Origin of the sequence: Candidatus Dedyshia acidiphila (assembly GCF_051025295.1) — a bacterium.
GTDB lineage: Bacteria > Acidobacteriota > Terriglobia > Terriglobales > Acidobacteriaceae > KBS-83.
The window spans coordinates 115343-160521 of record NZ_JBMGJV010000004.1; the positions used below are offsets into that span (position 1 = coordinate 115343).

Annotated in this window: 34 protein-coding genes (1 of these 34 cut by a window edge); 19 read left to right on the forward strand and 15 right to left on the reverse strand. The window is 64.2% G+C overall.

Features of this window, described 5'->3' with window-relative positions; all coding sequences use genetic code 11:
- The 3 genes in view from larC to AC5IJH_RS03050 are tightly spaced (at most 30 nt apart) and all read right to left on the reverse strand, a layout consistent with a single transcriptional unit that may run on beyond the window.
- A protein-coding gene (larC, locus tag AC5IJH_RS03040; RefSeq protein ID WP_491901352.1) for a nickel pincer cofactor biosynthesis protein LarC crosses the window boundary here: on the reverse strand, positions 1 to 1397 show its 5' portion. The gene continues 7 nt to the left of window position 1, outside the view; the window shows 1397 of its 1404 coding nt (coding positions 1-1397); its start codon is at positions 1395 to 1397; its stop codon lies off the left edge, out of view.
- 30 nt (positions 1398 to 1427) lie between these two features.
- Positions 1428 to 2309 carry an ATP-dependent sacrificial sulfur transferase LarE gene (gene larE / locus AC5IJH_RS03045; RefSeq protein WP_491901315.1) on the reverse strand — a complete coding sequence of 294 codons (882 nt, stop codon included), beginning with the start codon at positions 2307 to 2309 and terminating at the stop codon, positions 1428 to 1430.
- Positions 2310 to 2329: 20 nt separating this feature from the next.
- On the reverse strand, positions 2330 to 3316 hold the full coding sequence (locus AC5IJH_RS03050; protein ID WP_491901316.1) for an aldo/keto reductase: 987 nt from the start codon (positions 3314 to 3316) through the stop codon (positions 2330 to 2332).
- 158 nt (positions 3317 to 3474) lie between these two features.
- On the opposite strand from AC5IJH_RS03050, the gene AC5IJH_RS03055 reads away from it, so the two are divergent.
- From AC5IJH_RS03055 to AC5IJH_RS03080, 6 genes are all read left to right on the forward strand, one after another.
- Positions 3475 to 4827 carry a tetratricopeptide repeat protein gene (locus AC5IJH_RS03055; RefSeq protein WP_491901317.1) on the forward strand — a complete coding sequence of 451 codons (1353 nt, stop codon included), beginning with the start codon at positions 3475 to 3477 and terminating at the stop codon, positions 4825 to 4827.
- A gap of 59 nt (positions 4828 to 4886) precedes the next feature.
- A complete protein-coding gene (locus AC5IJH_RS03060) occupies positions 4887 to 6719 on the forward strand; it encodes a chloride channel protein (protein WP_491901318.1) in 1833 nt (610 codons plus the stop codon).
- 72 nt (positions 6720 to 6791) lie between these two features.
- Entirely contained in the window at positions 6792 to 8261 is a 1470-nt protein-coding gene (locus AC5IJH_RS03065; protein ID WP_491901319.1) for a sensor histidine kinase, read from the forward strand.
- Position 8262: 1 nt separating this feature from the next.
- Positions 8263 to 9444 (forward strand): universal stress protein, encoded by a 1182-nt coding sequence (locus AC5IJH_RS03070; RefSeq protein WP_491901320.1) that lies wholly within the window; start codon positions 8263 to 8265, stop codon positions 9442 to 9444.
- 26 nt (positions 9445 to 9470) lie between these two features.
- Positions 9471 to 9698 carry a CDGSH iron-sulfur domain-containing protein gene (locus AC5IJH_RS03075; protein ID WP_491901321.1) on the forward strand — a complete coding sequence of 76 codons (228 nt, stop codon included), beginning with the start codon at positions 9471 to 9473 and terminating at the stop codon, positions 9696 to 9698.
- Between the two features lie 113 nt (positions 9699 to 9811).
- The gene (locus AC5IJH_RS03080) at positions 9812 to 10204 is read left to right on the forward strand and encodes a ComEA family DNA-binding protein (protein WP_491901322.1); all 393 of its coding nucleotides are present in this window, start codon (positions 9812 to 9814) and stop codon (positions 10202 to 10204) included.
- A 27-nt stretch (positions 10205 to 10231) separates the two neighbouring features.
- Here the strand turns inward: AC5IJH_RS03080 and AC5IJH_RS03085 are convergent, their stop codons facing one another.
- The 4 genes from AC5IJH_RS03085 to AC5IJH_RS03100 form a co-directional block, all read right to left on the reverse strand.
- A complete protein-coding gene (locus AC5IJH_RS03085) occupies positions 10232 to 12904 on the reverse strand; it encodes an ABC transporter permease (RefSeq protein WP_491901323.1) in 2673 nt (890 codons plus the stop codon).
- Positions 12901 to 13245, reverse strand: coding sequence for a PadR family transcriptional regulator (locus tag AC5IJH_RS03090; protein WP_491901324.1), 345 nt, complete (start codon positions 13243 to 13245; stop codon positions 12901 to 12903). The genes AC5IJH_RS03085 and AC5IJH_RS03090 overlap by 4 nt, the downstream gene beginning before the upstream one ends.
- Positions 13246 to 13324: 79 nt before the next feature.
- Positions 13325 to 14248, reverse strand: a complete 924-nt coding sequence (gene nikB / locus AC5IJH_RS03095) for a nickel ABC transporter permease (RefSeq protein ID WP_491901325.1) — start codon at positions 14246 to 14248, stop codon at positions 13325 to 13327.
- Complete coding sequence (locus AC5IJH_RS03100; RefSeq protein WP_491901326.1) at positions 14245 to 15636, reverse strand: hemolysin family protein; 1392 nt, start codon at positions 15634 to 15636, stop codon at positions 14245 to 14247. The genes nikB and AC5IJH_RS03100 overlap by 4 nt, the downstream gene beginning before the upstream one ends.
- A gap of 83 nt (positions 15637 to 15719) precedes the next feature.
- Between AC5IJH_RS03100 and AC5IJH_RS03105 the strand changes: the two genes are divergently transcribed.
- The 6 genes from AC5IJH_RS03105 (at position 15720) to uvrB (ending at position 22459) form a co-directional block, all read left to right on the forward strand.
- Positions 15720 to 16463 (forward strand): hypothetical protein, encoded by a 744-nt coding sequence (locus tag AC5IJH_RS03105; protein ID WP_491901327.1) that lies wholly within the window; start codon positions 15720 to 15722, stop codon positions 16461 to 16463.
- A gap of 76 nt (positions 16464 to 16539) precedes the next feature.
- Entirely contained in the window at positions 16540 to 17742 is a 1203-nt protein-coding gene (locus AC5IJH_RS03110) for an efflux RND transporter periplasmic adaptor subunit (RefSeq protein ID WP_491901328.1), read from the forward strand.
- A gap of 11 nt (positions 17743 to 17753) precedes the next feature.
- Positions 17754 to 18611: a DUF4097 family beta strand repeat-containing protein gene (locus AC5IJH_RS03115; RefSeq protein ID WP_491901329.1), complete on the forward strand. Its 858-nt coding sequence runs from the start codon at positions 17754 to 17756 to the stop codon at positions 18609 to 18611.
- A gap of 110 nt (positions 18612 to 18721) precedes the next feature.
- Positions 18722 to 19423 (forward strand): HAD family hydrolase, encoded by a 702-nt coding sequence (locus AC5IJH_RS03120; protein WP_491901330.1) that lies wholly within the window; start codon positions 18722 to 18724, stop codon positions 19421 to 19423.
- A gap of 38 nt (positions 19424 to 19461) precedes the next feature.
- The gene (locus tag AC5IJH_RS03125) at positions 19462 to 20436 is read left to right on the forward strand and encodes a hypothetical protein (RefSeq protein WP_491901331.1); all 975 of its coding nucleotides are present in this window, start codon (positions 19462 to 19464) and stop codon (positions 20434 to 20436) included.
- Positions 20437 to 20470: 34 nt separating this feature from the next.
- Positions 20471 to 22459 (forward strand): excinuclease ABC subunit UvrB, encoded by a 1989-nt coding sequence (gene uvrB, locus AC5IJH_RS03130; RefSeq protein WP_491901353.1) that lies wholly within the window; start codon positions 20471 to 20473, stop codon positions 22457 to 22459.
- Positions 22460 to 22469: 10 nt separating this feature from the next.
- Here uvrB and AC5IJH_RS03135 read toward each other — a convergent pair whose 3' ends face one another.
- Positions 22470 to 25043 carry a TonB-dependent receptor gene (locus AC5IJH_RS03135; RefSeq protein ID WP_491901332.1) on the reverse strand — a complete coding sequence of 858 codons (2574 nt, stop codon included), beginning with the start codon at positions 25041 to 25043 and terminating at the stop codon, positions 22470 to 22472.
- A gap of 95 nt (positions 25044 to 25138) precedes the next feature.
- Positions 25139 to 25432, reverse strand: a complete 294-nt coding sequence (locus tag AC5IJH_RS03140) for a putative quinol monooxygenase (RefSeq protein WP_491901333.1) — start codon at positions 25430 to 25432, stop codon at positions 25139 to 25141.
- Positions 25433 to 25640: 208 nt separating this feature from the next.
- Between AC5IJH_RS03140 and AC5IJH_RS03145 the strand changes: the two genes are divergently transcribed.
- Positions 25641 to 26150 (forward strand): magnetosome magnetite crystal formation protein family, encoded by a 510-nt coding sequence (locus tag AC5IJH_RS03145; protein WP_491901334.1) that lies wholly within the window; start codon positions 25641 to 25643, stop codon positions 26148 to 26150.
- 14 nt (positions 26151 to 26164) lie between these two features.
- Here AC5IJH_RS03145 and AC5IJH_RS03150 read toward each other — a convergent pair whose 3' ends face one another.
- A complete protein-coding gene (locus AC5IJH_RS03150; protein ID WP_491901335.1) occupies positions 26165 to 27439 on the reverse strand; it encodes a VWA domain-containing protein in 1275 nt (424 codons plus the stop codon).
- An 86-nt stretch (positions 27440 to 27525) separates the two neighbouring features.
- Here AC5IJH_RS03150 and AC5IJH_RS03155 point away from each other — a divergent pair, with 86 nt between their 5' ends.
- From AC5IJH_RS03155 to AC5IJH_RS03170, 4 genes are read left to right on the forward strand one after another with little or no spacing between them, the layout of a single operon-like run.
- Positions 27526 to 29358, forward strand: coding sequence for a SpoIVB peptidase S55 (locus AC5IJH_RS03155; RefSeq protein ID WP_491901336.1), 1833 nt, complete (start codon positions 27526 to 27528; stop codon positions 29356 to 29358).
- Positions 29359 to 29412: 54 nt separating this feature from the next.
- Positions 29413 to 30420 (forward strand): NAD(P)-dependent alcohol dehydrogenase, encoded by a 1008-nt coding sequence (locus tag AC5IJH_RS03160; protein WP_491901337.1) that lies wholly within the window; start codon positions 29413 to 29415, stop codon positions 30418 to 30420.
- Between the two features lie 27 nt (positions 30421 to 30447).
- On the forward strand, positions 30448 to 32664 hold the full coding sequence (locus AC5IJH_RS03165; RefSeq protein ID WP_491901338.1) for a WD40 repeat domain-containing protein: 2217 nt from the start codon (positions 30448 to 30450) through the stop codon (positions 32662 to 32664).
- A gap of 3 nt (positions 32665 to 32667) precedes the next feature.
- A complete protein-coding gene (locus AC5IJH_RS03170) occupies positions 32668 to 33918 on the forward strand; it encodes an FtsX-like permease family protein (RefSeq protein ID WP_491901339.1) in 1251 nt (416 codons plus the stop codon).
- Positions 33919 to 33922: 4 nt separating this feature from the next.
- On the opposite strand, the gene AC5IJH_RS03175 is transcribed toward AC5IJH_RS03170, so the two are convergent.
- A complete protein-coding gene (locus AC5IJH_RS03175) occupies positions 33923 to 35104 on the reverse strand; it encodes an AAA family ATPase (RefSeq protein ID WP_491901340.1) in 1182 nt (393 codons plus the stop codon).
- Positions 35105 to 35300: 196 nt separating this feature from the next.
- Between AC5IJH_RS03175 and AC5IJH_RS03180 the strand changes: the two genes are divergently transcribed.
- Positions 35301 to 36092, forward strand: coding sequence for an ABC transporter ATP-binding protein (locus tag AC5IJH_RS03180; protein WP_491901354.1), 792 nt, complete (start codon positions 35301 to 35303; stop codon positions 36090 to 36092).
- A gap of 180 nt (positions 36093 to 36272) precedes the next feature.
- On the forward strand, positions 36273 to 38732 hold the full coding sequence (locus tag AC5IJH_RS03185) for an ATP-dependent Clp protease ATP-binding subunit (protein WP_491901341.1): 2460 nt from the start codon (positions 36273 to 36275) through the stop codon (positions 38730 to 38732).
- A 62-nt stretch (positions 38733 to 38794) separates the two neighbouring features.
- On the opposite strand, the gene AC5IJH_RS03190 is transcribed toward AC5IJH_RS03185, so the two are convergent.
- The 4 genes from AC5IJH_RS03190 to AC5IJH_RS03205 form a co-directional block, all read right to left on the reverse strand.
- Complete coding sequence (locus tag AC5IJH_RS03190) at positions 38795 to 39961, reverse strand: ScyD/ScyE family protein (protein ID WP_491901342.1); 1167 nt, start codon at positions 39959 to 39961, stop codon at positions 38795 to 38797.
- 464 nt (positions 39962 to 40425) lie between these two features.
- On the reverse strand, positions 40426 to 41682 hold the full coding sequence (locus tag AC5IJH_RS03195) for an alkaline phosphatase family protein (RefSeq protein WP_491901343.1): 1257 nt from the start codon (positions 41680 to 41682) through the stop codon (positions 40426 to 40428).
- A 262-nt stretch (positions 41683 to 41944) separates the two neighbouring features.
- Complete coding sequence (locus AC5IJH_RS03200; RefSeq protein WP_491901344.1) at positions 41945 to 44581, reverse strand: glycoside hydrolase family 3 protein; 2637 nt, start codon at positions 44579 to 44581, stop codon at positions 41945 to 41947.
- A 354-nt stretch (positions 44582 to 44935) separates the two neighbouring features.
- Positions 44936 to 45179: sensor histidine kinase (locus AC5IJH_RS03205; protein WP_491901345.1), on the reverse strand; the 244-nt coding region annotated here is incomplete at its 5' end.

Here is a 45179-nt window from a genome sequence, read left to right on the forward strand (position 1 = left end):
GCGGGGGTCTCCTCGGGAAGGATGTCGGGTTGAGCGGGGCGCTCGCGCCAGGCCGCGAGCGCTGCCTCGAGCACCTGCTTGAGCGGCACGCGGTGAGCGACGGCAAGTATGTGGCAGTCGTCGTATTCCGGCTGCGCATGGGTGAGTGTGCCATCGAGCGAGGCTGTCTTGATGCGCACGTCGCCAAAGGTAGTTGTGATCGTGACGTGTTCTCGATCAAGCGTGCGGCGCTGCTCCAGGCGATGGCGGATGCCAAGCGTCGAGGTCTCGCGAAAGAGCAGCTCTTCAAAGCGCGGGAGGTCGCCGGGGCGGCAGAGGACGGTGAGCAGCGTGCCGAGACGACCCTTCTTCATGGTGACGGGTGTGGTCATGACGTCAAGCGCGCCGTGCTCGAGCGCGAGTTGCGCGGTGTGGGCGACGACCTGCGGACTGAGGTCATCGACTGCGCACTCGAGCACGGCGATGGTTTCGCGCGCGACGGTGTCGGCCGTGGAGGTGTCGGTCGTGGAGGAGTCGGCTATGAGCTCTGTCGCGGTTGCGCCAAGGCTGAGGCGGAGCACGTTGGGAAAGCGCGGTGGATTGCGCGTGCCTGCACCATAGCCGATGCGGTCGAACGCGGCAGCAGGGCGTGTGAAGGTGCAGTCGAGCGCGCGCAGCAGCGCGGCGCCGGTGGGCGTGACCAGTTCCATGGCGGGCCCGTCGCTGTAGGTGGGTGCGCCACGCAACAGGGCGGCAGTGGCGGGCGCGGGCACCGGGAAGCGGCCGTGCGCGCAATCGACGAAGCCACTGCCAACGTTCACGGGCGAGCAGTACCAGCGCTCGACGCCAAGCGAGGTGAGGCCGACCGCCGCGCAGGTGATGTCAACGATGGCGTCGACTGCGCCAACCTCGTGGAAGTGGATCTCCGCGATCGGCACATTGTGGATGGCGGCTTCGGCCTCGCCGAGCAGGGTGAACGCACGCAGGGCGAGTTCGCGCGCCGCAGACGGAAGAGGCGCGGCATGGAGCAGTGCGCGAATCGCAGTCAGCGAGCGGCCATGCTCGTGCTGGTGCTGGTGCTCATGAGGTTGGTCATGCGGGTGCGCATGGTCGTGCGGGTGCGTGTGCGAGTGCTCATGAGCATGGTCGTCCGTGTGCGGATGGGAGTGCTCGTGTGGCGCGGGTTTGGCAGGGGCGTCGGCGTCGTTTCCGTCGACCAGGACGCGAGCCTTCCGGGCGTGGATGCCGCTTCGGTCGGCACCGGCAAAGGTAAGTGTGGCGCCGACGTTCAGAGCTGCCGCGGTCTGGACGAGGAACGCCGGGTCAACGCCGGCGTCGGCCAGTGCGCCGAGCAGCATGTCACCGCTGATGCCGGCAAAGCACTCCAGATAGCCGATACGAACGCGATTCGTGCTCAGGTGTGGTCTCTCCTGCTGGCTTAGTGTCGCTCAGGCGGACTTGCCGCCGCCCGCGAGCACGCTCAGGGGCAGCACTTCGTTCATGGAGCCGCTACGGTACCCATCGCAATCGACGGCAGCGTACTGAAAGCCGGCGCTGCGAACGGCTGCACCGATGCGGCGAAACATGTCGCGGCTGAGCGCGCTCTCCATCTCATCGGGATCAATTTCGATGCGGGCGACGACGCCGTGGTGGCGTACGCGAAAGCGCGTGAGGCCAAGGGCGAGCAGGGCGTCCTCGGCCTGCTCCACCTGCTCGAGGACTTCAGGGGTGACGCGGCGGCCGTACTCAATCCGCGAGGAGAGGCAGGCAGAGGCCGGCTTGTCCCACACGTCGAGCGCGGCAGCGCGGGCCAGGGCACGCACATCGCTCTTGGTCAGGCCGGCGTCGGCGAGCGGCGCAGCAACCGCATGCTGAGTGGCGGCCTGCTGACCGGGGCGGTAGTCGCGCGTGTCGTCGGCGTTGAGACCGTAGATGACGTGAGCGATGCCGCGGGCTGAGCGCTCGCGCTCGAGCACGGTGAAGAGCTCGTCCTTGCAGTGGAAGCAGCGGGTGGCGTCGTTGCGTGCGTAGTCTTCGCTGGCCAGCTCGCCGGTCGCAACCGTGCTGAGCGGAATGGCCTGCGTGGTCGCGAACGCGATGGCCTCGCGCAGATGACGGCGCGAGAGGCTGGCGGAGTCGGCAAGAATGGCGATCATCTGCGGACCGAGCGCCGCATGGGCGGCGTAGGCGAGGTAAGCCGAGTCGACACCGCCCGAGTAGGCCACGACCACGCTGCCGAGTTCACGGAGCCGCGCCTCGAGCGCACGCCGCCGCTGCGACAGGACCTCGTCGTCAGCGGCAGCGGTTGGGAGCACGGGTTGCGCGGACATGGACATGGTCTCCTTGCGCTCTAACCGAGGTACTGCGGATTGTGCGTCGTGCCATCGAACATGGTCGAGGTCTTGTATTTCTCAAACTGCCCGGCGACGGCGGTGTTTGCGGTCTTCGCGAGCAACGCGGTCATCTCCTCGTGCGGCAGCGGCTTGAAGTTACGCGCGACGCCGAGTGCCTGGTTGAGCCGGTCCATGGAATCGCAGCCGGTGATCGTAAGCGAGACGGGGAGGCTCATGGCGTACCGCAGACAGTCTGTCGCACTCACGGTTTTGCTGTCGAGTATGATGCCGTTCCCGATCGGCTTCATGCCGAGGATGCCCATGTTGTGACGCCGCGCGACGGGCAGCACCTTGGTGGTGAAGCTGTCGAAGTGCGCGTCCATAACGTTGAGCGGCATCTGCACGGTATCGAAGGTAAAGCCATGCTTGTCGGCCGTCTCGATCATGTGGAGGTGGATCTCCGGGCTCTTGTGGCCGGTGAAGCCGATGTAGCGCAGCTTCCCTTCCTTCTGCGCCTGTTTAAGGACGTCGACGACATAACCGGGCTGGAAGGCCTGCTCCGGGTCACCCATGCGGATGACTTCATGGATCTGTACCAGGTCGATGTGATCGGTCTTGAGCCGCTGGAGCGACTGTTCGAGCTGCTGGCGCGCCGCGGCCGGGGTGCGGCCGTCAATCTTGGTCATCAGGAAGGCCTTTTGCCGGTAGCCGTCGGCCAGGGCCTTGCCCATGCGCTCTTCACTGACGCCGTCGTTGTAGTCCCAGCAGTTGTCGAGGAAGTTGACGCCGGAGTCGAGCGCGGTGCGCACGATACGGATGCCTTCCTGCTCGGAGACGCTGTGCGCGCCGATGTGGTAGCCGCCGATGCCGATGCAGGCGACGGACTGGCCGGTCCGGCCGAGGGTGCGGCGCGGAATGTCGCCGGTGGCGGCGATTGCCTCCTCGCGGAGCGCGAGCAGCGCAGTGAGAGCGGCGGCAGATTTGAGAAAGTCGCGTCGTTCCATCAGAGCACCTCCGGGGTGGCCGGCAGAGTGGAGGAGCAGGCCCGACCGCGGGCGTGCCTTTCCTTCACCATGAGACGCACGGCAGCGTCCGTACGCTGCGCGAAAGGGTAAGCGCTTTGCAGGGGACGCAAGGGGCAGTAGCCTAGAGGAACGCCCGCGTGAGAACGATCCCCTTCTTTCGGACTCAAGCCCCGCTGACCACGGCCGAGCGGCTCGCCAAGCGCCGTCTCATCGTTCAGGATACGCTCTCCCTGCTGGCCGTCACCGCGACGACGGTGGTGCTGGCGATCCTGACGTATCTGATCTTTCAGTCGTACTCCCAGCACCAGCGGGATGCGGCGGCGCGGTGGAAGCGGCGGGGCGAGGCGGCGCTCCGGAACAACAACCCGAAGGTCGCGGTGTTCGACCTGCGCGCGGCGCTGGGGTATGAGGGCGGAGACCGGACGACGGAGATCGACCTGGCCGATGCGCTGGCCCGTGCGGGCAGGCTGCAGGAGGCAACTGCGTACTTCAACACGCTATGGGAGCGGGAGCCGGGCAACGGCAACATCAATCTGCAATTGGCGCGGCTGGCGGGACGGCAACAGCAGCCGGCGACGGCGCTCGAGCACTACCACGCGGCGATCTATGGCGTGTGGGAGGGGGATGGCGCGATCCGCCGGCGGCAGGTGCGGCTGGAGTTGGTGCGCTACCTGATCCAGCAGAACCGACTGGGCGAGGCGCGGGATGAGCTGCTGATCGCCGCAGGCAATGACACGGGGACGCCGTCGCTACTGGAAACCGCGGGCCTGCTGGCGCAGGCGCACGCATACGGCGACGCGCTGCACCTCTATCGCGAGGTGGCGGGGCGTCGTCCACCGATGACCGAGGCGTTTGAAGGCGCTGGGCAGATGGCGTTTGCGATGGGGCACTTCCGCACGGCTCACCTGTTCCTGGAGCGAGCAGTGACGGTGGCGTCACCGCAGCAGCCGCTGGTGAATCACGAGCTGACGGAGCACAACCTGCAGGTAGCGCGCGCAGTGATGGCGGCGTATCCGTCGCCATCACTGCCGGAGCGGGAGCGACTGCGGCGGGTGGTGCAGGCTTATGCGACAGCGCGACGGCGCTTTCAGGCTTGCACGATGAAAGCACCAGCGGCAGGCGCGGCGACCGGCGGTCAGCCAGGAGCGCCGACGGACGCAGCCAGGACTCACGAGATTGCCGCGCTGGCGGAGCGCTGGCAGCAGGCGCCTTCCCCGCTGACGGTGCAGCAGCTCCAGCGGGATGATGGGCTCGAGACGGTCGTGATGCAACTGGTGTATGACACGGAGCTGGCGCTGGATAGCGCTCCGGCAGCCGCGGCGGGGACCTCGGGCGGCGGAACACCCACGACGCAAACGGCAACAGCACCTGCCGCAAAAACGCCGGCCCCGGCGAGGGTCGCCGCTCCACCGTCGGCCTGCGGACCTCCAGCGGGGCTGGATGCGGCGCTGCTGCGGATTGCCGCGACGCCGGACGGCGTGGACCAGTGACCGGCAGGCTGCGAAGAGCGATAGGTTAGACAAGACGGCAAACAGGCCGATCGAGGACGATGGAGCCAGCGACAGAGTCAGGCAGGATCGAAGCAACGGAGACTGCGAACGGCACGGCTGCAAAAGCCGCAGCAGCCGTAGCAGCGCCGCCCCCCGCCAAGGACGCGCCGGGCGACGTGATGCCGGCGGTCGAGCCGCTGCAGCGGCTGTCGCAGATCGACCTGCTGAAGATTGCGCCGACGCGCGACGAGCGGCTGTTCCTGGTGCTGTCGATCTTTATTGGCATCATCTCCGGCCTGCTGGTGGTGAGCTTCCGGGTAGCGATCAGCTGGATCCAGACGCTCACCATAGGGTCGGTGCCGCAGCCGGGGCTCTACCGGCTGATCTATGTACCGGTGATCCTGGGCACGGTCGTCGCGGTGCTGGTGCAGCGGTTCTTTCCCGGAGCCCGCGGCAGCGGCGTCAACCAGACCAAGGCCGCGCTCTATATCTATAACGGGTTTATCTCGTTCAAGACGGTGATCGGCAAGTTCATCACGTCTGCACTGGCGTTGGGCGCCGGCTTCTCGCTGGGGCCGGAGGATCCGTCGCTGCAGATCGGCGCGGGCGTCGCGTCGATGGTGAGCCGGCGGCTGGGGCTGAGCCGGCAGCGGCTTCGATTGTTCGCGCCGGTGGGTGCGGCCGCCGGATTGGCAGCCGCCTTCAATGCGCCGATCTCGGCCATCCTGTTCGTGATCGAAGAGGTGATCGGTCGGTGGAGCGCAGCCGTGCTGGGTTCGGTCGTGCTGTCGGCGATCTCGAGCGTGGTGGTGGCGCGGCGCTTCTGGGGCTCGGAGCCGATGTTCCAGATCCCCTCCGTGACGGTGACAGATTCGCGCGAGCTGCTGGCCTACGCGGTACTGGGCGTGATCGGCGGACTCTCGGCGAGCATCTTCTCCCGCGCGCTGGGCTACCTGCGGCCACGGCTGCGCAACCTGCCGCGCTGGACCTTTTATGTGCAGACGCCGCTGGCCGGACTAGCGGTCGGGCTGATCGGCTTCTTCGGCTTTCCGCAGATCATGGGTCCGGGCTACGAGGTGATGAACCGCGCCATGCATGGGCAGTTCACCTGGACGCTGCTGCTGACACTCGCGCTTCTGAAGATTCTGGCGACGACGCTGTCGTTTTCAAGCGGTACGCCGGGCGGCATGTTTGCGCCGACGCTGTTCGTAGGCGCGATGCTGGGCGCCTCGATCGGCACATTCGAGCAGCATCACTTCCCTCACCTGCATGTCTCCATCGGCTCGTATGCGCTGGTCGGCATGGGCGTGCTGTTCGCAGCGTTCCTGCGCGTGCCGCTGACGTCGGTGTTCATGGTGCTCGAGGTGAGCGGCAACTACTCGATCATTCTGCCTGTCATCCTGGCGAACACGATCGCGTACCTCGTCTCTCGCAGCCTGCAGCCCGCGGCCATCTTCGAGGTGTTCACGCACCAGGACGGGTTGGACCTGCCCTCGATGGAAGAGCAGCGCGAGGAGATTGTGCTGCACCTGGAGGATGCGCTGCGCCCGCTCTCGATCCCGGTGATCGATGTTGGGGTGACCCTGAAGACGGCGCTCGAGCAGATCGGTGACGCCGAAGTCTTCTTCATCCGCCTGCCGCAGCATGCGTGGTATTCGATGACGGCAGCGGAGCTGCGCTCGATTGCCGCAGTCAATCAACCGGAGACGCCGGTCGCCAATCTGCTGAAGCCGGATCGACTGCCACTGCTCTTCCCCGATCTGCCGTTGGATTCGGCACTGCCGCACCTGGCGCGATGGCCGATCCTGCCGGTACAGAACCGCGCGAGCCGCGGCGCGATCGATGGCACGGTGACGCTGGCCGATGTGCTGTCGCGCTATCAAGCCACCTAGCACCGAGCGAGCAGCAGTGTGGCACACTGAATTCTTGATGGAGCGCCGCCGCGGCTCGCGCCCAACGAACGCATGAGCCTGAGCCAACGACTGATTGCCGGGATGGTGTTGCTGGTTGCCCTGCTGACCGTGGCGGCTGCGGGTGGCGTTCGTCTGCTCGCGCTGGCAAGACTCTCTCCTCACGTGATGCACGCGGCAACACAGGCAGCGGTGGGTGCCGTCGTGCTTGGGTTAGTCATCGCCGCGGTGGTGACGCTCTCCGTTCTGCGGCCGCTGCGACGCTCGGCCGTGCAACTGCGGGCCATCGGCGAAGGCCGCCTGGAGCAGCGGCTGGACTGGAGCGGCAACGACAGCCTGGGCGAGATGGCGACCGAGATCAACCGGATGGCGGTGCACATTCGCGATCTGCGCGAGACGGAGTTCGGGCGCAAGCAGATGGAGCACCAGCTCTCCGACGCAGTGGTGCAGTCGATCTTCGAACCCGTGATCGTGACCGATGCGCGCGGGCAGGTGCTGAAGCTGAATACGGCGGCCGAGCAGTTGCTGGGTGAGTCCGCTGGGGATCGCATGGCGCTGGCCAACACGCCTGGGGGGCAGAAGATTCTGAGCGCAGTGCGCGATGCTGTCTCCATGCAGCGGCCGGTGGCGCACGAGGGCGAGGCGGCGCTGCTGCCGATGTGGATCGGGCAGGCAGAGCGGAGTTATCGACTTCGCACGACTCCCATACGCGACACCGACGGCAAGCTGCTGGGCGCGGTCAGCGTGCTCGAAGATGTGACCGAGCTGCAGGACCTGGACCGCTTCAAGACACGCTTCATTGCGGTTGCATCGGACAAGCTGAGGACGCCGCTCGAGAAGCTGCGGCTGGCGCTCTACTCGCTTAACAAGGGCTTTGCCGGGGATCTGCGGCCGTTGCAGGCAGACCTGGTGCACGGCGCGGAAGAGGATGCCGAGCACCTGAATGACCTGATGACCGACCTGATCGATGTGGCGGAACTTGATACGGGCCAGCGGCAGTTACGAATGGAGCGGCTGCGGCCGATCGACATCCTGCGCGACGCAGCGCTGCGCTTTCAGCAGGAGGCGAACAAGCGCGAGGTGCAGATCCACATCGAGGCCTTCCCCGACCTGTCACCCGTGCACGGTGACAGACGCGCGCTCAAGAGCGTGATGGACAACCTGCTCTCAAACGCGCTGCGCTTCACACCAGCGCGCGGCACCATCGTGCTCGAAGCGCAGGAGCAAAAGAAACGAGTGCAGTTCTTTGTGCGCGACACCGGCGCGGGGATCGAGCCGGAGCGGCTGAAGCGCATCTTCGGGCGGTTTGTGCAGAGCGCACGTCCCGCCGAGCAGGGCCGCGGTGCAGTGGGCAGCGCTGGTCCGGACGGCACGGGGCTGGGACTTGCGCTGGTACGCCGATTGGTCGAGTTGATGCACGGGCAGGTCTCGGTCGAGAGCCGCGTCGGCCAGGGCACGACGTTCAGCTTCACGTTGCCGCTGGCACCGACGCGGCTGACGCGGCACGCAATCGAGGTGGGGTGAGATGAGCGAGCCGAACGAGCCACTCGCACCGTCGCCGACGTCATCGACGGACGCGCAGGCCGAAGGCCACAGCCTGCCGCCCGAGCCGGCCAAGCTGCGCATCTATCTCGGCGCTGCGCCGGGCGTCGGCAAGACGTACCAGATGCTGGAACACGCGCACCTGCTGCGCAAGCAGGGTGAGGACATCGTTATCGGCTTCGTCGAGCCGCACAAGCGCATCGACACCGAGGCGATGATCCGCGACCTAGAGATCATTCCGCAGAAGGCGATTCCCTACCGGTCTGTCGTGCTGCAGGAGATGGATCTGGACGCGATCCTGGCGCGAAGGCCGAAGATCGTGCTGGTGGACGAGCTGGCGCATTCGAATGTGCCGGGTTCACGTAATGGCAAGCGTTACGAGGATGTTCTCGAGCTGCTGGAAGCCGGTATCGATGTCTTCACCGCGGTGAATGTGCAGCACCTGGAGACGCTGAACGATACTGTCGCGCGCTCATCCAACACAGCGATACGCGAGACGGTGCCGGACAGCCTGCTGAAGCGGGCCGACCAGATTGTGAATGTCGACATACCGGTCGAAGAGCTGCGCACGCGGCTGCGGCAGGGCAAGATTTATGCGCCAGAGAAGATCGAGCAGGCGCTCTCGAACTTCTTCCGCAAGGGCAATCTGAACCTGCTGCGCGAGCTCGCGCTGCGCACGACGGCGGCCGAAGTCAGCTCGCAGGCAGCGGATTATCGACGCTCTCAGGGCCTGGAGCAGGCGCCCATCCCGGAGAAGGTGATGGTGTGTTTGTCGCCGCGCCCCGGGACCGACCGGCTGCTGCGCGCGGGTGCGCGCATTGCCTCGCGACTTTCTACCATCTGGTACGCCGTCCGCGTGGAAGCGCCAGACGAGTCTCAGAATGTTGAGAAGACAGAGGACAAGCAGCGGATGGAAGAGTACCAGCGGCTGGCCCGCGACCTGGGTGCGAAGGTGGTCGTGCTGAAGGACAAGAACGTCTCGAACGCACTGATCCAGTTTGCGAAGCAGGAAGGCATCTCACACGTGGTGTTCGGGCAGTCGGCGCGCTCGCGCATGGACATTCTGCTGCGCGGCTCGGTGATCAACCGCTTTCTCGCCGAGGTGCGCGATGTCACGGTGCAAGTGGTGCCGATGCAGAAGCCGCGACGGCTTGAGCCGCGCTAAGTTCACAACTACCAACAGGAGACAACATGGCAGAGAGCAACGTTACGATTACGACCCGACCGAATGGCCCGTTTCGCGTGGAGGGCCCCATCCGCCTGATCGATGTCGATGGCAAGGAGATCGATTTGACCGGCAAGCCTGCGGTTTCGCTGTGCCGCTGCGGCGCGTCGGTGAAGAAGCCGTTCTGCGATGGCACGCATTCGAAGGTGGGCTTCCAGGCGGCAGAAGCAGCGGTTGCGGCCGAGCAGAAGTAAGCGGGGAGCATCTTTGCTTGACAAGGGCCAGCGGCGGGATGAAGCTGGCCCTGCCTGACGCGCCGCTTGAGCGAACGCAGGCGAGATCTGCACGTTTCCTAAGGAGAGACCCTATGCACCTGACCCAGAAGAGCCGTTGGATGCGCCTGGCATTCCTTCCCGCCGTTCTCGTAGCCGGACTGCTTCTATCCCCGGCTCACGCGAGCGCGCAGGCTGCAGCGCAGAGCACGACCAACAGCACCGCGCACCACAGCGCCGCGGCAGCCAAGAGCGCGAAGACGTCCGCGGCGACCGCCAGCAGCACTGCTGCGATGACGGATCTGGTCGACCTGAACTCGGCCAGTGCTGATCAGCTGAAGGCGCTGCCCGGCGTGGGGGATGCCTATTCGCAGAAGATTGTCGCGGGCCGGCCGTACAGCAAGAAGACCGACCTGGTGACCAAGAAGATTGTGCCGCAGGCGACTTACGCGAAGATCAAAGACAAGGTGATCGCGAAGCAGAAGTAATTGTCGACTTCAACCGATGTTGAGGCGCTAGGCTTCGCGCAGCGCCTCCATCGGCTCCACATGCGAAGCGCGTCGCGCGGGCAGCCACGCCGCAAGTAAGCCCGACGCCAGCATGATCAGCAGAACAAACGAGAGTGTCGGCAGGTCGTGTGGGTGCACGCCGAAGAGGAAGCGCGTGATCAGCCGCGTGGCCAAGAGGCTGGCAGCGAGTCCCGCGATGAGGCCGGCGACGAGCATCCCGAGGGCGCGAGCGAGGAACATGCGCTCGATGCGGCGACGCGGCGCGCCGAGCGCGAGGCGCACACCAATGTCGTGCGTGCGCTGCGAGACGAGGTATGCGAGGAAGCCGTAGAGGCCGGTGAGCGCGACCAGCAGGGCGCAGCCGCCGAAGGCTTCGAGCAGGCGTGCAGCGAAAAGCTGGTCGCCGATGTTGTCGTTGACCACCTGCTGCATGGTTTCGACGACGGTACTCTTGAGTGCGGGATCGACGGCAGCCATGGCGGCGCGGATGTCGGGCGCGATCTGCTCAACAGGGACGCTGGTGCGGATGGCGATATTTGCATACGTGCGCATCGCAGACTGGTAGAAAGTGTCGCTGGGCAGCATCTGCTCTGCGCATATATCGATCTCCGGAGCAGCCGGCTCCGCTAGCGACACCTGGCGCACGTCATCGATGACACCGACGATGCGGACTCTGCGCTTCTTATCCTTTGCGAGATTCAGCGGAAAGTCCTCGAGCGACTTCCCGGACTTGCTCCACAGGTTCGCAAAGGTCTGGTTCACAACCGCGACTGGCTGCGTGGTTGAGGTGTCGCTCTCGTTGAAGAAGCGGCCCTGCCGCATGCTAAAGCCCAGGACCTTCTGCAAGTCGCGGCCATCTGCGTGAAATTGCATGGTCAGCCGATGACTATCCGGTCCGGTCTCGGTGTCTCCAAAGCTCATGTACAGCAGCATGCTGAACTCCCTGTTCAGGGGAGCGACGGTAGTCAGCGCCGCGAACCGGACACCGTGGATGGCACGAATCCGCTCGAGGAGCGGTTCATACAGCGCACGCTGCATATCGGCCTCCTTATATCGGAAGCCGGGATAGTCGGGATGCACGAGGGCTACATGATCGGTACGGAAGCCGAGCGGCACCTTGCGCAGTTCCAGCACAGTGCGAAGCAGCAGACCGCAGGCCACGAGCAGCACCACCGTGCAGGCGACCTCCGCCGAGACGAGCGCATGCTGGAATCGCAGGTGACCACGCCCTGGCGGCGAAGAGGACTGGCGGCTGAGCGACCTCTCGCTCAGCCTGCGTGTCGCAAGCAACGCAGGGACGATGCCAAACAGCATCGCGCTGAGCAAGCTCAAGGCGACGAGAGCACCGAGGACGCGCGCATCGGGAACCGGATGCTCCGGCAGTTGCAATCGGGTGTGAAGCAAGTGCGCAAGGGTGAGCAGCACGGACTCTGCAAGCACGAGACCGGCGGCAGTGCCGAGCAGACTGAGGAGCAGCGATTCGATGACAAGCTGCCGCACGATACGCCAGCGGCCGGCACCGAGTGCGCTGCGAATCCCGAGCTCGCGTTGACGAGACACGCCGCGGGCCAGCAGCAGATTGCTGACATTCAGGCAGGCGATCAGCCATAGCGTAAGCACGGCCGCGAGGAAGGCGAGCAGTGCTGGGCGATCGTCTTCGTTGAGAGTGCTTCGAAGGCTTTTGACCTTGACCTGCACTGCGGCGATGTCCATCGAGGTCTTGGCGACGCGCTGGCGAGCAAGCGCCAACTGCTTGGCAGACAACTCGGCGGCCACCTGCTCCAGGCTGACGCCCGGTTGCAATCGGACCATAGCGCCGGACGATGCGTCCGGCTCAAGGGGCACTGGGGTCCAGACCTGCAGCGGAGGTCCGGACAATGTGAACGCGAAGCCCGGCGGCATCACGCCGATGATGGTGTAGAGCTTGTCGTCGAGCCGAGCTGTTCTGCCCACGATATTGCGGTCAGCGCCGAATGCGTTTTGCCAGAGCGCGTAGTTCAACAGCAGAACGCTGCCCGGCCCGCTGCGTACATCGCTAGCCATGAAGCAGCGGCCCAGCAATGGCGTGACCTGCAGAAAGCCGCAGAGGTCAGAACCAACATCGACGCGATCGACCTGCTCCAGGGATCTTCCGTGCTGCATCCAGGTCTGCCCCATACCGCGCGAGTGCAGAAGCTCTCGGATGGAATGCGACTGTTTCCAGACCATCAGGTCGGTGTCCGATGCGCCGGCGTACCTGCCCTCCCGATCGACGGGGGTCAGCTTCACGATCTCGTTCGCATGGCCGTAGGGCAGGTGACGCAGCAAGGTCTGGCTGATGACGGTGAAGAGCGCCGCGTTCGCGCCAATGCCCAGCGCGAGCACGACGACCACGGTTGCGGTGAAGCCGGGCGACTGGCGGAACTGGCGCAGGGCGTAACGCAGGTCGGCGACGAGTTCGTCCCACAGGCGCAGTCCGTAGGCATCGCGGCAACGTTCACTCACTGCGGCTGCAGAGGAGCCGAATTCAAGGCGGGCACGGCGTTGTGCTTCGTCGGGCGGAGTGCCTTGCGCGATCAGGTCGGCAGTGTAGCTCTCCATGTGGAAGTCGAGTTCGTCTTGCATCTGCTGCTCGAAGTGGTCGCGGCGGCGCATGGCGCGCCACCAAGAGCGGAGCCGGCTGCCGAGCAGCATCCTCATAGCTCCTCCGGCTCGGTCCGGAGCACGCCGGCGATGACCGCGGCCATGCGGTTCCACTGATCGGTTTCGGCGCGGAGCTGCTTTCTACCAGCGGCGGTGAGGCGATAGAACTTGGCGCGGCGGTTGTTCTCGGATTCACCCCACTCGCTCGCGATCAGGCCGCCGTGTTCGAGGCGGTAGAGCGCGGGGTAAAGCGAGCCCTGCTGGATCTCAAGCTGCTGCCCGGAGATCTGCTGGATGCGCAGGAGCACGCCATAGCCGTGCAGGGGGCCGAGTGAGACGGCCTTGAGGATCAGCATGTCGAGCGTGCCCTGCAGGAGGTCGAGTTGCTTGCTGCCCATGGGTGCTCTCCTCGATTGGCTAGGAGAGTAGCGCAGGTGACTCCTAGGCTGTCAAGGAGAGCGGTGTACGGGAAAGAGCTCAGGCGCGGATGCGCGGATTCAGCACTGCGTAAAGCACGTCGGTCGCGAGGTTCACCAGCACGTAGGTGAGCCCGACGGCGAGGATGCAGCCCTGGACCAGGGCATAGTCGCGGTTCGAGATGGCGGAGATGGTGAGGCGGCCGACGCCGGGCCAGCTGAAGATCGTCTCCGTGACGATGGCGCCCGCGAGCAGCGCGCCAAACTGTAACCCCACCAGTGTCACGATCGGGATGAGCGCGTTGCGCAGTGCGTGGCGGTAGAGCACGGTGCGCTCGGGCAGCCCTTTGGCACGCGCAGTGCGGATGTAGTCCTGGCCTAGCTCTTCGAGCATGGCAGTGCGCACCATGCGGGTGAGGATGGCGGCAAGGCCTGAGCCCATGGTCAGAGCCGGCAGCACGAGGTGCGCGGGCGAGCCGGCGCCGGATACGGGCAGCCAGCCAAGCTTGATGGACACGAGCAGGATCGCGATCGGGCCCAGCGCAAAGGACGGGAAGGACAGCCCGAAGAGCGAGACCACGCCGACGGCGTTGTCGCGCCACTGTCCGCGATAGAGCGCTGCGAGGATGCCGGCAGGGATGGCGGCGAGCAACGCGACGATCAGTGCGGCGATGGTGAGCTCCAGCGTGTACGGGTAGCGCTGCAGGATGAGGTGGGTGACGGAATCGTTCAGCCGCATGGAGTGGCCGAGGTCGCCATGCAGCACGCCGTGCCAGTAGTGCAGGTATTGACTGCCGACGGGGAGGTCGAGTCCGTACTGGTGGCGCAGGGTTTGCAGGTCTGTGGCCGACGCGCCCTCGCCGAGCATCTGTGCCACGGGATCGCCGGGCACGAGATGAATGAGCAGAAAGACAACGGAGACGACGAGCCAGAGAACGGGGAGTGTGTAGAGGAGACGTCGCCCGAGCGCGGGCAGCAGTCTCATGCAGTGCCTCGCGACAGTGCCGCGGGTTCAGTGGCGCCACCGTCCGCTGTTGGCGAAGCGGGAACGGGTTCGATGCGCACGCGGCTGATGCGGTGTCCACTCATCTCGGCAACAGTGTAGCGGCGACCTTCGTAGTCGACGCTCTCACCGCCCGTGGGAATCTGTCCGAGGCGCGCGAGCAGGAACCCGGCGAGTGTCTCGACACCACCATCCCGCGGCAGCAGCAGGTGCATTTGAGTCTCGAGATCGCGGAGCGTGACGCCGCCGTCCAGGTAGAAGGCCTCTGCCGGCAACCGCGGCGTGCTCCGGGTGGCGATGTCGAATTCGTCCTCCATCTCGCCGACCAACTGCTCGAGTGCGTCTTCAACGGTGACGAGCCCGACCGTCGAGCCATGCTCGTCGACGACGATGGCAAGGTGACGGCGGCGCTCCTGGAATTCGTGCAGCAGGTCGAGCACGGGCTTGGTCTCCGGCACGACAACGACATCGCGCATGATCTGGCCGAGCAGCAGGATGCGCAGCGGGTTCTGCGCCGGCGCGGAGCGCTGAAGCGCGAACTGCATGAGGCGCGAGATGTCTTTCGAATAGACGACGCCGATGATGTACTCCGGGCCACGGGTCGCGTCGTAGACAGGGACACGGGAGTGCTGCTCCTCGACGATGCGCGCACTGGCCTCCTCGAGCGTCATGCTCGCGGACAGCGAAAAGATGCGTTGCCGCGGGGTCATGATCTCGCGCGCGACGACGTCGTTCAGCTCGACGGCGCGATGGATCAACTGCTCCTGGTAGGCGGGTAGCAGTCCCTGGTGGCGGATCGCGGTGGCGACCAGCTTCAGCTCCTCGGGTGAATGGACGGACAGCTCGCCGACCGGAGTGGCATGGAAGAGCCGCAGCACGAGGCTTGCTGAGCTGTTCATCAGCACGACGAAGGGACGGGTGAGCTGGATAAAGGCCAGCATGGGGGCCGCGACGCCGAGCGCAATCTGCTCCGGGCGGCGCAGAGCGAGCGACTTGGGCACCAGCTCGCCCAGGATCACCTGCAGGTACGTAATCAGGGCAAAGGCGAGTCCGGCGCTGAGGCCGTGAGCGAAGAGCGCGGCATGGGGCAGGGCGGAGAGTGGCCGCTCGAACATGGGAGCGAGTGCTGGCTCGCCGATCCAGCCGAGGGCGAGGCTGGCGATGGTTACGCCGACCTGGACGGCGGAGAGCGCCTCATTGAGCGCGGCGTGGAGCTGGGCGACCGAGCGCGCGCCAGCGCTGGTGCGGGACAACTGCTCGATCCGGGTGCCGCGGAGGCTGACGAGGGCGAACTCAGCCGACACAAAAAAGCCGTTCACCAGGATCAGGACTACAATGGCAACACCGTGAAAGAGCGTCCAGTGGACCATGACTATAGGGTAAAGCAGCACTTTTGTTCCTCGTTGTAACGACAAAGGTCAGGATATGATCCAGTCCGCGAGGATTTGAGGACATGGAGCAGCCTCTTTACAGGCAGGGGTGGCGGGCGGCCCTGGTCGTCTACGCCAGCGTGCAGTTTTTGTTGCTGACCTTTCTAGCCATGCTGGTCTACCCCGGGGGAGCCGTATTCCACGGGGACAGCGGGCATTATCTTTTCCTGCACAACTTCTTCAGCGATCTGGGCGCGACGGTCACGCCGGCTGGCCGATCGAACCTGGTGTCCTGCTTCCTGTTTTCGTTCGCGCTTGCCTCAGTCGGCGTGGCGCTGGTGCTGGCCTCGCGCAACTGGGTCGTGGTGTACCGGCACGACCGGGCGGCGCGCGTGGCCGGTCTTTTGTCTCAATTGTTTGTGACCTTTGCAGGTCTGGGCTTTGTCGGCGTGGCGCTGACGCCGTGGAACTTGTTGCTGGCTGCACACAACCACTGCGTGCAAGTTGCGTTCACGTTTTTGCTGCTGGCGCAGGTGTGCCTCGTGGCGCTCCAGGTGGCCAACCGCTGGGCGGTGTCGCTGATCGCACTGAATGCGGTGTATGTGCTGTTCCTGGTGACCTACGTCTGGATCCTCTTGCATGGACCGACGCTTGAGACCGAGGCGGGGGTCGCGTTCCAGGTGGTGGCCCAAAAGGCGATCGTCTATCTCTCGGTCATCAACGTGGGGCTGCAGGCCTCGGCGATGCTGCAGGATCTGCGGCAAGTGCCGATGACTGCCCCGGTTCCCGTTCCGGGACTGGTCGTCTCGGCAGCGAGGGTGGACTAGGCCGCGGAACTTTTTCTCACCAGCCGCGTAGCATACGGTGGCAGGGCTCAATCGGGCTCTTCCCCCGGAGGCGTTGGTGGCGGCGCGAAAAAAGAATCGGTTCTGGTTGTGGGGCTCGCTCGGTCTGGTGGTCGCCCTTGTGGTGCTTGGCGCGGCGGTGGTCGCGCACAGCAGCGGCGTGAAGATCGACGGCAGCCGCATCGGCACGGTGACCCGGATGGACATCGCGAAGAGCGTGGTGGCCACGGGCAAGGTGCAGCCGATCACCAAGGTCGAGGTCAAGTCCAAGGCCAGCGGCATCGTCGAGAAGTGGTATGTGGACGCAAACGCCCACGTGCACAAGGGACAGGTGCTGGCCCAGCTCGACCAGCAGGAGATTCTGGCGCAGGTGGCCGCCCAGAAGGCGAACCTGCAGGCTGCGGAAGCCAACGTAAAGACGGCACAGGCGAACATCACCCAGGACCAGGTGACAGTGGCGGCGCCGGACCTGCCGATGTATGAGTCCACCCTGCGGCGCAACCAGGAAATGCAGGCGGCCGGCGTGGTTAGCCAGCAGGCGCTCGACAATGCCAATCGCGACTACCTGGCGATGCTGAACAAGCAGCGCACGGCGGTGGCGTCCGTCTCGGTCGATCGCGCGAAGCTGGTACAGGCGCAGGCGCAGGTGGCGCAGAGCCAGGCCAGCCTGAAGCAGTTAGAAGAGCAGTTGAGCTACACCACGGTGGTTTCGCCGATCGACGGCGTCGTGCTCTCGCGCGATGTGGAGGTGGGTGACGCGGTGAGCTCCATCCTGGTGCTGGGCTCGACCGCAACGCTGGTCTTCACCTTGGGCGACACCACGCAGGTGTACGTGGACGGCAAGGTGGACGAGGCGGACATCGGTAACGTGTACATGGGCCAGAAGGCGCGGATCCGCATCGAGTCGTTCAAGAACCGGGTGTTCTACGGCAAGGTGACGCGCATTGCGCCGCTTGGCGTGGAGAAGGACAACGTGACGACCTTCTCGGTACGCGTCTCGATCGACAACCCGAGCGGTGAGATCAAGGCCATGATGACGGCCAATGCCGAAATCCTGATCGATGAGCATAAGCATGTCCTGGCGGTGCCCGAGCAGGCCATCAGCTATGACGCGCAGAAGCATGCGTTCGTGAACGTGCCCGACGCGAAGGCGAAGGACGGCATGCGCAAGGTGGCGGTAACCGTGGGGCTCGCCAATGGAAGCAACACAGAGATCACCAGCGGATTGAACGAGGGCGAGAAGGTCGTCCTGCAGCAGTAGAGGGAGAAGACATGATTCACATCACACGCGCGGTAGCACTCTCGGCAGCAGGACTGGCATTGCCCCTGTTGGCCCTGGCCTCGGATGGAACGTTCGACAAGACGGTCAACGTGAACGGCAGCGTGCAGCTTGAGGTCTCGACCGGATCGGGCTATGTGCACGTGAGCCCGGGGTCCGACAGCCAGGTGCACATCATCGGTCACGTGCACAGCAGCAAGGGTTGGATGGGCGGCTCGAGCGACGATCAGGTGAAGCGTGTGGTCGATAACCCACCGATTCAGCAGACTGGCAACATTGTGCGCATCGGGCAGACGCACGATGGTGGCTGGTTCAACCACGTCTCGATCGATTACGACATCACCGCACCGAAGGGGACGCACCTGAAGGCAGAGTCCGGGTCGGGCGATGTGAAGGCGACCTCGATGGGCGGGGGCACGCGGCTTGAAACCGGCTCCGGCACGATCACGGGCGATGACCTGGCGGGCGACAGCTATCTCGAAACCGGCTCGGGCGACATTCGCGTGAACTTTGCGAATACCGGCAGCGTCAAGGCTAGCGCGGGCTCAGGCTCCATCCGGCTGACCGGCATCAAGGGCGGCCTGAAGGCAGAGACGGGCTCCGGCGACATCAGCCTGGCGGGCCAGCCGCTGCAGGACTGGAAGATTGAAGCAGGGTCGGGGTCGATCGATTTGAACCTCGGCGGATCGAAGTTCACGCTCGATGCGGAGACTGGTTCGGGCTCCATCCACACGGACCAGGCGATCACGATGCAGGGCAGCCTGGAGCGGCACCACGTGACGGGCAGCGTGAATGGCGGCGGTCCGACGGTGAAGATTGAAACGGGCTCGGGTAGCGTGCGCATTCACTAGCGCGCATGGAATGCAGGAGAGCCGCTGAGCCATGCGCTCCGCGGCTTTCGTTTTTGGTTTGGCAGTCCCTTCACCACTCGGTACGCACGGCTCACCGGTAGACTGAGCCCATGATTGAGCGACTGCGCCCGCTGCCGCCCGTCCACACACTGCGCCTGATCGCGTTCGACCTGGATGGCACGCTGATCGATTCGCGCGCAGACCTGGTGGCTGCTGTGAATGCGACACTCGAGCATCTGGGGCGACATCCGCTGCCGGATGCGGTGATTGCGAGCTATATCGGGGACGGCGTGCAGATGCTGGTGCGGCGCGCGCTAGGCGATCCCGAGCACGAAGAGATCGTGTTCAGTGCGGTCCGCTACTTCCTCGACTACTACCGCGTCCACAAGCTGGACCACACATACGTGTACCCCGGCGCGAAGGAGGCCATGGAGGCGATCGCCACGCAGCTACCAGAGGCGAAGATCGCCATCCTGACCAACAAGCCGGTTCGCCCCTCGGAGGAGATCTGCCGCGCGCTTGGCCTGGACTGGCACTGCTTTCGTATTTACGGCGGCAACAGCTTCGACACGAAGAAGCCCGATCCGCACGGACTGCACACGCTGATGGACGAGTCCGGCGCGCGGCCCGAGGAGACGGTGATGATCGGCGACTCCGAGGTGGACGTGCTGACTGCGCGCAATGCCGGCACCGGCGTCATCGGCTGCCGGTTCGGGCTGGCGCCGCACTCGCTGGTGGACGCGCCCCCGGACGTGCTGGTGGACGAGGCGATCGAATGGCTTGAGGCGCTCGGGCTTTCCCACCGCCCGTAGCTCTGCAGCGGCCGCGCACCACCCATACAATGAATGCTATGGGTTTGTTCGATCGATTCAAGAAGACAACGGCAGCGGAGCCCGAGGCTCACGAAGAGTCGGCCACACCGGCTGCCCCGCTTGCCGCAAGTGCGAGTTCCCTACCCCAGACAGCCATGCCGGAGCCGGAAACACCAGAGCGGCACGAACAACTCGAGACCTTGCCGGAGCTGCCCGAGGTGGCGCCGACGCCGGGACGCCGCTTTGTGTCTGTCCCCGAAGAGCGGTTCAACCTCGACGACACCAATCTGCTGGCGCATGCGATGGAAGTGCCGCGCGAAGAGCGTGACCTGCGCTGGCTGGAGGCATTTCAACTCGCGGCGTGGAATGCTTCGGTTGTGCTACCCACCGAGCCAGTGTTCCTTGGACCCGACGGCATGCCATACGTGCGGCTGGAGCTGCCGCCGGTGGGCGAGGCCGTGGAGACGAACTGCCTGTCGAACCTGTTCGTCTCAATTGCAGAGCAGGGACTCGGTGCGGCCTTCTTCAAGAACAGCACCGACGGGCCGGAGGCGGCGGAGTACGTGATGCCGACCGGCGTGGTGGAATCGCTGCGCGCGTATGGCACGTGGGATGGTGATCCAGCGGATGTGGCCGAGCTGGCCGCCAAGCCACAGCAGCATGCGAACGACAGTGGCGTGGAAGAGACGGCGGTGCAGACGGAGCGGCAGGTGATGGTGGGGCCGCCTTCGGACGCGTATCTGCCCAAGCACACGGCGCGGCTGCTCTACCGGCACCTGACCGAGGGCTGGAAGATGGAAGACCCGCGGATCGCGCTCGTGGTGGACCCGGAGATGACGCCGACGCGCAACCTGGTAATCGGGCGCAAGTTTTCGGAGTTCCCAAACCAGGAGGTCGCCGCGCAGGCAGCAAGGATGCTGTTGTGGTATCTGCCACCACGCCGGTATCTTTTGCTGATGCCGGAGAACTGGACCACAGACCAGATGCGCCCGCTGCGGGAGCTTTGCGAATAGCATGAGCACAATCGCGCCGAGCCACACCGGGACCCTGGATTTTCAACTCGTCAGCGACTATAAGCCGCGCGGCGACCAGGGGCGCGCGATCGAAGAGCTGGTCTCCGGGCTGGCAGCGGGCGAGCAGCACCAGACGCTGCTCGGCGTCACCGGTTCCGGCAAGACGTTCACCATGGCGAAGGTCATCGAGCAGATGAACCGGCCTGCGCTCATCCTGGCGCACAACAAGACGCTTGCGGCGCAGCTCTTTCACGAGTTCAAGCAGTTCTTCCCATCGAACGCGGTCGAATACTTCGTCTCGTACTACGACTACTACCAACCCGAGGCATACATTCCGTCGGGCGATCTGTACATCGAGAAGGAAGCAACGATCAACGAGGAGCTCGACAAGCTCCGACTGTCAGCAACGCGCTCCCTGTTCGAGCGGCGGGACGCGATCATCGTGGCCTCGGTGAGTTGCATCTACGGCCTCGGCTCGCCCGAAGCGTACTACGGCATGCTGATGATGCTGGAGCGTGGACAGCGCATCAAGCGCGAGGACATCACGCGCCGGCTGGTCGAGATTCTGTACGAGCGCAACGACGGCGACTTCCGCCGCGGCACCTTTCGGGTTCGCGGCGATGTGATCGAGGTCTATCCCACCTACGACGAGATGGCGTACCGCATCGAGTTATTCGGGGATGAGATTGAGGGGCTGTCACAGATCGATCCGCTTTTCGGCACGGTGCGGCAGAAGTATGCGCGGCTGCCGATCTATCCGAAGAGCCACTATGTCGTTCAGCCGGAACGCAAGCGATCGGCGATGGATTCGATCCTCGCGGAGCTCGAGTGGTGGGAGAAGGAACTCGAGGGGCAGGGACGGCTGGTGGAGTCGCAGCGCGTGCACCAGCGCACCCGCTTCGATCTCGAGATGATCAAGTCGGTCGGCTACTGCCATGGGATCGAGAACTACTCGCGCCACTTCAGCGGGCGCATGCCGGGTGAGGCGCCGCCGACGCTGCTTGACTACTTCCCGCGCGATTTCCTGCTCTTCATCGATGAGAGCCACGTCACGGTCCCGCAACTGCATGGCATGTGGCATGGCGATCGCTCGCGCAAGCAGAACCTGGTCGACTACGGCTTTCGACTGCCGTCGGCGATGGACAACCGGCCACTCAAGTTCGACGAATTCCAAACGCGCACCAACAACGTGATCTATGTCTCAGCTACGCCTGGACCGTATGAGCTGACGAAATCCGCGGGCGTGGTCATCGAGCAGATCATCCGGCCTACCGGGCTGCTCGACCCGCCAGTCGAGATCCGGCCGATCAAGGGGCAGATCGATGATCTGCTCGCAGAGATTCGTGACCGCACGTCCAAGAACGAACGCGTGCTGGTGACGACGCTCACGAAGCGCATGGCTGAGGACCTGGCCGGCTACTACACCGAGGTTGGGGTGAAGTGCCGCTACATGCACTCGGAGATCGAGACGCTCGAGCGCGTGCGGCTCCTGCGCGATCTGCGCAAGGGCGAGTACGACGCGCTGATCGGGATCAACCTGCTGCGCGAAGGGCTCGATCTGCCTGAGGTCTCGCTGGTGGCGATCCTCGATGCGGACAAGGAAGGCTTCCTTCGTTCGCAGGGGTCGTTGATCCAGACCATCGGCCGCGCGGCGCGCAACCTGAACGGGCGCGCCATTCTGTACGCGGACAAGATGACCGACTCGATGCGCCGCGCGATCGATGAGACGGAGCGACGCCGCGTGATCCAGGAGGCTTACAACGTGGAGCACGGCATCACGCCGGAGTCGATCCTGCGGCCCATTGATATGTCACTTGCGAAGATCCTGAAGGCGGAGTACGCCGACATGACGGAGCAGGACGAGACAACGCCGGAGTTCACGACACAGCAGGAGCTAGATGTGTTCGCGGCGAAGCTCGAGGTCGAGATGCGCGAGGCGGCAAAGAAGTTCGAGTTCGAAAAGGCTGCCAAGCTGCGCGATCGTGTGAAGGAACTGCGGACCAAAGAGTTTCTCTTCAGCTAAGGCTCGGCGTTCAGAACTTCACTTCCAGGTTCAACTGCATGCGGCGAGGCGGCTGCGCGCTGACCGGATGCCCGAAGAATGGCGAGGACACCACGCCAACGTACGTGATGTCGTTGGCGTGATTGAGCACGTTGAACGAGTTGACCGAGATGGTGGCGGTGGGCGTCTTCGCCTTGCCTCGTTCGAGTGAGAAGCTTCGCGCCAGGTTCAGGTCGAGATCGAGATAGCCGGGGCCGTGCAGCGAGTTGCGCCGAACGCCGGCGGGACGATCGAGCGGCAGGCCATCCCCGTTATCGTCATTGCCGGTCGTTACGTTGACGGGTGTGCCGGAGTAGGCTGACAGCGCGGTGCCGAAATCGAAGCCGCGCGGCAGCTTCCACGTCCCCAGCAGGTCCAGCTTGTGCCGGCGATCCGTGTCGGAGCGCGCCCAGTCCGCTTTCGGAGCATAACTGTCTGCCGGGAAGAACGTAACGCCGCTGGTGTTGTTGTACGTCTTGCCGAGGTTGTACTGCGCCTGTCCGCTGAAGAGATTGCCGATCCTGCCGCGAAAGGTGACCTCGAGCGAGTTGCTCTTCAGAGAGCCCTCGGACTGGAGTTCGCGAATCTGCCCGAAGGCATGGTTCGGTCGCGCGAGGTAGAAGGGCGGCTGCGGCGCATTCGCATCGACGGAGCGGAAGAGATCGATGCCGCGGGTGCCGACATAGTTCACCGCGAGCGAGCTCTTCTGTGTGAGCTGCCGTTCGATGCCGACTCCGCCCTGGAGCACATAGGGGATGCGCTGCCGCGGATCGAGGGCGACGATGCTGGTGGGCACGCTGGCGATCTGCTGCTCGGTAGCGGGATAGCTGGGACGGTCGACGATGAACCGCTGCAGGCGGACACCGTTGAAATGCAGCAGGTCGGCGATGGGGCCCGGGCCCGTACGATCGAAGAAGAGGCCTGCACCGCCGCGAATCACCGTATTGCCGCGCTGCTGTGGTGCGAACGCGAAGCTGAAGCGCGGCGCGAGGTCATGCGCGATGTCGTGGAAGTAGTTCTGCCAGTAGTAGCGCACACCGGCGGCGACGGAGAGACGCGGTGACACGCGCACGGTGTCCTCGACGATGCCGGCCACGGTTCTCTCGAGGAAGGTGACGTGGCCCTGCCCGCGCTGCAGTGTGAAGGTGAATGGCGTGCGCGTGGCGTAGTCGGACAGGCTGGCGAACTGATACGTGCCGACGTGGTTGGTGAAGTCGTCGAAGCCGCGACGGCTGATGTCCGGGATATCGACGCCGAACTTCAGCTCCTGCCGGCCGTGCGTCCAGGTAAGGATGTCCGTGCCGTCGAAGTGATACTCAGTGCGCCGCGCATCGGCCTGCGCGCCACCACCGCTGAACGCGCCGGAGACAACGATGTGCGGCGCCTCGCTGAGGCTGCGGGTCTGGTTGTCGAAATGGCCAACGAGAAAGTGCAGTTGGTTCAGCAGCCGCGGCGAGAAGACGTACACGTGCCCGACATTGATCTCGTGCTCGAAGAAGAGCGTGTTCGTGGCGGCCTCAGCCAGCACGGTGCCCCCGACGCCGGCATTGCCAATCGTGCGGTGCTCATACGAGTAGCCGATCCAGAGCTGATTGGCCGTGCCATAGTCGTGAAAGACGCGGCCGGACAAGAAGTAGTGGCGCGTAGGATTTGGTACATTCTGCGTGACCGTGCCGCTGGGCAGCGCGGCGACCACGATGGCCTGCTGGTTGTCGTTGTCCTTGTCGAGGGATGCGAGGAAGGTCGTTTTCTTGTTCGCGGAGAGCGGCCCGGTGAGTGAGCCCTCGTAGTAGGTGCGCTGCTCGCCGGGCTTGATCACGGCGAACGGATTGCGCGCGTCAAAGAGCGAGTCGCGATAGAGGAAGTTGCCGGTACCGTGAAGTTGCGGCGTACCGCTCGCGGTGGTGATCTCGATCCGGGCGCGCCCCGGACGCGCGAACAGAGCTGTGTAGGGGTTCTGGTTAATCTTGACGCTCGCGACGGCTGAGGGCGTCACGCCGGGCCCATTCGCCTCTGCGCCGTTGACCACCAGCGTGATGCCGTTGGTGCCGGTCGCGTCGGGATTAAGGAAGCGCGAGAGCGCCGTGATGTAGTCCTGATCGAAGACAGGCAGCCGATCGAGTGCTTCGCGATCGACCGAGTTGGCGCTCTGGTTCTGGCCAATCTCGGTGCTGACGCGGGCAGAGGTGTCGCTCTCGCTGACGGTGACTGCCTCCTCCACGCGGGCCAGCCGCAGCACCAGATGCAGCGGGGGCAACCGACCGTCGCCAACGCGAACTGCGGTGCGAAGTTGAGCGAACCCAGGCTGCTCCACCTCCACCGTGAACGCGCCAGTGGCGAGGCCGCGCAGCGTGAAGCTTCCGCCAGGCCCGCTGACCGTGCTTGCGACCTGATGTCCGTCCGGGGCCAGCACACGCAGATGGGCACCCGCGATGGCTGCGCCGGTGGGGTCGGCGACATCACCGGTTAGCACGGCTGCGCGTGCGGCGCTCTGGGCATGAGCGGGCGCAAGCGTGAAAGAAAACGGCAGGAGCAACACGAGCGCGGCGCGGAACAGACTAGGCACGAGAACAGGATCGCTTACGAGAGTTAATCAGGAGTGAAGGTACGGTGGTGAGGAACGCTGCGGGCCACTTGTCATAGCGGCCCGCGAGCGAAGTCCTACTTCGCGGCCAGGATTTCGAGCTTGTCGATCTGCGGGTCGCCGACGAGCAGGTCCTTGGCATTGGCCATCAGCGCTTTGGCGATCTCGCCGCTGAGGTGAGCGTCGCGCGCCGCGTCATCGGGAAAGGTGTCGAAGATGCCGAAGCGTCCGCCACCCATCTTCACGGCATACCAGCGAACCGTGCCGGGCTCGCCCTGCGCGATCTGCAATGCGGACTTCAGAAAGTTCTCAACGATCTCTTCCTTGCCGGGCTTGGCCTGGACCAGGCCGAGCAATGCGTACTTCTCCATAGCGACTGCCTCCTTGACACTACTGAACAGCAAGACTCCGGCCGTGGCAGAGTGCCTGAAGAAAGCGTAACCCGGCGGCGAGGAGTGCGCTCTGAGCCGGGTGAACGCAAAAAGAGTTGCGGGACGCAGACCGGGGCGTTGTATGGTAAGGCCGATCTCTGCAGCTTGCCCGGGCCCCGGCAGGGGTGATCGTGAAGGAGGTAGACAGATGCGTTGTCCTGCCTGTTCGACTGAGAACCCGCCGGGCGCGGCGTTCTGCCAGCATTGCGGAACAGCCCTGGGCACGGCGCCACCGCCGACTGCAAGCGGCTACACGCAGGTTCCGCAGGGTGCCGTGCCCCCACCGGGCGCCGTACCACCCCCAACCTCGGGATACATGCCGGCACAAGCCGGGCTGAGCGACAACGTCGCCGGCGCGCTGGCCTACATCACGTTCATTCCGGCGCTGATCTTCCTGATCGTCGAGCCCTACTCACGGCGGCCGTTCGTGCGCTTCCACGCGTTCCAGTGCCTGGGGCTGACCGTAGCCTCGCTTGCGCTGCACTTCGCAATCGCGGCCACCGCGTTCGTTCTGCACTTCGTGGCGTTCCTGCTATCGGGACTGGTCAGCCTGGTGTTCTTCGTGTTCTGGCTGGTCTGCATCGTGAGCGCGGCGCAGGGGAAGAGCTTCAAAGTGCCGCTGATCGGTGACTTCGCCGCGCAGCAGGCCAATCGCTAGCGCGGTGAGCCCGGTTACTCAACCTCCTGGCGTGCGCGGTAGCCGTCGCGCGCCAGCACGTCGTACTTCAGGCTGTGGTGCTTCTCGTCCTGCATCTGCAGCGGCTTGCCTTCGTTGTCAACCAGCTCTACCCGAATCTTGCGATAGCTGCCATCCTCCTTCGCATTCGTCGGGCGGTAGCTGATGACGTACTGGTTGCGAATGGACGAGTTGATGTCGCGGAAGATCTCCGGCATCTCGCCAGTGAAACGCGGGAAGTAAGCCTTGCCGCCGGTCATGGAGGCAAAGGTGCGGAGCTGGTTGTCGGCCTGCAGATAATCGATCTCGCGCGGACCGAACATGCCGCCCTGCGCGTTGCCGGTCAGGCGGGCAGTCTGGCCGGTGCCGACCGCGTAGATCGTTACGTTCGGCGTGGCCTTGACCTTCTGCAGGATCTTATCGAGCGTGATCTTCGAGAGCGTGTCCCGACCGGACCCGATGAAAATGACATACTTGCGTCCTTCCACGCGGGTCAGGCGGTCCAGCGTTTCGTAGAGCGCGTCGAAGGTGTCGGTCTCGCTGAAGCCAGGAATCTGCAGCGAGTTCAGCGACTGGTACACGACCCGCTTGTCCTGCGTGAAGTCGGTGAGGATGTGGGTGCGCAGATCGAAGGTGGCGACGGCCACGTAGTCGTCGGGGCGAAGCTGCTGGGCGAAGGCGTATGCGGCGTTCACCATGTCGTACAGAAACCAGTAATTGGTTGAGGCGAACTCGCAGAGCAGCACGGCCGTGATGGGCGCCTGGGTGCGGCCGAAGGCTGTGATCTGCTGTGGCTGGCCGTCCTCGAAGACACGGAAGTTGTCCTGCTTCAGGTTGGGGACGAACTGGTGCGTCTTCTGGAGCAGCACACCCACGTCTACGGTGACCACCGGCACGTTCACGCGGAGCGAGAAGTTCTCCAGCCCCTTCGGGTTCTTGACGGTAGGCGGAGGCGGCGGGGGCGGAATGTCCGCAGCCGGCGTCTTCTTGGGCAGCGCAATGGAACCGGAGTCGCCGCCGGGACCACCAGCTTCGGGCGAGCTCTGGCCCTGATCAGGCGCGGGCGTGGTGCCGGGAATCTGGTACTCGCCGTTGTGCTGTGGCTGCTGCGTTTGTCCGGCGGGCGGCTGCGCCGGGCTGGACTGCTGCTGCCCTGAGTTGGACTGCTGCTGCGTCTGGCCGGTGGGGGCGTCCTGCGACCACGCTGCGGGAGCGATGGCCAGGGTAAGGGCAAGGGCGAAAGTGAAACGAGTGAAGGCGTGCGCGACCACTGTCAGACCTCTGTTTGTTAGACGTGGGAGCAGCGCCGTCCGCCATCGTGTTGGCGTCGGGGCAGCAACCGTCTACTGTAAAGGACGTGGCAACCCACTGTTTTGACATCCTCCTTCCCGCCGGTTTGTGCGCCGCCTCCACGCGGGCGCTGGCCAGCCTGGGGCTGGCGGCGGCCCTGCTGCTGCCTGCCGCCGCCGCCGGCCAGACCACCCAGCCCGGTCAGCCGGCGAAGCCGGTTCCGGCAGAGGTGCAGACGCCCCCGCCCCCGGCGAATCCGCCAGATTCGGTGAGCGCGGGTGTGATGCCGCTGGACCAGATTCACCGCGGGCAGCATGGCGTGGCGTACACGGTGTTCGAGGGCGTCAGACCGTCGGCGGTGGAGGTAGAGATCCTGGGCACGCTGCGCAATGCGCTCGGCCCGGGGCAGGACATGATCCTGGCGCGGCTGGGCGGCAAGGACGCGGTCTACACAGGCGTGGTCGCCGGGATGAGCGGCAGCCCCGTGTACATCGACGGCAAGCTGGCGGGGGCGCTCGCGTTCCGCATTGGCCAGTTTAGTAAGGAGCCGATCGCCGGGATTACGCCGATCCAGCAGATGCTGCAGGTGAAGGCGATGCCGGCGGAAGCAGCGCGCAACACCAAAGGCAATGACGAAGTGCGGCCAATCGAGACGCCGCTGTTATTCAGCGGCTTCAGCCAGCAGGCCGTGGACACCTTCCGCGATCGCTTCGAGGCCAACGGCCTGACGCCGGTGGTAGGCATCGGAGGCAGCTCAAGCAATGAGAAGCAGCCGGAGCCGATCGAGCCGGGCTCATCCGTCAGCGCGCTGCTGGTGCGCGGCGACCTGGAGATCGCTGCGACCTGCACGGCGACTTACGTGGATAAGCAGCAACTGCTCGCTTGTGGCCACCCGATCACTCAGACCGGCTCCGTATCCGTGCCGATGACCAAGGCTGCCGTGGTGGCGACCCTGCCCTCTCCGCTGAATGCGTTCAAGATCGTGAACACGACCGAGGAGGTTGGGGCGTTCACGCAGGACCGGCAGACGGCTATACGGGGCGAATTTGGAGCGAAGGCGCAGATGGTGCCCGTCACGGTGACCTTCCGCACGGGCAATACGGTCAGCCGCGTGGTGCACTTCGATGTGGCGGACAGTCCCGATCTGACGCCGGTGCTGATGCTGACCTCGATTTATCAGTCGCTGATGCAGAACAACAGCTATGCCGCCGAGACGACCTACAGTATGCGCGAACGCATCCAGGTGGAAGGCGCGCCCGAGGTGGACCTGACGCGCTTCACCGCGCCCGGAGCGGGGCTGCCGGCGGCGCTGGGCGCAACGCTGCAGGTGGGCGAGCCGTTCGTGCAGATCTATGGCAATCCCGCGCGGCGCGGCGTGTTGCGCTCGGTGTCGCTCGATGTGGATGCAGTGCCCGGCCGCCAGAGTGTCGAGATTGAAGGCGTCGATCGCGCAGGTGGACCTGTGCACGCTGGCGAAACGGTGTCACTGCGGGTGACGCTGCGCCCCTACCGCGGCGAGAATCGCACGGTGAATATTCCGGTGACACTGCCCGCGACCTTGCCGCCCGGGCCGGTACGCATCGCCTTCTCGGACGCGGCCACAGTCGATCACATGATCGAATCGCCGTTGCAGCACCTGAGCTTGAACGACACGGTGGCTGCGCTGAACGCAACGCATGCCAACGACCGTCTGTACGTCACGCTGCTATCGCCATCGCCACAGGCACGACTCGACGGCCGCACGCTGAGCGCGCTGCCCATATCGATGGCCAACGTGCTCGACCCGCTGCGGGCAAATCGCACGCTCACGCTCAATGGCGAATCGGCGGTTGCGATAACATCAGTCCCCATGGATGCAGTCGTGACCGGCAACCAGGTAACGACGCTGCAGTTGGAATAGGCACGGGCTCATCACCGCCCTGCACTCACGATCCACAGACCACCTGAGGGAACGATGGCAGAGATCCGAGGCTACGCAACGCACGCAGCCGGCGCCGAATTGCTCGCATTCCGCTACTCCGTTGACGATATTCGAGCGGACGAGGTGGAGGTACGTATCAGCCACTGCGGTGTGTGCCGCAGTGACCTGCACCTGATCGACAACGACTGGACGGTCAGCAAGTACCCGTTCGTTCCCGGGCACGAGATCATCGGTACGATCTCCGAAGTCGGCAGCGCCGTGCACCACCTGAAGCCCGGTGACCGCGTCGGCGTGGGTTGGCAGGCGAACAGCTGCGGCCATTGCGCTTGGTGCCGCGGCGGGCAGGAGCACCTGTGTGCAGAGGCGCAGCCCACCTGCGTGCATCGCCACGGCGGGTTTGCGGAGGCGGTGCGCGTGTCCGCGCGCTTCGCCGTCCCTATACCCGAGGCGCTCTCGAGCCAGACCGCAGCCCCGCTGCTCTGCGCCGGAGTCACGGTCTACACGCCGATGCGCACGTACGGGGTCTCTCCCGCGTCTCGCGTCGGCGTGGTAGGCATCGGTGGCCTGGGGCACGTCGCGCTGCAGTTCGCAAATGTGTTCGGCGCCGAGGTGACTGCGTTCTCGAGTTCGCATGGCAAAGAGGAAGAGGCGAAGTCGTTCGGCGCGCACCACTACTGCAACACGCGTGAGAGCAAGAACGTGAAGGCGCTGGGCGGCTCGTTCGACCTGATTCTTTCGAGCGTGCACGCGGAGCAGGATTGGACCGGGCTGATCGGAACCTTACGACCCGCTGGCGTACTGTGCCTGCTGGGTGCGCCGGCGCGGCCCTTGCAGCTCCCTGCAGCGGCCCTGGTGTTGTCAGCCAAGGCGGTCGCGGGCAGCAACACCGGCAGTCCACTGATGATCGCCGAAATGCTCGACGTCGCGGCACGCCACAAGGTCGCGGCGCAGGTCGAGTGCTACCCCATGGCGCGCATTAACGAGGCGATCGGCAAAGTGCGACGCGGAACTGTGCGCTATCGCGCGGTGCTGAGCAACTGAGGGCCTGCGAGTAGACTGAAGCCACCCATGTCTTTGCGCACCGCGTCTCTTGCTCTGCTGCTTTGCACCTCTGCTCTTCCCTGCCTCGCTCAGGGCACGCGTGTCTGGACGACGTCGCATGCCGAAGAGTGGGAGAAGGGGCGGCCGCACGGCGTGGCGATGGCGAGCGATGGTTCGCTGAGCGCGGCACCTGCCGCGACGGTGGCCGCGACCACGCCATCCACCTATATTTGGTCCGTCGCGAGTGACGCGTCCGGCAATGCCTACGTGGCGACAGGCGCACCCGCCACCGTGCTGCGCATTGACGCGCAGGGCAAGAGCACGCCGCTGTTCCACACCAAGGATCTCAGCGTGCAGACCGTCTGCGTCGGGCCGGACGGCTCTGTGTATGCAGCGACGTTGCCGAACGGCAAGGTGTATCGCATTCCAGCAGGCGCGAGCGACGTCGATGCGGAGAACGCGACGGTGGTCTTCGATCCGACGAAGCTCGAGGGCACGAAGGCTGAGGGGCAACCGAAGTACATCTGGTCGCTGGTGTTCGGGCCGGATGGAGCGCTCTACATCGCGACCGGCGGCCCGGCGGCCATTTACCGCGTCCGCACACCAGCAGGCGATGCACATGCCGAGCGCTTTTTCGAGAGCGACGAGCAACACATCCGCACGCTGCTGTTCGAGAGGGACGGCCAGTTGCTGGCGGGCTCGGATGGCGACGGCCTGGTCTATCGCATCGATCGAGCGGGCAAGGGCTTCATCCTGTTCAACGCACCGAAGCGCGAGGTGACCTCACTGGCGGCCTCGCCTAATGGCGAGATCTATGTCGCCACGGTGGGCGAGAAGGGCAAGAGCAACCTGCCACCGCTGCCGGTTCAAGGAGTTGCTACCGTGACGGCAACAATTACCATCGTGACGCCCGGCTCGGTGCAGGCTTCCAACCAGAACAGCCTTGTGCCCGACGGTTCTGAGGTGTTCGCGCTATCTCCCAGCGGAGCAGCCCGCAAGCTCTGGGCCCCGCACGATGACGTGGTCTATGGCCTGCATTGGACCTCCGATGGCCTGCTCGCGGCGACTGGCAATCGCGGTCGCATCTACCGCATCGGTGCGAACGGCGAGTGGGCGGACATTGCGCACCTCGATGCCTCGCAGGCAACCGGCTTCGCTGCTGCGCCGAATGGCTTTTACATCGGCACGAGCAACAGCGGTCGCCTGTACAAGCTGAGCGCGCAGCCGGTGGCGGGCAGCCTCGAGAGCGAGGTGCAGGACGCTGGCTCCGTGGCGCGCTGGGGCCGTGCCGATGTCGATGCGACAGGCACCGGCTACACACTCTCCGCACGCACCGGCAACGTGAGCAATGCAGAGCGCGGGTGGAGCGCATGGAAGCCGCTGACGACGAGTGCCGAGCCCGGACTCCCGCCGGCGCGCTTCGCGCAGTGGAAGCTCACGCTCGATCCGGGCACGACAGTGCATGCTGTCGCACTGAACTACCTCCCCGCAAATGTCGCACCCGTGGTGGATGAGGTCGGCGTGGTGCCGGGCGCGCGCGTAAATGCGCAGCCAACGTTTCAGCAGCCGGGCGCGGTGACCATCAACCTGCCCTCTGCTTCGTCGAACGTGATCAATTTGCAGCAGGAGCCGAACACAGCGCCGTTGCAGGGCACCCGCGACAAGAACGCTGTGACGGCCCGCTGGGCGGCGCACGACGATAACGGCGACGAGCTGGTGTTTGCCCTTTACTACCGCGGCGCGGGCCAACAGAACTGGCAACTGCTGAAGGACAACGTCGCTGAGCGCTACTACACGTTTGAAGCTTCGCAACTTCCCGATGGGCCCTACCAGTTAAAGGTCGTTGCGAGCGATGCACCGTCACACAATCCGGGCGAGGCGTTGACTGCCGAGCGCACCAGCGAGCGCTTCGTGCTGGACACGCAGTCGCCGTTGATCGCGACGCTCGCCGCACGGCTCGAGGGTGGCAAGCTTCACGTGACCGCGGAGGCGAAGGATCCTACGTCCGCGATCACACATGCCGAGTACTCGATCGACGCCGGGCCGTGGCAATACATCGAACCGGTCGGCGCGCTGTCCGATGCGCGCAGCGAGCGTTACGATTTCACTGCTTCCCTGCCCGCTCCCTCCGACCGACTGCGGCAGCAGGCGCTGCCGCCGATCGATGCTTCCGAGCACGTCGTCAGCCTGCGTGTGACGGACCGGTACGACAACTCCACGACGGCCAAGGCTGTCGTGCACTAGGCGATGCGCTTCGAGCTGTTCGTTGCCGCACGCTACCTGCGGGCCAAGCGCCGCCAGGCAGTGGTGGGCGTCATTACGGCGATCTCAGTCGCCGGCGTGGCGGCGGGTGTCGCCGCCCTCATCATTGCGCTCGCAATCACGAACGGCATGCGGCGCGATCTGCAGGATCGGCTGCTCGGCTCGACATCGCACGTGGAGCTGTTGCGCACGGCAAGCGACGGCATTCGTGAGTGGCGGCCGCTGGTCACGCGCATGGCATCACTGCCCCACGTGCGCGCAGCAGCGCCGGGGCTCTATGGCCAGGTGCTGGTGTCGCGCGGCTCGCGGTCGGGTGGGCTGCTGATCAAAGGCATTCTGCCGGACCAGGAGCGACGCGTGACTGACCTGCTCGACATGGTGCAGCTCGGCTCGACCGCACCACTCGCCCCTGCTCCGCCAACGGCGGTTGGCGACACGGCTCCGTTGCCACCGCTGGTGCTGGGCCGCGACCTTGCAGAGACGCTCGACACCAAGGTGGGCGACACCGTGCTGGTAACGAGTCCTCAGGGCGAGCTAACACCGCTCGGCATCGTGCCGAAGTTTCAGCGCTTCTACATCGCCGGCATCTTCCACTCGGGCTTTTACCAGTACGACTCCGGGCTTGGGTTCATTCGGCTTGCGGACGCACAGCGGCTGCTCGGGGAGCCTGACCTCATCTCGGTGATCGCTTTCAAAGTGGATGATCTATACCACGCCGACGCGATCGGGCGTGAGATCGAGCACGCAGCCGGCGCGGGCTACATGACGACCAACTGGATGGAGCAGAACCGGGAGCTCTTCCGCGCGCTGCGTCTCGAACAGGTGGTCACCTTCATCGTGATCGGACTGATCGTCTGCGTGGCCGCACTCAACATCCTGATCGCGCTCACGATGATGGTGATGGAGAAGACGCGCGATATCGCGGTGCTGATGAGCTTCGGCGTACGGTCGGAGCAGGTGCGGCGCATCTTCCTCATGCAAGGGCTGCTGATCAGCGTGCTCGGCACTGGGATAGGACTCGTGCTGGGGTACGCCGCGTCGTGGGCCGGTGGCCACTATCGCTTCATTCACCTGCCAGGCGATGTGTACTCGATCGACTACCTGCCGTTCGCGCCGCGCGCGGCCGATGCGCTGATTGTGGCGGTGGTAGCGCTCGGCGTGTCGCTGGTGGCGACGATCTATCCCTCGCGCTCCGCCGCCCGGGTGCTGCCGGCTGAGGCGCTGCGCTACGAGTAGTGCATCAGCGCGCTGGCCACGCCCATTTGGCTTTCGTGAACAGGTCCAGTGCTTCGAGCGTCGTCTCGCCGAACTCCTTCTTCAGGTGCAGGTATGAGCACAGCGTGGAACCGGTGAGCTGCTCAATCAGCGACGCTGCGTGCGAGACCACGATGATCTGGGTCTGCGCCGCGGCCGTGAGAATGAGGCGACCGAGCGCGGGCAGCAGATCGGGATGAAGGCTCGTCTCCGGCTCATTGAGTACGAGCAGCGCTGGTGGACGTGGTGTCAGCAGCGCTGCAGTCCAGAGCAGATAGCGCAACGTACCGTCTGAGAGCTCAGCCGCAGTCAGCGGGCGAAGCAGGCCGTGCTGCCGAAGATGAATCTCGAAGTGTCCATCGCCCGGCGAGATGCCCAGCGTGCTTCCCGAGAAGGCGTCGTCGATAGTGCGGTCGAGTGCATCGTCGTCGCGCAGTTCGCGGATCGTTTGTAGCGCAGCCGCCAGGTTGCTGCCGTCCTGGTGAAGCACTGGACTAAAGGTGCCGATCTGCGGTGTGCGCGCAGGAGCGTCGGCATCCGTGCGGAAGTGATCATAGAAGCGCCACGAGCGAACCGACTCGCGCACGGCCAGCATCTCCGGAGCGCGTTGCGGGTCGGCGATACTGGCCAGCATGCTGTCCGTGTCGGCGAGGTGCTGGGTCAGCATCACTGGCTCCTCGTCGTGCAGGGTCGAGAACCAGACAAAGTTGCTCCTCCGGTCCACCATGGCGGAGGCTTTGCGATAGATCGGTCCGTGCCAGAGGCATTCACGCTTGATGCGAGGGTCGAGCGCAAACATCGTTGGCGGCCAATCTTTCGGCAACGGCGGTGGATAGCCCAAGTCAATGCTGTAGCCATACGCATCGCTGCCGAAGCCAAGTCGCAGGCTTGCGCTGTTCCGCTTCGCCTGACCCTCGACTCCATGCGTGCCCTGGCGAACGCTGCGCCCGATGGTCTCCGGTCCGGCCCAGAAGGTCGACGGCAGACCACCCTCCCGTGCGAGCGATCCGACGACCGCATTCTGCGAGACATCTGCAAGCAGCCGGAGCGAGCGGTAGACGCTCGACTTGCCGCTGCCATTCGCGCCTGTGATCAACGTGAGCTGCCCCAGCGGCAGCGCCAGATCGCGCAGCGAGCGGTACCCGTGAATGGCCACTGTGCGGATCACCACTCGCAGCATACCCGCGTGCTCTAGGCGCCGCGGAACGTATCTCGCCTGCGGCGTCCGTTCCCATCGCGGGCAGCGGAGTGAAACAGGTGGTGTGAGCGGGGCGGCTCGTTTGCAGGATCAACGCATCTCTGATCGCACGGAAGTGGCAGCCGAATGCACTTCCCCAGAATGAGTGCAGATGGTAGACATGGGTATGGGCGGGTCCGCCGTTTCCGACCGCAGATTGCACCGGACTGACAGCAGTTCCGATGCCCTGCTGGAGGTGCGTGGACTGGCCAAGGAGTACGCGACCGGCCGTGGCCGGCTGCTCCTCTTCCACGATCTGAGCTTCCGCGTCGAGCCGGGTGAGCTCCTTGCGATCGTCGGGACGTCCGGTGCGGGTAAAAGCACACTTTTGCACATACTTGGGGCTCTTGATGCACCCACAACGGGTGACCTATACTTCGCCTCAACCCACTTGAATAAACTCACGCCCAGGCAAGCAGCCGATTTCCGGAATCGCGAAGTTGGCTACGTCTGGCAGTTCCACTACCTGCTGCCCGAGTTCACGGCGGCAGAGAATGTGGCGCTACCGCTTCTGGCCCGGGGAGCGTCTCATAAGCAGGCGCGGACGAGCGCCCTGGAATGGCTCGATCAGGTTGGTCTTGTCGATCGGGCGGAGCATCAGGCCGGCGAACTTTCCGGCGGCGAGCAGCAGCGGGTCTCCCTGGCACGGGCGCTGGTAACCGGTCCCCGACTGCTCCTGGCGGACGAGCCGACTGGCGACCTGGATGCGGCCACGGCCGACCGGGTGTTTTCTCTCATCCAACAAGTACATGCGAACCATGGGCTTACCTCCGTCCTGGTGACGCACAACATGGAGCTGGCTGGCCGCTGCGACCGCGTGATGCGGCTCGAGGCCGGGCGCTTCGCCGAAGAGTCTGCCAATTCGGGGAGGCCGCTGCGGGAACCCGCCGCTGCAGCCTCCCGCAACCTGGGCGAGTGAACCGGAAACGATTGACCGGGAGCGTTGGATCGGGACAAAGCGTTCGCACGGAGTGGTGTGAGTCCGGTGGCGTGGGTCGTGCATCTTTAGTAACAACGACTCACATTCTGTACACGAGTTAGTCAGGAGAGGCAGGGAGAGACGCCAACCAGCGCACTCCACTGTCCTCGGAGGGGGAATATGTTCGAGCGCTACACAGAAAAGGCACGGCGCGTCATCTTCTTCGCGCGATACGAGGCGAGCCAGTTTGGCTCTCCTTATATCGAGACCGAGCACCTGCTGCTGGGTCTGCTGCGGGAAGATAAGGCCCTCACCAACAAATTTCTGCGCTCCCACGCATCGGTTGAGTCCATTCGCAAGCAGATTGAAGGACACACCACGATCCGGGAGAAGGTCTCCACGTCTGTCGACCTTCCCCTGTCGAATGAATGCAAGCGTGTGCTGGCCTATGCCGCCGAAGAGGCGGAGCGGCTGAGCCACAAACACATCGGGACGGAGCACCTGTTGCTCGGGTTGCTGCGCGAGGAGAAGTGCTTCGCCGCGGAGATCCTGCACGAGCGCGGTCTGCGGCTGGTGGCCATCCGCGAGGAACTGGCGCGGGCGACGCAGGAGAAGGCGCCGCAGCAACGGCAGAACCGCGAGTCCAGCCTGCTGGCAGAATTTTCGCGCGATCTGACGCAGGCAGCAACGGACTCGCAGCTCGATCCACTCGTCGGCCGGGACTCAGAAGTGGAACGTGTGGTGCAGATCCTGTGCCGCCGTACCAAAAACAACCCGGTGCTGATCGGTGAGCCGGGCGTGGGCAAGACCGCAATTGTCGAGGGTCTGGCGCAGCGCATTGCCGATGGCGATGTGCCGAGCTTCCTCGCCGACAAGCGGGTGCTGGCGCTCGACCTGTCGCTGATCGTGGCCGGCACCAAGTACCGCGGCCAGTTCGAGGAGCGGTTGAAGACCATCATGAAGGAGCTGATGGAGAACCAAAATTCCATCATCTTCATCGATGAGCTGCACACGCTAGTGGGTGCGGGCTCGGCCGAGGGGTCGCTCGATGCAGCGAACATCCTGAAGCCGGCTCTCAGCCGCGGCGAGATCCAATGCATCGGCGCCACAACACCGGGTGAGTACCGCAAGTCAATCGAGAAGGACCGGTCGCTCGAGCGGCGCTTCCAGGCTGTCAAGGTGCCGCCGCCAAACGAGTCGGACGCGATCAGGATCATCATGGGTATCAAGGACCGCTACGAGAAGTTTCATGCGGTCAGCTACACCGATGACGCGATCGAGTTTGCCGTCTCACACTCGAACCGCTACATCCCGGACCGGTTCCTTCCGGACAAGGCTATCGATCTGATTGACGAGGCCGGCGCTCGCGTGAAGCTGCGGCAGACGTCGCTGCCAGAAGAGATCACCGAGGTACAGAAGCGGATCAAGTTCATCGTGCACCGCATGGAGAACGCCATCGCGAACCACGAGTTCGAGAAGGCTCGCTTCTACTCCGACGAGGAGCGCAAGGAGCGCGAGAACCTGCGCGCCCTGCGTGACAAGTACCACCTGGACGATTCAACGGCCGGCATCGTGGGCCGCGAGGACATCGAGGATGTGGTCAGCCGCTGGACGGGCGTGCCTGTGACCTCGATCAAGGAAGAAGAGACGCAGAAGCTGCTGCGCGTCGAGGAAGAGCTGCACAAACGTGTGATCTCGCAGGAGAAGGCCATCAGTGCCCTCGCCCGTGCGATCCGTCGCTCGCGTGCAGGTCTCAAGTCGCCGCACCGGCCGATCGGCTCCTTCCTGTTCCTGGGACCGACCGGCGTGGGCAAGACGGAGATGGCGCGCACCCTGGCGCAGTTCCTGTTCGGCTCGGAGAAGGCGCTGATCCGCTTCGACATGTCGGAGTTCATGGAGAAGCACTCGGTCTCGAAGCTGATCGGTTCGCCTCCGGGATACGTCGGCTACGAAGAGGGCGGCCAGCTCACCGAACGGGTGAAGCGCTCGCCGTACTCTGTGGTGCTGCTGGATGAGATCGAGAAGGCCCATCCGGATGTGTTCAACATCCTGCTGCAGGTCTTCGAGGACGGCCAGCTCACCGACGGCCTGGGGAACACGGTCGACTTCAAGAACGTGATCCTGATCATGACGTCGAACATCGGCGCGCGGCACCTGCAGAAGAAGCAGGGGCTTGGCTTCCAGAGCGATCGCGAAGACCTGGTGATGGAGAAGGTCGAGGACCTTGTAAAGAACGAGGTCAAGCGCACCTTCAACCCCGAGTTCCTGAACCGACTGGATGAGGTCATAATCTTCCTGTCGCTCTCGGACGGAGACCTGATCCAGATTCTCGAGCTGCTGGTCCAACAGCTGAACGCGAACCTGGCGCAGAAGTCGATCACGATCAGCGTCAACGAGGAGGCCAAGAAGTGGATCCTCGAGAAGACACTGGTCGATCGCTCCTACGGCGCCCGTCCCCTGCGTCGCGCACTGCAGCGCTACGTCGAGGATCCGCTGTCGGAAGCATTGATCGCGGGCGGCATCTCGCAACGGCCGGCGTTCCTCGAGGTCTACCTCGAGAACAACCAGCTCTTCTATCGCCCGGTGCAGCAGGAGGGCGAAGAGGCACCCGCAGCGGACGGTGTACTGCTCTACAGCTAACGCTGACCCGCAACAGAAAGGCCCCGCCAACCAGCGGGGCCTTTTCTCGTTTGCTGCTCAGCTCAGTAATCGACGCGCACAACCTGCCCGACTGGGCCGTTGCTCACGCCGGGGAAAACGCTGAAGTTCGAAACGTAGATCGAGCCATTCCGCGCAGCGAAGCCGTTCGGCGTGACCAGAGCGTTGCCACCCAGCGCTGTGCGTGCACCGGCGGAGCCGTCATTGTTCACGGCGACGCGCACGACATCTCCGTGCTGCGTTCCGGAGCTCCAGGTGAAGAACTCGGTCGCGTAGAAGGCGCCATTGCTGAAGCCGCAGCCCGTAATCGGGTTGAAGCCGGAGGCCCACACGTCCGCGCTCGTCAGGATCGCGTTCGTAACCGCAGGATTGACCCGGTATACCTTGGACCGAGGTGAGTGAGCGGCGAAGTTAGCTCCGAAAGCCAGCGTGCCGACGTAGAGGTAGCCGTCCGCTCCCTGCGCGATACAGGTCGGCACCGAGTCGCTGACCGGCACGAGGTTGGGCCCAAGCTGCACCAGAGGGTTGGGAACGTACGCCACGATGTGGATGGAGCCGTTCTCGTCGACTTCGTCAATGGTATTTGACGCTGCGTCTGCGACGTATTCATGTCCTGGCACGGAGAGCACCGCGTAGGGGTTTGCATCCGGGAATTGTTCAGGAGGCGCGAAGAATGCATTGCGGTTCTGGTAGGTCCAGTTGTAGTCAAAGTCGCCCACGTCAGCGACGGTCTTCCAATGCCCGCTCTGCGAAGATTTGAGCAGTTTGCCAAACTGCCCGAGAAGCGCTGAACTCGCGTTCGGGTAGAGTGCCGTGTCAGCGAGAGTAGATCCGGTCAGGACGATGTGAATGTTGCCGTTTCCAAGAGCGGCCACACCATCCGGACCCACGACTCCGTTTTCGTCGGCTTGCGAGGCGAGCCCGGTAATGATTCGGGTGTAAGTGGGGTGTGCCGAGCTGAGACCGCGGATCTCACCCACCGAACCCGTGAAACCGAGTCCCGCGCCAACACCACCGGCGCCGTTCCCTGCACCGAGGCCGGCTTCGGCAACATACAAGACGCCGCCCGGCCCAAACGCCAACCCGCGTGGATTGTTCAGCCCCGTAGCAACGGGTGTAACCTGCGCCGCGGCGACGGCGGCGAAGCCTCCCGCGACAAGTGTAAGTAGTAGAGCTGTTTTGGGGGCTTTCGACCGGCGAGATACTTCCATGATGCGACTCCTTGGGCGTTATGAACGCGGGCGGAGTATAGCCGGGGCTAGTCTGCGAAAGCCATCAGTAACTTATATAACCTGCCGCAAGCGGTAGCAGCGCTGCGCGCCGACTTGAACGCAGGCATTCACTAGCGTGGTGATAGCGACGTCTCGATTCGATTGGGTGAGGCATTCGCGTTGAGCGTTTTGCAGGACAAGGTGCGCGTCTAAAACGAGAAGCTGACGTGCGCCTGACCAAGCTGGAGCGAACGATCGCGACGATTTCGAATCATAGTTCCTGTTCACTTGAGCTCGTTCTTTGCATCTACTGAGCGGGCGCCAGCGTATGAAGCGACTGCTTGCAGCCTGCTGTTCTGAGCACCGAGGGATCCACCGCAAAGAGAGAAGCTCCGCACGAGGCGGAGCTTCTCTCTTCCGGGGCCCAGGTTTGAGCGAACCAGAGACTTGCGTGAACGGGCGAGCTATTTGCCGCCGAACAGGTCGGTCATCACGTTCACATTGTTGTCGCAAGCATGATTCAAGCAAGGGAGCCCGAGTCCGCCTTCGATTGTCTTAAGCAGAGAGAAGTGGTTGTAACGCACATTGCTCAAAACGCCCTTCACGCCATAGCTGGTGTCGACGATGAGCGGCACCTGATTCGTCTCTGGCGCAGTTGCGTAATCGTTCTCATCCCAAAGGATGACGATGACGTTCTTGCCTTCTTTCCAGGTGGGCGAAGCCTCGATCGAGCGCAGGATGCGCTTGACGGTCAGATCGCCACGCTGGATGAGAGCCGGGTTGAGCCCGGCCTGCGTGCCGTTATCGGACGGATCGTAGTTGCAGAACGGTCCAGCATTCCCGCGGCCGTGCATGTCGTTGCACTGGTTGGGAGCGATGAAGGAGTAGGTGGGCACGGTGCCGGCTGCAAGATCAGCATACAGCCCGGTCACGCCATCGAACGGCGCCGAATTGTGCAGCGTGTTCTTGAAGTCGTAGCCTTCCTGCGTGCTCTTGAAGTACGCAAACGGATTGTGCTTCACCGCATAGAGCGCGACGATGCCGGCTGAGGTGAGCGGCGGCGTCAGAGCGGGCTTGATCGCCGTGAAGTCAGTCAGGTTGGAGAAGAAGCCGTCCGCAACGTTGACGCCATCGGCGCCCGGCAGCGGCAGATCTTCCTGGTAGCTCTTGTAGGTCAGGTTGCGTGCCACAAGCTGGTCCGCGATCGTCTTTCCAACGATGTGCGAGTCAGCCGGGATCGACTGCACGCCATCGATGTTGATGTCACCTGGAGCGCCGGTCGTCTCGTTCGTGGTGTCGATAGCTGGCGTGGCCGCATCGGTGCCGGTGCCATCGATTGGGCAGATAAGGCCGGTCGGCGGATTATCGGTGGCGGGAATGCCCGTGAGCAGGTTCGGCGTGCAGGACGTGCTGTGCCAGTCGGGGTAGTTGTCCGTATGGACGCCGAAGTTGGAGCCTCCAACGACCTCGAGATAGTTCGTCAGGCTAGGATGCGCAATGGCGTAGTAGTTGGTCGCGGTGTTCTGGGTGCGGGTGAGCTGATTGATATAAGCGGCGTTTGAGTTCCGGATGATCTGGCTGTAACCGTGGTTCTCCATCATGATGACGAACACATGATCGAGATGCGGCACACCCTGGGGCACAGGCCCCTCCTGCGCAACGGCGCTTGCGACCAGCAAGCATGCAGCAAGCCCCAATGAGGCAGTTTTACGGATATTCATGGCGGGTTTTCCCTTCGGGCAAATCTATGGCATGGGCAGAGGCACCACCGCGCAGCCTTGATGAAGGTAGGCCCGGATGATGACGGCCGCATTACGAAGCGCGAGCGCAAACAGCGAATGAGGAGTAATTCAACAGAAATTCATCAAGTGCCAAACCGGAGTGAAAAGGCGTCGCTACACACGCGCAGTCGAGGACGGTCTGCAGGCTCTCGAATGAGTGAACTGCAGAGGTCGTGAGCCGTTCTGACAATAAGTTGCAGCCCTACGGGAGACTCGCGTTCAACTGCAGATCGCCGGAAGAAAATCCCACTCGCAGTTTCCGTTCGCCTGCGGTCGCGACCCAGTCATTCTTAGCGGTGGCCCAGTATTGGAAGGCATGCGGCAGAAGGGTCAATGTGACTGTCTTGCTCTCACCTGCCGCAAGCGAGACCCGCTCGAAGGCGGCAAGTGCGCGCGGTGCAAACTGCACGCCCGGGATATCGGTCGCGGGCCGATCGAGGTACACCTGCGGCACTGCATCCCCGGCGACCTGACCTGTATTGCGGACACGCACGGTCACAACAGCGCCGCCGTTGGCAGCGCGCTCGGCATGCACATCGGACAGCTCGAACTTCGTGTAAGAGAGGCCAAAGCCGAACGGGAACTGCGGCTCTATCTTCTGACTATCGAACCAGCGATACCCAACCAGCACGCCTTCGGAGAATGTCGTCTTCCCATCCACTCCCTTCGCGGAGCGCTCCGGATGCGCTGGGTCGTTCGCAGCATAATCTGTCAGACGCTTCGCCCAGGTCATCGGCAGGTGTCCTCCGGGGTTGCTCTTTCCGAGCAGCAGCTTCGCCGTCGCCCAACCGCCCTCATCGCCCGGCCACCACATCTCGAGCACACCTTTCACCTTTGGCAGCCATGGCATCGCCACTGGCTGGCTGGTGTTCAGCACGACGACGGTGTTGGGATTGGCTGCCGCGACCTCCTCGATCAGGCGATCCTGTTCGCCGGGCAGTCCAAAGGCGGGACGACCGCGTGTCCAGGCGAACACGAGGACAGTCTTCGCCGACTTCGCGGCGGCGATCGCCTGCGCATGAGCCGTGGCGCGCGCTTGCGGTGACATCCAGTTCAGCCGGATCTGCGCCGGGGCATCGGAGGTGTCTGGTGTGAGCTCTACCTGAATGGTGTGTTTACCCTTCGTCAACTGCAGTGCGCGGCGCACGTTGTCGAGACCGTCCGTTGTCGGCAGGCCGTTGTCCTGCGTTGCGTACTGGATGTCACCATGCACAGTACCCTTGGCTGCACCGGTGCGCGCGACCCCTTTGCCATCGACCATAAGGTTGGCGCGACCGCCGAGGTCTTGCAGATAGAGCCAATACTTGCCATCGGCGGGTACGGTGAGATCGCCCGTCCAGGTGGCCGTGGTGTTCGGCGGCAGTGCCTTGCCATTGCTCCTTGTGAAGTCGAGAGTCGCATCGCTTATGCTGCTTTTCGAGCGTGCGAGGCCCGGCATCCCATTGTGCGAAAGCGCGGAGGCGGGCACGGGGGTGCCGGTCATATCGTCGTCGACGGCGAAGGTCACACGTGCCTGCGGATCGAGCTTCACAAGGGCGGCCATCGGGCTCACCTGTCGCTCCGTGAGCCCGGGTGACCGCTCGCCAAACGTGCCGATGGCGGCTACCTGTCCGGCGGTCGGGCCGATCATGGCGAGTGACGCGAGATCGTCAGTCTTCAACGGGAGAATGCCGTCTTCGTCCTTGAGGAGCACCGCCGCATCCTCAGCCGTCTTCTGAATGACAGCGGCATTCGCATCGATGTCCTGCGGAGTGACGGTGTGCTTCTGGTGCCCGTCCAGGTAGCCGAACCGATCCATCTCGTACAGAACGCGACGCGCCGCCTCCGTGATGGTGGCCTCCTTCACCGTTCCGTTCGCGAGCAATGCTTGCAGGGTTGTGCCATCGTTGTCGCGCGGAAACGCGTTCATGTCCATCGGCGGCGCCGGCGGTTCCTCAGGAATGGTGCCACCGAGCATGCCTGCTAATTGATTCGGATCGAACTTCGGTGGTGCTGCCGCAGGGGGTGTCGTAGTGCGGAAGAAAGTGTGCATGAAGCCGGCGAATGGACTGTCGGGTGGTGGCTGGCCGGGCATCTCCATATCGAGCCCGTCGTTGATGAAGGTTGCGCTATGGACCGCGCCCCAATCGGAGGTGACGAAGCCCTTGAAGCCGATCTGGTCTTTCAGGATCGTCTTCAGCGTGTCCGCGTTGCCGCAGGCGAACGGTCCGTTGATGCGGTTATACGAGCACATGATGGACGACACGCCCGCGTGCACCACGTCCGCGAAGGGCGCGATGTAGACCTCGTGCAGCGCCTGCGGGTCGATGGACACGTTATAGCCATCAGTGTCGTAACCGACGTAGTGCTTTGCCTGGGACATCACGTCCTGCGATTGTGCCCCGCGCACCTCCGCTACCCCCATCACCCCGGTCAGGTAAGGGTCCTCGCCGAAGGTGTTGTAAGCGCGTGCGAACGTGATGTCGCGATCAATGTTGATGAACGGCTGGAGCACAACATCGATGCCCAGCGAGCGCGCTTCGCGTCCGATGACCACGCCATTCTGCTCAGCATCCTCGCGGCTGAACGTCGCGGCCACGCCCATCGTGGCGGTCTCCGCCTGCGCAGGCACGCGCGTCAGCAGGCCGGGCGGCCCGTCCGCCATGCGCAACGAGGGCACGCTGAGCCGCGACACCCCGGGCAGATATCCTGCCTGCCCCTGATACGCGCTAGTATCCTCGACGCCACCGCGGATCAGGTTCATCTTCTCCTCAAGCGTCATCTGCTGGAGCAGCTTGTCGATTCGAGCCGCATCAGCCTCCGGTTTGGGGAATTCCTGCGCGATGCTGCAGGGTGGCACAAGCACGAGCGCGCAGACGGAGGAGAGTGGTAAGAGAACGCTAGAGAGACGCATGAGACCTCGGGTGCCGACGAATGGTTGCAGTTACTTCGTTCTGGGATGAGCAAACCAGGACTCGCAGCGCAAGAGCACTGTCTTTATTAGGCCGCTTACAGGGAAGCAGGCGCGTCCGGCTGTGGGCCATGCTTGTCCAGTGTGGCAGGCAATAGCACGATTCGACCTTCTTCCCTGCCCTGCCCGTGATGTCCAGAACCCCGCGACTTCCTATTGGCAAGGCGGTGAGAGCCGCGTCTATTCGTAGCTTCGGCCCACTGCGAATGCGAGCGGTCGAGCGAACTGATGCTCAGCGCGTCGTCACGACACAGCCGGAAGAAGGACAGACATGGTGGTACCGCGTTGTCCGCTATCCGGGCCGCTCTGCACCTCAATGCGGCCTTGATGCTTGCGGACGATGGTGTCACTGACCCAAAGTCCCAAGCCTGTACCGGTGCCTTCCTTGGTTGTGAAGAACGGCTCGAAGATGCGGCGTTGATTCGCCAGCGAGATGCCTGGACCGTTGTCGCTGACCGAGATCGTGACACATCCAGCGGCCAAGTAA

Coding starts and splice junctions, on each gene's coding strand:
- larE (WP_491901315.1), bottom strand. CDS start 2,309: ATGTCCGCGCAACCCGTGCTCCCAACCGCTGCCGCTGACGACGAGGTC.
- AC5IJH_RS03050 (WP_491901316.1), bottom strand. CDS start 3,316: ATGGAACGACGCGACTTTCTCAAATCTGCCGCCGCTCTCACTGCGCTG.
- AC5IJH_RS03060 (WP_491901318.1), top strand. CDS start 4,887: ATGGAGCCAGCGACAGAGTCAGGCAGGATCGAAGCAACGGAGACTGCG.
- AC5IJH_RS03065 (WP_491901319.1), top strand. CDS start 6,792: ATGAGCCTGAGCCAACGACTGATTGCCGGGATGGTGTTGCTGGTTGCC.
- AC5IJH_RS03070 (WP_491901320.1), top strand. CDS start 8,263: ATGAGCGAGCCGAACGAGCCACTCGCACCGTCGCCGACGTCATCGACG.
- AC5IJH_RS03075 (WP_491901321.1), top strand. CDS start 9,471: ATGGCAGAGAGCAACGTTACGATTACGACCCGACCGAATGGCCCGTTT.
- AC5IJH_RS03080 (WP_491901322.1), top strand. CDS start 9,812: ATGCACCTGACCCAGAAGAGCCGTTGGATGCGCCTGGCATTCCTTCCC.
- AC5IJH_RS03085 (WP_491901323.1), bottom strand. CDS start 12,904: ATGAGGATGCTGCTCGGCAGCCGGCTCCGCTCTTGGTGGCGCGCCATG.
- AC5IJH_RS03090 (WP_491901324.1), bottom strand. CDS start 13,245: ATGGGCAGCAAGCAACTCGACCTCCTGCAGGGCACGCTCGACATGCTG.
- nikB (WP_491901325.1), bottom strand. CDS start 14,248: ATGAGACTGCTGCCCGCGCTCGGGCGACGTCTCCTCTACACACTCCCC.
- AC5IJH_RS03100 (WP_491901326.1), bottom strand. CDS start 15,636: ATGGTCCACTGGACGCTCTTTCACGGTGTTGCCATTGTAGTCCTGATC.
- AC5IJH_RS03105 (WP_491901327.1), top strand. CDS start 15,720: ATGGAGCAGCCTCTTTACAGGCAGGGGTGGCGGGCGGCCCTGGTCGTC.
- AC5IJH_RS03115 (WP_491901329.1), top strand. CDS start 17,754: ATGATTCACATCACACGCGCGGTAGCACTCTCGGCAGCAGGACTGGCA.
- AC5IJH_RS03120 (WP_491901330.1), top strand. CDS start 18,722: ATGATTGAGCGACTGCGCCCGCTGCCGCCCGTCCACACACTGCGCCTG.
- AC5IJH_RS03125 (WP_491901331.1), top strand. CDS start 19,462: ATGGGTTTGTTCGATCGATTCAAGAAGACAACGGCAGCGGAGCCCGAG.
- AC5IJH_RS03140 (WP_491901333.1), bottom strand. CDS start 25,432: ATGGAGAAGTACGCATTGCTCGGCCTGGTCCAGGCCAAGCCCGGCAAG.
- AC5IJH_RS03145 (WP_491901334.1), top strand. CDS start 25,641: ATGCGTTGTCCTGCCTGTTCGACTGAGAACCCGCCGGGCGCGGCGTTC.
- AC5IJH_RS03160 (WP_491901337.1), top strand. CDS start 29,413: ATGGCAGAGATCCGAGGCTACGCAACGCACGCAGCCGGCGCCGAATTG.
- AC5IJH_RS03165 (WP_491901338.1), top strand. CDS start 30,448: ATGTCTTTGCGCACCGCGTCTCTTGCTCTGCTGCTTTGCACCTCTGCT.
- AC5IJH_RS03170 (WP_491901339.1), top strand. CDS start 32,668: ATGCGCTTCGAGCTGTTCGTTGCCGCACGCTACCTGCGGGCCAAGCGC.
- AC5IJH_RS03180 (WP_491901354.1), top strand. CDS start 35,301: ATGGGCGGGTCCGCCGTTTCCGACCGCAGATTGCACCGGACTGACAGC.
- AC5IJH_RS03185 (WP_491901341.1), top strand. CDS start 36,273: ATGTTCGAGCGCTACACAGAAAAGGCACGGCGCGTCATCTTCTTCGCG.
- AC5IJH_RS03190 (WP_491901342.1), bottom strand. CDS start 39,961: ATGGAAGTATCTCGCCGGTCGAAAGCCCCCAAAACAGCTCTACTACTT.
- AC5IJH_RS03195 (WP_491901343.1), bottom strand. CDS start 41,682: ATGAATATCCGTAAAACTGCCTCATTGGGGCTTGCTGCATGCTTGCTG.